The following is a 57,671-nucleotide window of genomic DNA, read 5'->3' as shown; positions in this document are numbered from 1 at the left end:
TTTTTCAATAACTGGTTTACAAGATATTTACCAGTTCTTCCGCTGCCGCCCAGAACAGCAACTTTTGATATATTTTTCATATGTATTCTTTATAAAATTTGACATAAATAATTTGCGCTTTATCAGACCGATAAAACGAAAGCATAAAAGCTTACTGAGCTTTTATAAAGCGATCAAATATTTTATAAAGAGATTCTAATACTTCAAAAGTAAAAAATAAAAAAGTTAAACAAAAGTCTGGCTGTCAAAATATTATGAAATTTCTTTTTTGCACCTCAATAAAACTGGAACTGCTGAAACTAAAAAAGCCACTCACGATGTGAATGGCTTTTAAAATTATTTCGAAATTGTTATTAGTCAACTAAAACAATTATCTTATTGTCTTTCATTTCGATTGTACCTGACGTAATCTCTAATGTATAGGTTTGGTCATTAACTTTCGTAAATTTATCTGCTACCTCTTTAGAAAAATTGAAACTAGGAGCTGCAATTTTTATAGTTCCTTTTTCTAAAATAGAAACAATAGGCGCGTGATGATTCAATATTTGAAAGCTTCCATCAACTCCAGGTAATGTAACTGAAGTTACTTCTCCTGAAAATAATTTTGCCTCTGGTGATACTATTTCTAAAGTCATCTTTTTTTAGTTTACAGTCTCAGTTATAAGTCTCAGTATAAATACTGTGACTGAATACTGAAAACTAGATTATGCTTCTGCCAACATTTTTTCTCCAGCTTCGATTGCATCCTGAATAGAACCTTTCAGGTTGAAAGCAGCTTCCGGAAGGTGATCTAATTCACCATCGATAATCATGTTAAATCCTTTGATAGTATCTTTAATATCAACTAATACACCTGGAATACCTGTAAACTGCTCTGCTACGTGGAATGGCTGAGACAAGAAACGCTGTACACGACGTGCTCTTGATACAGAAAGTTTATCTTCTTCTGATAACTCTTCCATACCTAAGATTGCGATGATATCCTGAAGTTGTTTGTATTTTTGAAGAATTTCTTTTACTCTTTGTGCACAGTTGTAGTGCTCATCTCCTAAGATGTGCGGAGTTAAAATTCTTGAAGTAGAATCTAACGGGTCAACCGCCGGATAAATACCTAACTCAGCAATTTTACGAGACAATACAGTTGTAGCATCTAAGTGAGCAAACGTTGTTGCTGGTGCCGGGTCAGTTAAGTCATCCGCAGGAACGTAAACCGCTTGTACAGATGTAATAGATCCTTTATTTGTAGATGTAATACGCTCTTGCATAGCTCCCATCTCCGTTGCTAATGTTGGCTGGTAACCTACTGCAGAAGGCATACGTCCTAAAAGTGCTGATACCTCAGAACCTGCTTGTGTAAAACGGAAGATATTATCAACGAAGAATAATACATCTTTTCCCTGATCTGTTCCAGCTCCATCACGGAAATACTCAGCGATAGATAATCCTGAAAGTGCCACACGTGCACGAGCTCCAGGCGGCTCATTCATTTGTCCGAAAACGAAAGTAGCTTTAGACTCTCTCATTCCCTGCATATCTACTTTAGATAAATCCCATCCTCCATTTTCCATAGAGTGCATGAAATCATCACCGTATTTAATAATTCCTGACTCTAACATCTCACGAAGCAAGTCATTTCCTTCACGTGTTCTTTCACCTACTCCAGCGAATACTGAAAGTCCACCGTGACCTTTTGCGATATTGTTAATCAACTCCTGAATCAATACTGTTTTACCAACACCAGCACCACCAAACAATCCAATTTTACCTCCTTTTGCGTAAGGCTCAATTAAATCGATTACTTTGATACCTGTAAATAAAACTTCAGATGAAGTTGACAGATCTTCGAATTTTGGAGCTTGTCTGTGAATTGGCAAACCGTTTTCTCCTGTTTTAGGCAAATTACCTAAACCATCAATGGCATCTCCAACAACATTAAATAATCTTCCATATACATCTGGACCGATTGGCATTTGGATTGGATTTCCAGTTCCAACTACTTCATATCCTCTGCTTAAACCATCTGTTGAATCCATAGAAATGGTACGAACAGTGTTTTCACCAATATGAGATTGTACTTCTAGAACTAATAACGTTCCATCTTTTTTAGTGACTTCTAGTGAATCATAAATTTTTGGAAGTTCAACATCCTTACCGTTGAAAACTACGTCTACTACTGGTCCAATGATTTGAGCAACTTTTCCTATTACTTTTGACATTACTTATGTATTTATTAAATAGCTATTTAGGTTTATCGAAAATACCTCTTTTTTCAGAGCGCAAAGATAATTTTTTAAAATATAAAATCAATTTTTTTTTCATAAAAAATACCATGATTTTGTTTGATTCCTAAAAACAGACTTTTAAAATGTCGTTTATGTCATTTTTTAACGAAATAAAAAAAGCCACTACATTTTAAAAAATGTGTGGCTTTCTTAATTTAAAAATGGTAAATTATAATGACGCCGGATATTGAATTGGATATAATCCTAAATCAACATGACGTAATGTAGAACCATATTTAGCATTTATTGCATCAATAAATATATTAGCAATCAACCCATATCCTCTTCCGCTTGGATGAACTCCATCTAATGAGAAAGCTCCACCGGTTACATACGTAGAAGACATTGTGTAATTACCAAATCTGTATCCACCAGTTGCCAACTGAGTTAAGATCGCTCTTGTATCAACAAAAGCTAAACCTTTTTCTTTTGCTACTGCTTCAATCGTTATATTGTAGGCATCTGTTGCATTTTTTATTTCTGTTATTTCAACCGGAATCAAAACGTGTTTATCTTGTAAAGGATATGTTATTCCAAATTTATCTAATGGTGCCGGCGGTGCAATACCAAGTCCTGAATCTGACGCTTTTGGCGCTGCTCCAATATCTGTTCTTGTTGGTAAAACCACCAAGTCTGTTGCTCTTGCTTGTCTGGCCTGACCAAAAACAGCTCCATAAAAAGCTGCAGTCTGTGCTCCCAATGAAGGCGTAAATGCCGCTGTGAGCTGAGCAGACAAATTAGGAAGAGACTCATCTTTTATTAATACCGGATTTGCAGCAGTTTCAGACAGTAAACTAATTCTATCGCCTGCATTAAAAACTGTTAAAGCTTGTTTCAGCGGCCCATACAATTGCGCATTCAATGCTTTAATTGTTGCTTTTCCTACCGCTTCATTGTTGCCTCCAAGAGATTTTGCTGTAAGCGGATTGTACGGCACAGTTGTAAAATAAGGCAACGCTGTAATATATGGCAGGTTTGCCACTACTCCTTTTGCTCCATTTGCAGTTAAACTTGTTACCAGTGTATTATAAACATTGGCAAAAACTGCTGGATCTGTAATATCATTTCCTCCATAAGTAGCAGGATTTAAATTCCCTTTTTGATCTTTTCCAACTCCTCCGGAAGTTGCATAACTCAAAACATCATTTCCTCCAATAAACAAAGAAAAGAAAGTAGGTGCCTGTGTTACAGCATCAGCTAAAACCGTAGTTGAAGGCGAACTTGCGAATCTTGCAAAATAAGGATTTGCTGCTCCGGATGCTACTCCGGCAACATTTCCATATCCCGGCGCAACTAAGTGAAAACTTTTTGCCCCCGGAACACCTAAGTTGTTAAATGGTCCTGTAAGGTGAGCCGTAATTTCAGTGGTTGGTTTTCCTGTCACATTTACTGGTCCTACTCCGTTAAAGTATAGTCTTGTTGCCGCAACAACATTTCCCCCTAACAATAGTCCTCCCAAATTATCATTCATTAACGGAGTTGTAAAAGTTCCTCCGCCTGCGGCTGTAAACTGCTGTGCTAAAATATTAGTATAAGCTCCTTCCTGTCCTTTTTTGAAAAGAGCATTATCGCTGTAACCAGCAGCAAAAGAATCTCCTAAAGCCACATATTTTGTAAAAACTGCCGAACCCGGAGTTACCGGAACTTCTTCTGGAGTGTTATTATCATCGTCATTATTACAAGCTGCTAAAAAGGTTAAAGAAACCAAAAATAGCCATTTTATATTTTTTTTCATGTTAGTACTTTTTAAATTATTACCTCTTCATTTTTCATCAGACTAATCTGAGTCTGTTCACGCAGATAATTATATCATTTAAGGATTAATTGTCCATGAAGCAAACCATTGCTGACCAATCATACCTGCCCCAATTACCTGAAGATAATCTTTTCCGAAAAGATTTGTTGCACCAACTTTTATTACAGATTTTAATTTTGGCAGTGCATAATTTATCTGAGCATCAAGAACAGTATTTTCCGGGATAATTCCGTCTCCAAAAGATGATTCCCATAAGTATTCTGTATTCCATCTCACATTCACATTGAATCCTAAGTTTTTAATAACTTTAGAATTTCCTAACGAAGCTTTAATTCTGTGTTTTGGAGTATTAAATCCTGCAACGAAATCAGGGTCATCTTGTTGCTTAAAATTAAACTGAGCATAATTGTAATTAACTCCCAACTCAAAATCTTTATATACTTTTTTAGACAAACCAACGCCGAATCCTAAAGAAGAAATTTGAGCTGTCGTATTAGTATAAACCTGATACACTCTTCTGTCACCAAAAGCTAATGCCTGATATGTTTGTTGTACTGCAGGATTACTTGGATCTGTTCCTACTGTTCCGTAATAAGGAGAAATAACTCTTGCCGTATTCATGAAATCATTATAGATATTGTAATATCCGTTAATATCAATTGATAAATCATTTTGAACAACAGTACGGTATCCCGCCTCAAAAGCCTGCACTTGTTCCGGTTTTACTAATCCGATGTTCGCAACCTGAAGATCATTTGGATTTGAAGAAGCTGCAAATGCCTGAACAGAAGCTACTGTATAAGCATTATGATAAGCATTCTGACCAGACATATTAATCGTAGCCGGCTGACCAGCAACTGCCTGTCCTGCTGAACTTACATTTACTGTTTCCTGAAAACGGTCCAGATTTTCAGCTGCAGAACCAATTAATGCAAATGGACCTAAATCCAAACCAATATATTGATCTTGTGTTGTTGGGTTACGGAAACCTGTTTGATAAGAAACTCTAAAGTTATGTCTTTTAGACTCCCCTGCAGAATATACAAATGACACACGCGGAGAAACATTTCCGTCAAAGTTCTGACTTTTATCGTAACGTAAGGACCCTGTAAATTTCAATCTGTCGTCTAAGAATTTTTTCTGTAATTGAGCATAAGCTCCATATTCTTTATAATCGATTGGTCCGTCGTAATCTGTAAAGATTGTTCCTTCAGAATTCATCACATATTTTCTCCAAGAACCACCAACCTGAATTTCAGCCCATTTGATAATATCTCTAAAATTATAATTTACATCTGAATGGTATAATTTTGAATGATCAATAAATTTAGCACCTTGTGTTAAATCAGGATTTGAAACAACCGTTGCTAAAGCATTATTAAACTGAGCAGAACCCGGTTCAAATCTAGGAGAACCTGTTGGTTTTGGAATAAAAGAAATAGCAGCCGGAAGAACATTATAGTCTGCAAAGTTTCTAGCTATTGCAGCAGACTCATTTGCATTTGTTCCCATAACTGCACCTGCATATTGATAAGCCGTAGCATAATTTGTAAACCATTCCGTATCTGATTTTGCAGCTCTGTTCACATTCCATGCAGCAAATCTCATATCATAAGAATCTCCTGCATCTTCACTTGTAAAATATATTCTTCCAAAAAAGTTTTTTCCTTTTACCTCAAATTTACCTTGCTGCATTAAGAAATCTTTTAATGCATATCTGTTTGCACCTTGATAAATCGTACTACCTGTACCAATTTTATATTGCAAAATAAATTCTGTGTCATCCGCCCAAGGTTTAATATGAGCACTAAAATCGGCTTTCATACTTTTAACTTTATTATCAGTCAAATCTTGTTCGCGGTAACCAGTTCTGCTTACCTGACCAACATTTGAAATAAAAGTTGTAACCTCATCACCATAAATATTTAATCCATCATAATTTTGATTTACCGCATGACTGTCACCTCCCGGCGTCATACTTCTTTTATCTCCGGCGATCCATTCGGTAGCCCTCATGTAAGTAAAATTAGCTTTCATAGCAAAATGCTTAGTAAATGCTTTTGCCGCTCTAATTCCGAAATCATTATAATCATTTGTTCCGGCAATATCCTGGTTAGTTTGTCCGTATTTATAATAAACACTAATTCCTTCGTTTGTGAAAGGGCTTTTACTATTCATAAACATGATTCCGTTGAAGGCATTGGCACCATACAGAGCAGAAGAAGCTCCCGGTAAAAGCTCCACACTTGCAACATCAATATCAGAAACACCAATTAAGTTTCCTAATACAAAGTTTAATGCCGGAGAAGAGTTATCCATCCCGTCTACTAACTGCATAAATCTGGTATTGGCTACTGTAGCAAATCCACGAGTATTAATTGATTTAAAAGAAATACTGCTCGTGTTGAAATGCACTTCTTTTAAATTTTCTAATCCATCATAGAAACTCGGAGCCGTTGTATTTTTAATTTCCTGAATCCCCATCCTTTCAATAGTAACAGGAGATTCGATAACTCTTTCAGGAGTTCTTGAAGCAGATACTACAATCTCGTCCAGTTTAGTTTCTTCATCTTTTAAAACAACATTTAATTTTTGATTTACAGATGTAACATTGATTGTTTGCGCTTCAAATCCCACTGCAGATACCTTTATTGAAAAAGGGAATTTAGCACTTGTGGTTAATTTAAATGTTCCGTCAAAATCAGTTGATACACCTCCGCTGCCTCCAAGTACAACAACATTGGCACCGGGAATAGATTGTTTGTTACTATCAGTAACAGAACCTGTAATTGTATTCTGCGCAAAAGATATTCCGCTGAAAAACAACATAATTAGCAAGTAGACTCTCATTAGGTTAGTTTTTGGTTAGTTCTTATTAGTTTTAATAGCCAAAATACAAATATTTTTAATATTAATAAAAAAACGTTAAAAAAAATTAATATTAATCACAATTTTTAAAAGTATTTTAACTATTTCGTAATTGATTTTATTAAATAAAAATCAATATTAAACTAAGAAAAATTACAATACTATGCATACATATAAAATTTTTATTGTTTTTTGAGGATTTAATAAAAATACATAGCTAAGAAAAAAAATATGGCAATAAAAAAAAGCGAGACCTAAATCTCGCTTTTTTAACATTATTGATATTTTCTCTATCTTAATTGGAATTTAATTCTATTTTATCTAATCTGCTTTGCAAATTAGTAATTTGTTTGTTTTGTTGAATAACATATAGTGTTAGTTCTTCAATTTTTTGTAAAAGTTTAGAATTCATTTCTCCTAAACTAATTCCATTTTCTAAAACTTCTTTTTCGTTTGGAATATTTTCTAAGTAACCTTTTTCTTTTATATGTTCTTCAACTTGCTGAAGTGTAGGCAGGATATATTCTTTTTTAAATACAAAATCTGACCATTTGTCCATATCAACCTTAACCTCTTTTGAATGTATTGTCCCGTTTACATCTAGTTTATTTAATGGATTTAAAACACCTATACCAACATTTCCATTACCTAAAATTCTCATTTTTTCCGTTTGTTTTGTCACATACGATTCTTGGGTAAAAAACTGCATCCCATAGGTGTTATTTCCTCCGCTTTGAGTAATACTTTTTATAGAAGTACCATAAATTCCATTATTATAAATAGTCTGTGCAATCATAGTAGCAGACTCATTATCTGAGTTAATAAGATTTCGAACAAGTAAGTTCCCATTATTAATCTCTAACTTAGCAAGAGGTGTAGAAGTTCCTATCCCAACGCTTCCATTTATGGTTTGATTACCTTCAAAATTATTAATTCCTCTTGTTGCCAATTCAACCCAATTTGTGTTTTGAGCAGACAAATCGCTTGCTGCAATTTTTCTAAAAAACAGCCTGTCATTAACAGCAAAAGTAGATGCTATTTGTAATTGATAATTATTTGTCGTTCCTATGTGTCTTGCAACAATTAAATGTTGCCATACTTGACTATTATCAGGAACCATACCAATAGTAGTTGTATTTAATCCATTATAAATTCCAGATTTAATAGGAGCTGAAAAATTCGTAATAGTTGCAGGAGCAAATCCATCTCCTATTTGTTGGGCTGATAATGCACTTAAAATAAAGAATAAAATTATTATAAATTTTAATTTCATAATTATTTATTTAAATTTAAGTTTTTCAATTTCTTCATTTTGCCTTTCAATTTCTTTTTTCATTTCAATCATATAAAGTGTTAGTTCTTCTATTTTTTGAAGTAGTCTTGAATTCATCTCTCCAAGATTAATTCCATTTTCTAAAACTTCTTTCTCATTAGGAATATTTTCTAAATGGCCTTTTTCTTTAATGTGTTTTTCAACTTCTGCAAGTGTTGGTAAATTATAGTCATTTTTGAATACAAAATCTGCCCATCCTATTGCCTGTACTTTTACTTCTCTTGCTCCAACTGAACCTTCAACTGCCAGTTTATGTGTTCCTGTAGTTGTTGTGCCAACACCTAGACTTCCAGAAACGAAACTATTAGCCGTCCCAGTAATTTTTAAAATACCCGAAGATTCAATATCACTTTTCGAGTCTAATAAAGTTCGCCATTCGCCCCAATAGTTCTGATTATAGAAGGCGCTCCTAAACATCATTTTATCACCTTCCCAAGTACTTTTAAAATATAGTTGAGAAACTGAATGCGCATATTTTCCGTAAATTTCTAACAAAGACCCATAGGTCGATGGCGCACCAGTTCCTGCATAATTATCCCAAAGCTTTATAGACATTGGGTTAATTCCAACCCTGGGCAGTGCATTAAAATCTTTTTGTTCTGTGTTCCATCTTAAGCTATTAGAACCTAAATTACCATCAAAAGTCTGGCAGTAAATAAATGCATTAAAAAACATTACTGCAAAAAACATTATTTTTTTCATATTTAAATTTTTATTTTTTAAGTTAAATCCTGTTAAATTATTTTTTATAATAAAGCGAGATATATGGCGTCAATAAATTTGAGTTCCCTTTTTCTAGGTTCACTTCAGTGAAACAATGAATCTTGTTTACAATAACTTTCTAATAAATACTTTGAGCAAATTCCTCCCCAAAACAGTGAGGAAATAAAAATAAGAAAAAATACGACAAATTTAAAGCCGCAATTCTATAACTATCATTTCTATCTCTAACCTCAAATGTCTTATACCAATACCACCACCATTTTCGTACATGACATTAAACTTTCCACTGTGAATACCAATGACACCTGTACGTTGTTCAAAACCCCGATAGCGCAGATTTGCAATCTGTGCCCACAAAGTAGATCTACGTGCTATAGCTTTTTTAATTTATACTTCACTTTTTCTATTACTGCAAACTATCCTTTAATACTTAATTCTTGGGTGCTTTTCTTTGCGGGCACAGATTGCAAATCTGCGCTATCATTGTGGAAAAACATATCTGCACGAACGGGTTGCACCAAAACTAATCCTGCATTATTTGATGCGGCATTCCAATCACCTGTTTTAACATACTCAGCGTAGGCAGTACCAAAATGTACACTCCTGCACTTATTAATGCAGCTCCAACTAGACTAGGAACTACTCCAGATTTAATATCTTAATTATATTCTCATCAAATAGATTCTTTGAATAAATCATAATTATATAAAAACTTTGATGCCCCTTGTAAAATAAAAATAATGTTGGGGTTATTCGTTTAGTAAAATCTAAAAGTATTTGGTGTTCTCCTTTTTCATCACTGAAGGACATTTGATTTATTGAACCATAAAACCCCTTATAATTAGTTTCCTTAAAGGTTCTCTCTATTTTTGAATATTTATCTAAATTTACATTGATGGCAGAATTAAAAACAAAACCATAGTTAATTGTTAATTCTAATTTGCTGCCTTTATTTAATATTTCTCCAGAGTCAAATTTCACATCTTCAAGATCAACATTTTGGTTAATGGTTGATTTTTTCAATTCAGCATTACCCAAGTCTTTAAACTCCCATACCATTACATTATAAATATCCTTATAATCAAAATTATTATAGACATCTCTTTCTTTTACATAACTAAAACAGAAATTAGTATTAATATCTTTTTTAGCAGAGTCTTTAAAAATCCATATATATTGTTTGTAAGTCTGCCAATCCGAAGAGTGACTGTATCTTATAATACCATAAAAAATATAAGATAAATAGCTAATTACTAGCATGCTTATACTTGCTATTATTATTATTTTCAAAGTCTTATTCATATCAAATTTAGTAATAAAATGGTGTTATTTGTGGAATTATTGAAAGAACATACCATGCTTTTGACAAAGATTGGCCTATATTATTCATTATATGACTCATATGGTTTGTAAATTCTTGCGGACTAAAATATAAAGTTGTTCCAACTGAAGATCCCCCGCTGGCGCGAGCATCTTGCTCGTGAACACAATCTGAATACATTTATATTTTATTAGAAGATAACTCCTGTTTTATTCCCAAATTTATATTTTTACTCATCTTTAACATTTTACACTTTAATCTGTATACGATCACACGAAAGGATTCGTGAAGCAACAGATCTAATTACAATAAGTTTTCAAAAGAAATTTTGTTAAAATGGATCCCCAAATTATTGACGCAGAAAAAAAAATAAAAAATAAAAAAGTTAGCAATATTGATATTTTGTTACTTGAAAAAAACTTAGGTTTTTCCTTGACTATTTTTATGGCTCTTTTAGATTTATAAAAATAAAAATAATTAAATAAGTTCGCTAGACAGATAATACCCATCCATATAATACCATTGGTTTGTGTACACTTATAAAAAATTAATATTATTTCTAAGATTATATTTAAAAAAAAACCCTCTGTAGCACTTAAAGCAATTATTGTTAATAAATGAGGTTCACTATCTTTAATTATCTTTTTATAAAATAAATAATAATAATAATATATGACATCCATAAGATTCTTTTCATTTAAATTAATAACCAAAATGCTCTTCCCTAAAATTATACCAATAATCATTTTTCCATTGTTGATACCAAGTAGTCTTTGTTATTGCTCTTCCACCTTCCCAGCCGATACCCCAAGCCACTCCATAAGTTCCTCCAAAGGTTGCATATAAATTGGAAGATTGTTCCATTATCATGCCTGACGTATTTAACTCTCCATTATTATATTGATTATTTATTGACCAAGCGTTATAAGTTCCTAGCCCATATCCGCCTATCTTAAAACCAGTTGAAACTCTTGATGCTAAAGCTACTTTTCCTCCTGTAGCTCCATTACCGTTAAAATGCTGACCATATGTCTTCCATTTTTTTATACTATACCATGTTTCTTTATTAAACATTTTATATTCACCTATTGCAAAAGCTGTACCCATTGTTGTAATTACTGCGCCAGTTGAATCATATTCATTATATGGCACTCGTAGTTTTTCATTATATTGCACTATTAATGGTCTTGTGTCTCCAACATTATTTGCTTTCTTAAAATCAAAATCATCACCATCACTTTTAAGCTCAACAACTGGCTGATTTTGTGTAACACCATTTTGTTTATCTTTAGAACTATCATAACCAAAATCGGTTTCAAATGATATATTAAAAAAGACACCTGCATTTTTCGAGGCTGCTCCCCAGTCTCCTGTTTGTTTAAATTCGCTGTAAGCTGCTGCAAAATGCCCAACACCCGCAGCTATTAATCCAGCTCCTATAACTGCGCCTGTTCCTGCAGAAAATATGGTCAATGCCGTTCCGGCTATTATTTCGAGACCGGCAAATATATCATTAAAACTTAGTTTAAATTTTTCTCCGCTATAATCTGTAAATTTTAACGGGTTATTTAATACATAACCATACCTGTTATAGTTTTGTGTATTTAACGGATCCTGCACAAAATTATCAGGCTGTAAAAAGCGATGCAGTTTAGGATCATAAATACGACCGTTCATGTTTATTAATCCAACGCTTTGCAAGTGTTCATGACCTGTATAACCTCTGTCAAGAACTGTAAGACCCTTTAAAATATTACCAGCACCGTCTTGTACTTTTATAATTGCTCCCCATGCATCAAATGATCTTTTCTCTACAATCGCTCCAGTCTGATCAGTTATAGCTATTATAGACCCTTGATAATCTCGTTGTAAATATAAATAATTCTGTGTTGTCCCATTACTTTTTACTACCATAGGTGCACTGTATGCATCACCTCCAATATAAGTAATAAACTCAAAAGTGCCTGCTATCATATTTTGCTTAACTTCCATAGTACCATCGGCAGAATAATATTTACGGAAAGGTCTTTGCAGCTTATCTGTCTGTAAACCTCCATAAAACATGGCAGTACGGCTGTTATTATCGGTGTATTCAAAACTTATTTTATCTATTCCCGTTTCTTCTATTTCTACAGGACTTTTAAACACGTTATAAGTAATCGTTTGTGTTGGCCTTGTAGTATAATAAGTTGATGCCTCCGAAGAAAGTGTTATATCTGAGTTTTGATAAGGCTTATCTTTTGAATAAGTGTATTTCCCTAAATTGTTTTCAGTAATTCTTCCCTGATCGTCATAAAGTTGTTTTTCCTGCAATCCTTGAACATTGGTAAACTCTATTAAACGGTCTTGCTTATCATATTTAAAACTTTCTTTTGTTCCCATTAAGTTATTGGTACGACTTGTCAGATTTCCAAGTTTAACATCAAAAACTGTATTTAATGTTAGAATATTAGCTGAGTTAGCAGTTTTATCAAATTTATATTGTGACGCAAAACCATAAGTATCATAAGCATTAGTAATAGCTGTTGGTCCATTTTGTGCACTTGTAAGCTGTCCTCTAGCATTAATAGCATTAGCCTGCCAAAGTACAACGTTTGTATTATTATCGATTATTTGCCAAGGAGAACCATTTTTGTATGTGTTTTTTATTGTTTTGGTAGTTGTTGTTCCACCAGCAACTGCCGTAGATGTTTCTGTATCGATTCTGCCAAAATCGTCGTAAGTTACCTCTTTTGTAAAACTTGTATAAGGAGTGGTTTCAATTGTTTTGACAATACGTTTGTAAGTATCATAGGTATAACTATTTGTAATTGTATTTGTGCCATTACTTAAATCTTCAAACTTATTACTTAAAAGTAATTTAGATATAGAGTCATAAGTGTATGTTGTTTTTGAGTTGGTCTTAGTTCCTGATACTGTTTTTCCAATTATTTTCCCTTCCGTATTGAGTGTATAAGTTATTGTTCCATTTGGAGTTGTTTCTTTTGTGATTTCTCCCAGATCATTGCATTCATAGCTATAAGTACCAGCTGAAGAATCTATTAACTTTGTTTTTCTTCCCCAGCCATCTTGTGAAATAGTAGTTTTTACGCCTCCATAGTCCGAATCCTTTAAATTACCATTGGCAAAATAGGTATATTTTATCGTCCCTCCCGGAGTGTCTGTCATTGAAATCACATTCCCCATCGCATTTTTAACGTATGTTTTTGACTTTACACCATCGCTTGATGTTGTACTAAGCCCTGAAAAGGTAATATCTGTAGTTTTTCCTGTAAATGTAATATTCTGAATTGTTCTTCCATATTCATCATACTTTGTTTCATTCCATTGTGTCCCAGATAATCCAACATACGGTTCACTTATTTTATAATTACGATTATAAATATCATAGCCATAATCTATATAAGCGAAAGTGCCATTTAAGTTCTTTCCTCCTAATTTTATTTTTCTGCCCAGATCATCAAAAGTTTCTTCACTACTACTACCATCATCTGCAATAGTTGTGATAATTATCTTCTCTCCATTACGAGTATATGTATAAATCTTATTTTTACCCAAGTAATCAATTGTTTTAGTCTTTTTTAACCAGCTGTCGTATTCGTAAATTGTCTTTAATCCGTAAGGATTAGTTTCTGAAAGCAATGTTCCATTACTCAAATTATATGTAAAGTCGGTAGAGAGTCCTTCTATATTAGTGCTTTTTATCACAAATCGCCCTGAAGGATCATATACATAACTGGTTATTCTTGATGCAAGTCCAGGTACTGATATGGTTTTTTTAGTAATATTTCCAAATGCATCGAATATATTATCCTCTGTAATATAATTGGTATTGTTCCCTTTTTTCTTAATCTGAGTAAGTAGACTATTGGTATACACATATTGTTCTTCTGATGTCATTACATCACCAGATATAGTGATGCTTTGAGTTTTACCGGAAGCTCTGCCTACTATATAAGGGGAAACCGAAGGAGAAATATATTTAATATCTGCTACTGTTGTTTGTACCGTTGATCCAGATTCTTTTAAATAAGTAGTAGCTTTTACAGGATTATTATAAGCATCATAACTTATAGACGTTTCGCTACTAGTACCTTCCAGGTTATTATATTCTTTAGTTTTGATATTTTTAATCTTAAACACTTTATTCGACAATAATTCACTCTCATAAGTCAGTAAAGATTTTGTTATAAAATTAGTTGGTGTATTTAAAGATTTCCCAGCATTCCCATCTTCATTTATTTTTGCTGTAAATGTACTTCCTGACTTAATCCATGTATTAGGTTTTAAAATAATGCTTTGTGTTGCAACCAAATTATCAGAAGTTGTTATTGTATAATTATTTTCTTTTAAGATATTAGTTGCCATAATGGCTCCATTTGGGTTTGGCATTAATGGTTTATAATATCCCAAAACAGTATAGTTTTCGACATTTATACCTCTTAAATTAATATCATTTAAAGAAAGAGTCGTAACAATCTGCTCATCCTTTTCATACCAGTTCGTTTTAGATGTAGAACGAAAACCTAGAAAACCTATTCCGTTTGCATTAGTTACCGCACCTAAATAAGAGTACTGTTGTTTTTTATAAACAGCTACGCTCTGTTTTTCCAGCATTGAAACAATCTTAAAACCCGGCGCAATTACAATATCAGTATTGGGAAAAGTCTCTATTAGAGCTGTTGGACTATAAATAGGTTCATACGGGTCTTGTTTTAAAGATTTATACGTTATAGTTTCTTTTATTCCATTTCCATTTGTAATTCGTTTTAAAAGCACATCTTCACGATTATCTTTAGGACTTTTAAAAGATTTAATCATGTTATCATAAATTACACTGTACTCCAAATTTTGATTTACCTGATTGTGATTAGTAAAAATTGGAATAGAGTTTCTGCCTATTCCTGCAAACTCTTCTGGAGCTCCAATTGCAGAAAATTTAATTTCTTTATCTGTCACAATTTGATTTTCATACAAAATCAATTTCGTCACTATCGGAGATCCTGTTTTTCCAAAAAAACCATCTTGCGCAGCTGTTAAATTTTGTTGATATAAAATATCTGTTTTCCCATCTCCATTATAATCATTAGCTATATAAGTACTTTCTTTTAAACTATAGGGATACCTTTCAACTCCATCACTACTTTTAACTTGATAATAGCCTACATTTCCATTTTCATAAGGCAACCCAATAGTTGAGTTTATTTTTTTTAGTGATGTACCTGTACTAAGATAAAAATTCCAATTATCTTTATTCAATTCGTTAGGTATAACAAAATCAATTTTTCCATCTCCATTATAGTCCCCCACTAAAATTGGTCGATCAAGAGCTATACCAGAATCTGTTAATTCATTTTTATATAGTAAGGTTAATTTATTATTTTTATCTAAATCATATATTTTTATAAAACCAGATTCAAAAACATAAATATCAGACTTTCCATCACCATTAAAATCAGCTATATAGATTTTTGTACCATTACCAACACTCATAGTAATATTTCCAATATTATCCGGTTGGTCAGATATAATCCTTCTGTCTAAATTAAAAAAATGGACTGTTCCTCCTTGATATAAAGTTCTTTGATATTCTGTTGTACGGTTTCCAAAATTACAGACCGTCATATCGTAATAAAAACTTTTTTCAATTGCGATAACATCTGTAAGTCCGTCTCCATTAAAATCTCCACTATAATAATCGATAGGAATGTTTTCTAAAACTATTCCTTTATAGTCTTTAGAATCACAATAAGACCAATTTGATGCTTTAGTTACTGTTTTACTAAAATTGTATTTCTTTTCGTAATGTTTTGTAGTGGATGAAGTAGAACCAGATCCATGTAGTGAAATAATACAACTTTCATCTGTTTTTTTTAACACAGCCCATCCTTGAGGTAATAATTTATTATCTGAACTTAAGAAAGCAGCGGGAAAAATATTTTCAAAAGTTCCTACATTATCTTGTTGTCCAGTATTAAGTCTTCCTGACACAATATTTGAAAACAAAGTATATTTATCTTTTAATCCTACTGTTTTTGAATATAAGATAATATCTGTTTTACCATCATTATCAAAATCACCAGTAATATAATCCGTATTCAAGTTAGTTATTCCCGACCATCCTAATGTTGCTTCTATATTCGCTTTTAGGGGAGTAGGACTAGTAGTATCATCATAGCTAAAAGTAGTAGGACTATAACTTTTAGCATTATCACCACTTTTTTCTGTAATAGATTTTAAACGTTGATAATTTAAAGAAGTTGTTTCTTGATCTAAAACATAATTCCTAAAACCTAATCCATTTCCAATAACATTAATTTCTTTCAGAATTGTATTTCTAATAATGCTAAGCCCGCCTATATAAGCCTGTTCAGCTCGTTTCCTATCATTATATTTAAATCTAATTTCATTTATAGGTGTTGCCGTTGCAATACTACCATATTTTATAGATATTATATTTAATACATTATTAAATGAATTATCTGATGCAGAATAATTATAGCTTATTCGCACTCCTTGAGGATTTTCCCAATATGTAATTGCCCAATCTGTTACAGATCTAGAATCCGCAGAATAACCATAATAAGCTTTGGAACCATCCGGATATTCAACTAAAAAATAAGCAGGACCATAATTTACACCCAAAGGATGTGCTCCAAAAGACGTTATTTTTATATTAGAAAAACTTTCTGTCTCATAAATTGTTTTATCAGCTCCATAAACTCCATCAGTTCCATTTTTTACTATTAAGCGCTGACCGTCTAATGAAAATCGATCTAAAGCATTAAAATCAACCGCATCAATAACATCGTCATGAAATTTGGTAGCTGGGATTCTAGAAATGGTTGAAATTCCTGATACATTCCATCCGTAACCTGCAATGCCATTTCCAGACTGACTATTATATGTTAAACTAATTTGAGGCACAACACCATTAATTCCAGTTGGAACTGCAATTGGAACTGTATAAGTCGCTGCTCCTGACAGAGAGACTGATAATTCCCCCTCTGTAACACCAACTTCTGATGACTGCCCAAAAGAAAACAAACCAATTATTAAAAACGAAAGAGTAAAATAAAACTTCTTCATAGCAAATTATTGTTTAATGATTTTAATAGACTTCTCTCCTCCATCTTTATAAGAAAGCAAAACAAGATAGACGCCTGTTGGATACTGCTGAAAAGGGATGTTCAGATTACTTGTGTTATTACTTATTTCGTAGGTTCTTAAAACCTGTCCGGTAATAGAATAAACATGAGCGGAAATCACATAATTATCTCCCGTTAACTGCCATTGTAGATACAGTTCTTCTTTTACTGGATTTGGATAATAAGAGATAACATCTTCAGGGAAGAATTTTTCTAAATCATTTTCGGTAACTGCTTCAATTTCTTTAACCTGCTTCACTGATTTTGATAAGCAATTAATACAAAGTGTTCTGTTTGTTTGATTGCCTGCATTATCATAACTAAAAGTTATTTTAGTTTGAGCATTTCCAGTAAAACATAAATGAAGTAAAAGAAAAAGTAATCCTGTTCTCATAAACAATAAACTTAAAATATTTCCTACAAAAATATGTTTATATTTTAAATCTTACAAATTTTATGTTAACAAAAAGTTATTAAACATAAAAAAGCGAGACCTAAATCTCGCTTTTTTAACATTATTGATATTTTAAAAATATTTACTCTACCGTAACAGATTTTGCCAGGTTACGCGGCTGATCAACATTACAACCTCTCATAACTGCAATATAATATGAAAGCAACTGTAATGGAATTGTAGTAATAAGCGGCGATAATGCATCTGAAGTTTCCGGAATTTCGATTACATAATCTGCCAGTTCACGAACCTGAGTATCTCCTTTAGTAACGACAGCGATAATTTTACCACTTCTTGATTTAATTTCCTGAATGTTACTTACAATTTTATCATAATGACCTTGTTTCGGTGCAATTACAATAACCGGCATCTGCTCATCAATTAAAGCAATTGGACCGTGTTTCATTTCTGCAGCTGGATAACCTTCTGCGTGGATATAAGAGATCTCTTTAAGTTTTAAAGCTCCTTCTAATGCCACTGGAAAATTATATCCGCGGCCTAAATAAAGACAGTTTGGAGCATCTTTAAATTTCGCAGCAATTTCTTTTGCTCTTTCATTTGTTTCTAAAGCTTCAGCAACTTTTTCAGGAATTAATTCTAATTCTTGTAAGTAAGCATGAAAATCAGGGTTTGACAAAGTTCCTTTTGCTTTTCCTAATCTCAAAGCAATCATAGTTAAAACCGTGATTTGCGTAGTAAATGCTTTAGTTGAAGCTACTCCAATTTCTGGTCCTGCGTGTGTATAAGCACCTGCATGACTTTCTCTTGAGATAGATGATCCAACAACGTTACAAACTCCAAAAACAAAAGCTCCATTTTCTTTGGCTAATTTAATAGCTGCCATAGTATCTGCCGTTTCCCCAGATTGAGAAATAGCAATTACCACATCGTCTTTATTGATAATTGGGTTTCTGTATCTAAACTCAGAAGCATATTCTACTTCAACCGGAATTCTTGTAAACTCTTCAAAAATATATTCTGCCACTAAACCTGCGTGCCATGAAGTACCACAAGCCACAATAAGAATACGTTTTGCATTTAAGAATTTTTCAATGTTATCTTCAACACCAGCCATTTGAACAATCCCTTCATTTGCATGAAGTCTTCCTCGGTAGGTATCTTTAATAACACTTGGCTGTTCGTAAATTTCCTTTAGCATGAAATGGTCGTAACCACCTTTTTCAATCTGCTCCAAATTCATTTGAAGTTCCTGAATATAAGGATCTACTAAAGAGTCATCTTTAATTTTTCTGATTTTTAAAGGCTTATGCAGTCTGATATTTGCCATTTCGCCATCTTCTAAATATACTGCATTTGAAGTATATTCAATAAACGGAGAAGCATCAGAAGCAATGAAGTATTCTCCTTCACCTACTCCAATTGCTAACGGGCTTCCTAATCTTGCAGCGACAATTTCATTTGGGTTTTTCTTGTCAAAAACTGCAATTGCATAAGCACCAACAACTTGGTTTAAGGCAATCTGAACTGCTTTTCCAAGTTTTATATTTTCTTTTTTCTGAACTTCTTCAATTAAGTTTACTAAAACTTCTGTATCTGTATCAGATTTAAAAGTGTAGCCTCTTTTAATCAGCTCTTCTTTAAGAGGAGCATAATTCTCAATAATTCCGTTATGGATAATTACTAAATCTCCAGAATTAGAAACATGAGGATGTGAGTTAACGTCATTTGGAACACCGTGGGTTGCCCAGCGGGTGTGCCCAATTCCAATATTTCCATTTATTGTAAAACCTTCCTGTGATTTGGCTTCAAGATCTGAAACTTTACCTTTTGTTTTACAAACTTTGATACCTGATTCGTCATCATACAACATAACGCCGGCACTATCGTATCCTCTGTATTCAAGCCGCTTTAAGCCCTTGATAACTATAGGATAGGCCTCTCTATGGCCGATATATCCAACAATTCCACACATATATTACTTATTTATTTGGTTTCGTGTAGTAAACCTCAAGTCTCAGCCTTTTGTCATAATCTGAATCACCTGAAGGTATATTATTACCAAATAATATTGTTCCTAAAGGATTCATAACTGAAGCTCTCGGTGCTTCTGAAAAATATTCATTTGGATTTGCCATTTGAATTCTATTTTTCAATTTGTTTGATGTTATAATACTAATATCATCAGTAACAACCAGACCTAATTTTACATTAGCCGCAGTAGTTGTTTTTATAAGATTACGAATGTGATTTGTCACTCTAATTTTATAAAAAGTTCCTCTTTTAGTTGTTGCATCAACATTAATTATACCACCAAAAATAACTTTAGACATTCTTGGATCAGAAGTTATACTGGAACTTCCGTCTATTGAATAATCTAAAAGCGGTGTATTATTTGTTAAATCATACAAGTAAACTCTCTTAGGTTCCTGGGCTTGTTCACTGCCTGCTTTTTTAGCCATTTTTGCAGCATCAATATAAAAAACAAGATTTGCTTCATTTACCAGCCACTTATTAGTTCTGATTTCTTCTAACTTAGAAGCAAAATCTTTAAGTTCAATAATAGCTAACGATCCCTGGCCTCCTTTTAAATAAAGATTTCTGTCACCAGTCGTTACATTACGGGCTGCAACTGCATCTTGATAAGCAGCATCTTTAACATCCTGAAGAAGATTAACATTACTTCCCGTTAGATTTATTACAATTGATCTGTCTTCTGTTACCGCTGGATCATCTGTGGTAACATCTGTTTTTGCTTTATAATTAATAGTAATTTTTCCTTTTGAAAAATCCATTAATGCCATATTGCTTAAACTTCCGGATTTCTCAACTTTAAAATACAATCCTCTAAAATATTCCTGAAAAACATCTGCAGCAGAAAGCTTTTCTTTTGGTGCTTTTAAAATTTTATCCTGAAAAAATGCTTTATTCAGATTCAAACGCATTTCTGGCGCCACCAAAGTCTTAACTTCTTTACCATCCTTATCTTTAGTTACATCAGTAATTTCTTTAGAGTCAAAATAAAATTCTGTATTTTCAAGTACACCTCCATCATTTAAAGGCTTACCAGTTACTGCGTAAACTTTTTTAGCATTTTCAAATTCATTTTGATCATTATAATATAACTGCGTAAATTGACTGCCATTATCATAATAACTGCTTCGCATTTGATAACCAGACTCATAAACACTTAATTTAAGCTTACCTTCAGGAGCTCCATAAATAGAATCTAATGCGTATACGTGGGTTCCATCTGTATTTGTACTTGTGATATGACTGAAATAAGGTATACTTAATACTACACTTTGTATTACAGGATCTTCTCCAACAGACGGAGCATAAGCAGCAAGTCCTACTTGTGTATTATAATTTGCTGTCGTTGTTCCAAAAACCGGATTATCATAAATTCCTAAAGCATTTGTTACTAAAGAATTCGACTGAATAGGCGTTACTTCTTGATTATAAGCTATAACATCATATTTCTCAGATTCTAATCCAAAATGGTCATCACCAATTAAATCATCACCAATCGCATTAAAATCTTTATCGCAGGAATATAAAAAAACAACGGTTGCAGCTAATAGAATTTTCTTAATAAAAGAAGTATTGTACATGTGTAATAATAAAGTTAAAATTTAAAGACCCATAGTTTTATAGAAATTTGTATACGCTTCAGCGAATGCATCTTTCGTGGCGAAAGGTAAAAAAGGTTTTCCTGAAGATTCTATAAATTTTGTTAAACTTGGTGAAACGTTTTCAGATGCAATAATAACAGCATCAGAATGTAATATGCTCGCTTTTAAGATATTTTCGTAATTTGGAGTTTCAAGATCTGAGATTGATTCGTGCGGTACACCGTCAAATTTAACCTTATTGATCATTTCCAAATCCAGATTTTCATCAAAAGACTGACCATAAACTGAAGTAACGATTTTTGTATCGTTGAACAAAGCCTCATTTTTATAATAATGTTTCATATAAATTGGAAGCATTGCTGCCAGCCATCCGTGAACATGAATAATATCCGGAACCCAATTTAATTTTTTTACGGTTTCAACAACTCCTTTTGCAAAAAATATCGCACGCTCGTCATTATCAGGATATAATACCCCTTCTTCGTCTGCAAAAGTTGCTTTACGTTTAAAATACTCATCATTATCAATAAAATAAACCTGAATTCTCTCTTTCGGAATTGAAGCTACTTTGATAATCAACGGCATATCTAAATCATTCACTACCAAATTCATCCCTGAAAGCCTGATCACTTCGTGTAATTGATGTCTTCTTTCGTTGATATTCCCGTATCTTGGCATGAAAATTCTTATCTGTCCACCCTGATCATTAATCATTTTAGGAACGTCATAAGACATTAAAGAAACTTCATTTTCAGCCAAATAAGGCACGACTTCAGATGATACATATAATATCCTCTTATCTTTCATAATAGTATTTTACTTAATTTTTGGTAATAAAAACGTCGCAAAATTACAAAATTTTATGCAGTTTATAACTAATATATTATGTTTGCATTAAATTTTAATAATACCGCCATGCATATTTTCTACGGTAAAGTAGCTCTGATAGCTTATTTGAAAACTATCAAAACCGCAAATTCAACTATAGGATTTGTCCCAACCATGGGAGCTTTACACCAAGGGCATCTGGCTTTAATGCAGCGATCACTTAAAGAAAATGACGATACGGTTGTAAGTATTTTTGTAAATCCAACGCAGTTTAATAATCCTGAAGATCTTGAAAAATACCCTCGAACTCTTGAAGAAGATGTAAAAAAAATGCGAGGATTAAGTGACAAAATAATTTTATACGCTCCTTCTGTAGATGATATTTATGAGGGACAGACCGTTTCGCAATCATTTGACTTTGACGGTTTAGAAAACCAAATGGAAGGAAAATTCCGTCCCGGGCATTTTAATGGTGTCGGAACTATTGTAAAACGTTTGTTTGAAATTGTTACCCCAACTAATGCTTATTTTGGAGAAAAGGATTTTCAGCAGCTTCAAATTGTTAAAAAATTAGTCGAAAAAAATAATCTGCCTGTACATATTGTGGGCTGTCCAATTTTTAGAGAAGAAAATCTTTTAGCAATGAGTTCACGAAATGAACGTTTAACTCCAGATGAAAGAAAAGAAGCCGCAATAATTTACAAAACACTAACCGAAGCTAAGGAAATCTTCCAAAAAAGCACTCCTGAAGAAACAATAAAATTTGTCGAAGATTCTTTTAAAGACAATAAAACATTTGATCTCGAGTATTTTGTAATTGCTGATGAATCTACATTATTACCTATTGATCATAAAATAAACGACAAAAAGTACCGTGCGTTTATAGCGGTATTTGTTAATTCTATAAGGTTAATTGACACCATTTCATTAAATTAAATTACCTTTGCTGCATGCAAATTCAAGTTATAAAATCAAAAATTCATCGAGTAAAAGTTACCGGAGCTGATTTAAATTATATTGGCAGTATTACTATTGATGAAACTTTACTGGAGGCTTCAAACATTATTGAAGGCGAAAAAGTATCTATTGTTAACATAAATAATGGTGAACGTTTTGAAACTTACGCTATTAAGGGAGAAAAAAATTCAGGCGAAATTACACTGAATGGTCCTGCTGCCAGAAAAGTTCAAAAAGACGACATTATTATTATCATTTCTTATGCAACCCTGGATTTTGAAGAAGCTAAAACTTTCAAACCATGGATCATATTCCCAAATGAAAACGATAATTCGTTAACATAAAACACATCCATCTCTTATTTACATACAATTTGTCAAAAAATATTTTGCACAAACAGGATTTCTTGTGCCTAGATCTAAAATTTACTGAACGTAAGAAATCATTGCTTTTTTTATTACCCCAAATTACAAAAAGCAAATAAAGTACTATATTGCTGCATTATTTCAATACTTTTTTAATTCACTGAAATGCCACAAATCATGAAAAAAGTTTACCTGCTGCTTGCCCTAATTTCCATTTCTGCCTTTTCTCAGAAAAAATTTGACAACATTCAATCTGAAAAACTGGGAGAAGAAAGAAGAATAACGATCGGACTTCCTGCTTCTTATGATGCAAAATCAGATAAAAAATATCCTGTTTTATACTTGTTAGACGGAGATTATTTATTTGATCCTTTTTCCGGAGCTGTGAGTTATGGTAACTATTGGGACGATATTCCGGAAATGATCATTATCGGAATTCATCAAAATAAAGACGAAGAACGTTATGACGATACAACTATCGATCAAAACGAAGGTCTGCCTTTTGAAAAAGGAGCTAAATTTTTTGAATTTATTGGTTCTGAACTAATTCCGTATATCGAAAAAAAATACCGCACATCGCCTTTCAGAATTATTGCCGGTCATGATGTAACAGCAAGTTTTGCTAATTTCTATTTATATAAAGAAGAACCTCTTTTTAACGCTTATATTTGCCTTAGTCCGGAACTTGCGCCAAAAATGGAAGTTCGTATTGCTGAAAAGTTTGCCAAAGTACAAAAACCAATATTCTATTATCTTTCTGCCGGCGAAGGTGACATTAAAAAAATAAAAGAACCTATTGAAAAATTAGACGGAAATATTAAAATTGCAAATAATCCGTTAGTGAATTATAAATACGAAATATTTAAGAATGCAACTCATTATACCGAAGTCCTGCATTCGATTCCTGGGGCTTTATACCAGATTTTTGAAATATACCGACCGATAAATTCTGCAGAGTACAATGATAAAATTGCAGTTCTTCAAACAGGTTACGCTGAGTATCTGGAAAAAAAATACAACGCAATGTCTGAAGTTTTAGGTGTTCAGATTCCGGTTAGAATGAGTGATTTTAAAGTAATTGAAAATGTTATTTTAAAAAGAAATGCCTACGATGAATTAGGAAAAATGGCCGAAATTGGAAATGTAAATTATCCTAAAGCCATGTTGGGAGAATATGAACTGGGCTTGATGTATGAAAAAATGGGCGATCCGAAACATGCATCAAAAAAATACCAAAATGCTTCGCAGATGGAGCCAATTGGAGATTTGAATAAAGACCTGATGTATGAGAAAATTGACGAAATGAATACGCTTGCTAAAAAAAGTAAATAATGTCAAAAGTTAAAACTTCCTTTTTTTGTCAAAATTGCGGTACCCAATATTCTAAATGGCAGGGGCAGTGCAATGCGTGCAAAGAATGGAATACAATTGCCGAAGAAATAATTCAGAAGCAGGAAAAAGTGGCCTGGAAAAGTGAACCGGCCACATCAAACAAAGCACCGCGGCCTTTAAAGATCAACGAAATTGATTCGGCTCAGGAAATTCGCATGGACACTACAGACGGCGAATTGAATCGTGTTTTAGGAGGCGGAATTGTTCCGGGGTCTTTAACGCTTTTGGGTGGAGAGCCGGGAATTGGAAAAAGCACACTTTTACTTCAAATTTCGTTAAAATTACCTTATAAAACTTTATATGTTTCCGGAGAAGAAAGCCAGAAACAGATAAAAATGCGTGCCGAAAGAATAACGCCAAACAGCGATAACTGCTATATTTTAACGGAAACTAAAACGCAGAACATTTTCAAACAGATTGAAGCAATCCAGCCTGAAATTGTCATTATAGATTCAATTCAGACTTTACATACGGATTATATAGAATCGACTGCAGGAAGCATTTCTCAAATTAGAGAAACTACAGCAGAGCTCATCAAATTTGCTAAAGAAACCAATATTCCGGTTATTTTAATTGGACATATCACCAAAGACGGGAATATTGCGGGTCCAAAAATCCTCGAGCATATGGTTGATACTGTTCTTCAGTTTGAAGGCGACAGAAATCATATTTACAGGATTTTACGCTCTCTTAAAAACCGTTTTGGATCAACATCTGAACTTGGTATTTACGAAATGCTAGGAAGCGGTTTGCGGGAAGTCAGCAATCCGTCTGAAATCTTGATTTCGCATAAAGATGAAGAATTATCAGGAACCGCAATTGCTACAACGCTCGAAGGCATGCGTCCGCTTATGATCGAAATACAATCACTTGTAAGTACAGCAGTTTACGGAACTCCGCAAAGAAGCACAACAGGCTACAACGCCAAAAGGTTAAATATGATTTTGGCTGTTTTAGAAAAAAGGGCCGGATTTCGTTTGGGCGCAAAAGATGTTTTCCTAAACGTAACGGGCGGAATTTCTGTAGATGATCCGGCGATTGATCTTGCTGTTGTTGCTGCGATTTTATCATCAAACGAAGATATTCCGGTTGGAAAAGGTTTTTGTTTTGCCGGTGAAGTCGGGCTTTCCGGAGAAATTCGTCCGGTTAACCGCGTAGATCAACGCATTCAGGAAGCCGAAAAACTAGGCTTCGACACCATTTTTGTTTCTAAATACAACAAAATTGCATTAAAGAACACAGGAATCAAAATTGAACTTGTAGCAAAAATTGAAGATGTTGCGAGTATTCTTTTTGGTTAATTTTTATAAACCTGCACTATATGAATTTTCCTAAACAAAAACTATTCAAAGCTTTAAAAATACTTGCCCTGATATTGATTTTGCTTTGCATCGGACTTTACTATTTCCGTGATTCCCTTCTAAAACAAGTCATTGCAAAAGTAACCCATAAAATGGCTGTCGATTACAATAGTGATTTTTCTATAAAAGAAGCATCTTTTAACGGGTTGTCAACCATTAAACTTACAGATGTTGTTCTGGTTCCCAAAAACGCCGATACGCTTTTAAAAATTAACAACATTGAAACCAGTGTCAGTTTAAGTAATCTATTAATTGGCGATGTTCAGGTTGGAACTTTAAATGTTAACAAAGGCTATATTCAATTAGTAAAAAAAGGAAAAATCCGCAATTTTGATGCTTTTTTAAAAAGAAACAAGGACGAGGATTCTGAAAACAATGAAAAAAGAAAATACGGAACTTTCGCCTATCGTATTATTTCAAAACTGCTTAACTTAGTTCCGACTGATATGAATTTGGAAAACTTCCAGTTCAAAATTGATGATAACGGCAAAAAAACTTCTGTAGCAATAAATAAATTAGTTTTGAGCGACAAACAAGTAGAAACCAGTATTCATGTCGTTAGTAAAGACTTTGATCAGCGCTGGAACTTAAAGGGATTTGCCGACCCAAGAAATCAAAAAGCAGATATTCGTTTCTTCAATCTGGATACCGGAGCGATTCGCGTTCCTTATCTCGATGAACGATATAACTTAAAAGCAAGTTTTGATTCGATTCGTTTAAACGTAGAAAATATCGATAAAAGCGGGAGTGAATTTCATCTCGACGGCTTTACCTCTATCGTAAATTTAAAAATCAACCATCCAAAAATTGCCAGTAAAGATGTTGTAATCAAAAATGCCCGTTTTGATTACCGTTTTTTATTAGGTGATGATTTTATTTCAATTGACAGCACCTCAACAATGACGCTGAACAAAATAAAACTGCGTCCTTACATCTCTTATAATACAGAAAAAGATACGGTTTATACTTTAAAAGTTGATATTCCGAAGATGAAAGCGCAGGATTTTATTGTTTCGCTTCCTGATGGATTGTTCACGCATTTTCAGGGAATGCAGGCAACCGGAAATTTCGATTACAAACTGGATTTCAAATTCAACAAAAACAAACCTAATACACTTGTTTTTGACAGTAAGCTCAATAAAGAAGATTTACGAATCACAAAATATGGCGAAGCCGATTTAAATAAATTAAATGGCGAGTTTGTTTATCGTGCGATTATTCAAAATGTACTGCAAAGGCCGATTTTGGTTGGAAATGCAAACCCAAATTACACGCCTCTGGATCAGATTTCTCCTTATTTGAGAAAATGCGTTTTAACGACTGAAGATCCTTCTTTCTTCTCTCATCGCGGATTTATAAATGAGGCTTTTAAACAATCGATCCTAAAAAACATTCGAACTAAAAAATTCTCACGCGGCGCAAGTACGATCAGCATGCAGCTGATTAAAAACGTCTTTTTAACCCGCGAAAAAACGCTTTCGCGAAAGCTGGAAGAAATCCTCTTAGTTTATATTTTGGAAAATAACCGAATTGTAAGCAAGGAAAGAATGCTTGAAGTTTATTTCAACATTATCGAATGGGGTCCAAATGTCTACGGAATTGGAGAAGCAAGTCATTTCTACTTCCAAAAAAGTCCATCAGCATTAAATGTAGACGAATGTTTATATTTGGCAACGATTATTCCGAAACCACGAAAATTCATGTATCAGTTTAATGACGAAGGAAACCTGAAAGATTATGCGCTAAAAAACCAAAAGTTTTTAAAGAATTTAATGTTCCGCCGAGGTCTTTTGGTTCCTGAAGATACAATTGGGCAATTACCGGTTTATATTTCGGGAAATGCACGTTCGCTGATTAAAATCAAAGCTCCGGATTCAACTGCAGTTAAAAATGATTCTTTGTCATTTGAAGATGAATTTAATTTGTAGTTTTTTCCACGAAGCCACTAAGCCGCAATTTTTTTTACTAGCCCCTAGCTTCAGCTAGGGAAATAATATCGGGATACAGAAAGGGCTTTAGCCAAACACATTAGTTTGGCTAAAGCCCTTTGATTTTCAATTATATTTACATCCAGCTAAAGCTGGACGCTGCTAATCTTAACCGATTAAATAAAAAAACTTTGCGCCTTAGTGCCTTAGTGGCTAAAATTTAAGGCGCCGGATCTGGAATTATTGCCTGAACATGATTTATTTCTGCTATAATTTCTTTTGAAAGCACAACATCAATAGTGGCAATGTTTTCTTTTAGCTGTTCCATTGTTGTGGCTCCAATAATTGCGCTTGTTAAAAATGGCTGCTGTAATACAAATCCCATTGCCAATTCTGTCAAAGATAATCCGTGTTTTTTAGCGATTTCCTGATACAATTTCGTTGCCTGCGTACATTGTTCGCTATTGTAACGTGTGTATTGTGGAAAAAGCTTAATTCTCGAATTTGGATGTTCTTCTCCAGTTAAAAATTTACCCGTTAAAATTCCAAACGCCAAAGGAGAATACGCGAGCAATCCAACATTTTCATATTTTGAAACTTCGGCAGAACCCACTTCAAAAAGGCGGTTTAATAAATTGTACGGATTTTGAACCGTTTTAATTCTCGGAAGATTATTGTATTTGCTTTCTTCCAAAAGACGCATCATTCCCCAGGCATTTTCGTTGGAAACCCCAATATGTTTAATCTTTCCTTCTTTAATTAAACCGTCAAAAGTTTCCAGAATTTCCCCAAAATGATCTTCCCACGCATCTTCATAACCATTAAACCCCCGCTGCCCAAAATAATTTGTTTTACGCTCCGGCCAGTGCATTTGATATAAATCAACATAATCTGTCTGAAGACGTTTTAAACTATTTTCTAAAGCATATTTTATACTTGCCGGAGAAAAATCAAGTTTTTCACGCATGTATCCAAAATTTGCATTTGGACCTGCAATTTTAGATGCTAAAACCACTTTGTCGCGGTTTCCGGTTTTTTTAAACCAAGTTCCGATAATTTTTTCTGTACTTCCGTAAGTTGCCTCGTTCGCCGGAACTGAATACATCTCGGCTGTATCAAAAAAGTTTACGCCTTGTTCGAGAGCATAATCCATTTGGGCATGGCCTTCAGCTTCTGTATTCTGCTGACCAAAAGTCATTGTTCCAAGATTGATTTTGCTAACTTTTATATCTGTGTTTGGAATTGTAGTGTATTTCATTTTTTTTGAGGTTCTAAGATGCTGAGTTGCTAAGATTCTAAGTTTGCTTTTTAAATTTTTAAGAGTTGCAAAGTTACAAAGGGATTTGTCAAATCTAAATTTGACAAAGGTTAAAATAATTACAAGTTTTTTAAGATCTAACAAACTAAAACCCGAAGTTTATTTTATTAAATAGAAAAAGGCTTCAAAATAAAATTTTGAAGCCTTTTTAAAAATCTTAGCATCTTAGTCCCTTAGAACCTTAGAATCTTTTTAATTAATGCTATTTAACATTTCAGCAATTTCATCTAATCTTGGCGTCAGGATGATTTCGATTCTGCGGTTTTTAGCTTTTCCTTCCGGAGTAGCATTACTTGCTAAAGGAGAAAATTCGCTTCTTCCCGCTGCCGTAAGTTTTTGTTTGTTGATTTTAGGGTTTTCACTTAAAATTGCTACAATTGCAGTTGCTCTTTTAGTGGATAAATCCCAATTGTTTGTAATTGGACCTGAACCAGCGTATGGATCATCATCTGTATGTCCTTCAATAAGAACAGAAAGATCAGGATTGTCTCCCAACACTTTTCCAAGTTCTACAACGGCTTTTCTTCCTTCGGTGCCAACAGCCCAACTTCCAGAATTGAAAAGCAATTTGTTTTCCATAGAAACATATACTTTTCCGTTTTTCTGTTCAACCGTTAAACCTTTACCTTCAAAACCATTTAAGGCTTTCGATAAAGTTTCTTTTAGTTTACGCATTGCTTCTTCTTTAGCCGCAATCATATCTTCAAGCTCTTTTAAACGATTTGCCGTTTTATCTAAACGCGCCTGTTCATCGGCTAGTTTTTTAGATTTTGCTTCTAACTGAGCTAACAAGTCACGGTTTTTAGCCATATTACTTTCTAAAGCATCGTTACTATTTTTTTCTAATGCATTATAAGAATCCTGCAGTACTTTATATTTCTTCTGCTCTGCTGCTAAATCGGCTTTTTGTTTTGCAAGTTCGTCTTTTGCTGCCGATAAATCTTTCGTTAATTTATCACGGTCTAATTCTAACTGATTTTTTGCTTTTTTCAAATCGGCATTTTCGTCAGCGATAGAACGGTTTTCTTTTTTTAGATCTGAATATTTTGTTTCCAGATCATTGTAAATCTTTTTGGATACACAGGAAGTTGCAGACAATGCTAAAACTACCAGTCCGATGGAGGCTTTTTTAATCATTTTACTTTTTGGTTTTTATTTGGGGCATTTCATAATAAATAAAAATTTCAAAATTTAAATACAGCTTTATGTGTTTCATAGTTTTAGCTCCATGTATTTAAATGTTTGAACCACATTCTCTCAACAATAACAATACCAAACTTTACTCAATTTCTACCAAAACCGGACAATGATCTGAGTGTACAGCATCTGGAAGAATTACAGCACGTTTTAAACGATGTTCCATTGCTCTGCTCACCAAGTTATAATCGATACGCCAGCCTTTATTATTTCCTCTTGCACCTGCACGGTAACTCCACCATGAATAATGATGCGGGTCTTTATTAAAATGACGGAAACTATCAATAAAACCAGACTTCATAAAAGCATCTAACCACGCACGTTCCTGTGGCAAAAACCCTGAAACGGTTTTGTTTCGAACTGGATCATGAATGTCAATGGCTTCATGGCAGATATTATAATCTCCGCAGATAACAAGATTTGGAATCGTTAATTTAAGTTCATTAATATAAGTTTGAAAATCATCCATAAACATAAATTTATGATCTAATCTGTCAATATTTGTTCCGGACGGAAGATACAAACTCATTACAGAAACATCATCAAAATCGGCGCGAAGATTACGTCCTTCAAAGTCCATATGATGAATCCCGGTTCCGTAAACCACTTCTCTAGGTTCTATTTTTGATAATATTGCTACGCCGCTATATCCTTTTTTTGTTGCCGGATAATAATATTGATATGGATAGCCTGCGGCCGTTATTGCTTCTACAGGAATTTGATCTTTAGTCGCTTTTATTTCCTGAAGGCATATAACATCTGGGACTGCGTGTTGCAGCCATTCGATAAAACCTTTAGTAATTGCAGCACGAATTCCGTTTACATTATAAGAAATAATTTTCATCTGGGTATTTTTTTTAGGATTCCAAATGTAATAAAAAAGTGGAAAGTTTGTGATTGAACCTACGAAAAGTAGACTTTTTTGTTATCTTTGTTCGCTGCTCTAATAAATTAAAAATAGTACATGGGTTTAGTTACCGCGAAAGAAGTTGCAAAGGCAATAAATGTTGAGAAGTACGGGGTTCTTGGTACTTTTTCAGGCTGGATTCTTATGAAGGTTCTTAAGATCTCTACCCTTAATAAAATTTACGATCATAATAAACATTTAGAGGACGTTGCATTTTTAAATGGAATTTTGGATGAGATGGAAATCAAATTTGAAATCCCGGAAGAAGATTTAAAACGTTTACCTAAAGAAGGTCCGTATATCACTATTTCAAATCATCCGCTTGGAGGAATTGACGGGATTTTGCTATTGAAGCTGATGCTTGAAAGAGAGCCAAATTTCAAAATCATTGCTAATTTCTTATTACACAGAATTGTTCCGCTGAAAAAATATATCATGCCGGTTAATCCTTTTGAAAATCATAAGGATGCAAAATCGAGCGTTGTTGGAATCAAAGAAACACTTCGCCATTTAAGTGACGGAAAACCGCTTGGTATTTTTCCGGCAGGAGAAGTATCGACATATAAAGATGGAAAATTAGTCGTTGATAAACCCTGGGAAGAAGGAGCTTTAAAATTGATCAGAAAAGCAAAAGTTCCGGTAGTACCAATTTATTTCCACGCTAAAAACAGTAAATTATTTTATTGGCTTTCTAAAATTGATGACACTTTGCGTACTGCAAAACTTCCATCAGAACTTCTTACACAAAAAGACCGTGTAATTAAAGTTCGTATTGGAAAACCAATCTCTGTAAATGAGCAAAATGAAATCGAATCGTTTGAAGAATATTCAGAGTTTTTAAGAAAGAAAACCTACATGCTGGCCAATCCTTTTGAAAAAGATACCAAATTGATTGATACGGCAAGTCTAAAAATTCCAAAAGCGCCTAAAAAAATTGTTACGCCGGCCAATGAATCAAAAATGATTGATGAAGTTCAGGCGTTAAGAAACAGTGACTGCAGATTGCTGCAAAGCAAAAATTATGAAGTGTTTTTTGCCAGAGCAAAATCAATTCCGAATATTATACATGAAATAGGACGTTTGCGCGAAATCACTTTTCGTGAAGTGGGTGAAGGAACAAACGAATCTATTGATTTAGACGAATACGACCAGTATTATCACCATATGTTTTTATGGGATGATGAAACCAAAAAAATCGCCGGCGCTTACCGAATGGGGTTAGGTTCTGAAATTTATCCGAAATATGGTATTGAAGGTTTCTATTTAACCGATCTTTTTAGATTTGAACCGGAACTGCATGATATGATGCACAAATCAATCGAAATGGGTCGTGCTTTTATCATTCGTGAATATCAGCAAAAACCAATGCCGTTATTTTTATTATGGAAAGGAATTATTCATACAACTTTACGTCATCCTGAACATAAATATTTACTGGGCGGGGTTAGTATTAGTAATCAGTTTTCAGACTTCTCTAAATCACTTATGATTGAGTTTATGAAATCAAACTACTACGATCCGTATATTGCTCAATATATCCATCCAAAAAAGGCATACAAAGTAAAACTTAAGGACGCGGATAAAGATTTTATCTTTGATGAAGCCGAGTCTGATTTGAATAAATTTGATAAAATTATTGATGAATTAGAACCGGGAAATTTACGCTTACCTGTTTTAATTAAAAAATACATCAAGCAAAACGCGCGTGTAGTCGCTTTTAACGTTGACCCTTTATTTAATAACGCTATTGACGGTTTAATGTACATCAGGATTGCCGATATTCCGGAAAGCACAATGAAACCGGTTATTGAAGAATTTCAAATCGAGCTGGAAAAGAAATTATCTGAAAAAGAAGATTAATAAATCTGACACAATAAAAAAACCCGTTTCAATTGAAACGGGTTTTTTTATTGTATTTAGAAGCTAATAGAATTATTCTTTTCCTATTTCATCGATTTCATCTATTGTTTTTTTTGGATTTTCTCCATATTTATTTGATCCCTTATCTCCTTGTTTACAAAATAAAACATAGGGCCAAATTAGAACCAAAAGTAGAATTAGAACCACAAATAAAAATTTTTCATCGGCATATGCTTCTGACGGAAAAAAAATGATGAATCCACATATCCCTATCAATACACTAAAGAGTATTAAAAACAACCACCCACTTTTGCCTATATCATGAAGACGTCTGACTGATACAGCGAAACCGGGTAGAAAAACCAATAAACTATATATCAGGCTTAAAATTCCAGTCTTTTCCTTTCCAAAAGTTAAACCCGAAACATTGTCTGTAATATCCATAAAGACATATATTATGATGTTGATTAAAGTGAACATCCAAAATTCTTTTCTCCTTGCCCTTCCTTTAAAATTCGCATAGTTCTTAAAAACTACTTCTTTATAAATTTCTACCATAATAATATCTTCTATACTTCCAGCTCTTATGAGCTTGCAGTTACGAGTTCCTGATAAATGCAAGATTAATTACTTCATACATCATTTAAAGTAACTAAAAGACATTATTATATTGAAAGAAGACATTATTAAGAGCAAACAAAAATTATATGAATTAAGACATAAAAAAAATCCCATTCGGTTTGAATGGGAATTTTTTATTTTAAAACCAAGGCTTTCTACCAACCTGATACGTCTGGTAAAAATCTTCGTCTGATTTTGTCAGGTATATAATTCCTTCAACCAAACCAATTATACCGCCAACTCCGCATAGAAGCCCCAGAACAAGATGTATAATTCCTTCTTTAGTATATCCTAAATAAAATTTATGTATCCCGAAAACGCCCACCAAAATGGCAAGAATTCCTGCAACGATCTTTTTATTTTCCGGCTTTGGGCCTCCAAATTCTGATTGTGTATTTTCCATTGTAGTATTATTGAGGTTTAGTATTAATTAATTAATTCATTATCAAAAAAAATCCCATTGTTAGTAACACATGGGATTTTAATATCGTTTTAGAACCAGCCTTTCTTACCTACCTGGTAAGTTTGGTAGAATTCTTCGTCTGACTTAGTAAGGTAAATAATCCCTTCAATAAAACCAATAAGGCTCCCTATTCCGCAAGTTACCAAAGTAATTACGATTTGAATAATTCCTTCCTGAGTATACCCTAAGATGAATTTGTGAATTCCAAATCCTCCTAATAATATACCAAGAACTCCGGCAACAACTTTTTTATTTTCTCCTTTTGGTTCTGATGGTGTATTCCAAGATTCTGGTTTTGTAGTCTCCATTTTTTATATAGTTATTTAAATTAATTACTGTAATTCAACTTTACCTATTTCATTGATTTCTTCAATATTATTTTTTGGATCCGGACCATATTGGTTTGGACCATACTCCCCTTCTGTACATAATAAAATCAAGATCCAGATTCCGCCAACAAAAGGAATAAGAGCAACAAAATAAAACCAGCCACTTTTTCCGATATCATGAAGTCTTCTAACAATTACTCCTAAACTAGGAAGAAGTGTTGCAAATGTATAAAGCGCAAAAAGAGCATACCCTATAATTAATCCTGTAACTGCGTCGCCAAAAAGCCCTCCTAAAATGGCTCCGGCAATTAATAATGCGAAGGAAATTAAAGCATTTGCAAGTGCATAATACCAATATTCACTTCTCCTAGCACGTCCTTTAAAATTTGCATAGTTTTCAAAAACTACTTTTTTGTACCACTCAATCATAATTCAATTAAAATTAATTAGTTAATCCTGCCTTTTTGGATTTTCCGTTCTCCATTATTTTAAAATTTTGTTAAAATCCGGAAACAATATTAAAAAAAAATAATCTTATAAACTAATTATACATGTTACTTTTACAGAAATCCCTTGTTATTAAAACCTATATTTCATTTCTTAAAATGAAGCAGTAATTAAATTTCGATTTCAATAATTTACTTTAAATAAATCTTCTTTATTTTATCAACAATAACCTGAGCCAATCGTTCGTGGCTTTCAAATGTCCATCCTGCAATATGAGGCGTCAGCAGTGCATTTTTTGCTTCAAGCAAATACTGAAATGCTTCGGGAGTATTTTTATCCTGAAAAAGCGTTTCAAAAGATAATTTCTCATATTCCAAAACATCTAAACCGGCACCTAAAACTTTTTTTATTTTCATTGCCGCTACTAAATCGGCTGTAACAATGTTTTTTCCGCGGGAAGTATTAATGATCCAGAATGGTTTTTCAAATGCACTTATAAAAGCATTATTAACCATTTTATCTGTTTCCGGAGTCCACGGAAGATGGAGACTTAAAACATCTGTTTTCTTTTGTAATTCCTCAAGAGAAACCTGTTTAGCATTTTCATCGCCAACATTTTCCAGAATGTCATAACATAAAACTTCGACATCAAAACCACGAAGTTTTTTGGCAAAAGCTTTTCCCATGTTTCCGTAACCAATAATTCCAACCGTTTTTCCGTCTAATTCATGACCTCTGTTGCTTTCACGATTCCATTGTCCGGCTTTTACTTCGGCGTCGGCCTGATTTAAATTATTAAAAAGGGAAAGAATTACGCCAAGCGAATGTTCTGCAACGGCATTTCGGTTTCCTTCCGGGGCAGCAATTAAGTGAATTCCTTTTCCTTCGGCATAATCGCAGTCAATACTTTCTAAACCCGCGCCAACTCTGGCAATAAACTGAAGATTAACAGCTTTATCTAAAAATGTTCTGTCAATTTTAAATCGGCTTCGAATTACAATTCCGTTATAATCCTGAATTTTAGCTTCGATCTCTTCTTTAGAAGATTTAAAATCGGCGTGATTTTCAAAACCGGCTTCTTCTAACTGATTCCAAAGAACCGGGTGATTGCTGTCGATATGGAGAATTTTTATGCTCATTTTTATAAAATTTTATAAAAACAAAAATACAGCTTATTGCTGATTTGCGACTTTATGATGAAACCTTTTTATTTGGTCAGATTTTTTTTAACTTTGAAAAACAAGCCTCAAAAAATTTCTTCTTTTCTATTTATCTCAATCTTTTATAATGAAATTAACCAAGACTTTTAAAGCCTTTTTTGAAAATGAAAAATCGGGAGGATTGCTCTTACTGTTTGTCACAGTGATTTCTTTGTATGCGGCAAACTCATCCTTTTCTCCGGAATATATCGCTTTTTGGGAAAAAGATCTGGGCGGACATTCGATCACACATTGGATCAATGATGGACTAATGACGATTTTCTTTTTATTAATTGGGTTGGAACTGGAACGTGAAATTTATCATGGCGAACTTTCAAATATTAAAAATGCTTCGCTTCCTATTATGGCTGCCTTTGGAGGAATGTTGGTTCCGGCCGCAGCATTTCTGGCTTTAAATTTCAAAACGGAGACTCAAAACGGTGCCGGAATTCCCATGGCAACAGATATTGCTTTTGCAATTGGAATTCTTTCTCTTTTAGGCAATAAAGTTCCCGCTTCTTTAAAAGTTTTTTTAACCGCACTTGCCGTAATCGATGATTTGGGTGCTATAATTGTCATTGCAATTTTTTATACCACAACTATTTCATTTCTAAATCTTGCAATTGCTTTGGGAATCTGGATCCTTCTTTTTATTTTAAACCGAATGAAAATCCATAATCTTATCCCATATTTAATTGGAGGCGTAATAATGTGGTATTTTATGCTCAATTCCGGTATTCATGCTACAATTACAGGAGTAATACTGGCATTTGTAATTCCGTTTGGTGACGGCAGTGAAAAAACTTCCTCTTACAGGTTACAGCATTTTTTGCATAAACCTGTGGCATTTGTAATTTTACCCTTATTTGCCATTGCAAACACTTGTATTGCAATCGATTCAAATTGGCACGTCGGATTAAATCACCCCAATACATTTGGAATTATTTTAGGTTTAGTAATTGGAAAACCTTTAGGAATTATTCTTTTTTCGTCTATAGGAGTAAGTGCCGGTTTGTGTGCTCTGCCTAAAAATTTAAAATGGGCACATATTTTAGGAGCCGGAATGCTGGGCGGAATCGGATTTACAATGTCTATTTTTATTACTCTTTTAGCTTTCAAGGATCCGGAAATAATTCTTTATTCTAAAATATCCATTTTAATAGCTTCTCTGCTTTCTGGCGTTTTGGGATTTGCTTATTTGAAGTTTATTTTAGGTAAGAACAAATAATTGTACATGTTTTAAAGATTTAATAACTCAAATCAAAAAATGAAAAAATACTATTGTCTTTTCCTTTCCCTTATTTTATTGTTGTCTTGTAACGATAAAAAGCCTGTTGCTGCACGAAAAACGAATATTTCTAAAGACACGATAGCTTTAGAAACAAATCAGAATAAAGATGAAATTGAAGGGATTTATACTTCAGAAGAATGTGACATTTATCTAAAAATTACAAAAGATAAAAATGGATATGTTTATTTTTTAAAGACAAATGCGAGAAAAGTAAAGGGCAAAGCTGCTTTTTCAACACAAGAATCGGGAGAAAAGTATCTTACTTTAGAAGGAATTAAATGGGATGATTATGAAGGAGACATAAGTAATGAAGAAGAAAATGATTCTATATCTGAGCCAAAAACGCCAGCCGAAGAAATTGAAATACCGATTGGTATTGACGCCAATTATCTTAAAGATACCTTGACAATCCAAAATTATGGCAACTCGATGAACTCCTATACTAAACTTTCAGAATGTGGGTTGAAGTATATTTTATTGATAAAGAAATAAAAAATTTAAATTTCAAATTCCAATTTAAACTCTAAAACTTATTATTATGATCGCAAGAATATGGCATGGAAAAACAAAGGTTGAAGACTATGAAGCTTACACAGAATTCACTATAAATACTGCAATTCCGGATTATTCGAAAACAACTGGTTTTGTAAAATTATCTTTTTTGAGAAATATCAAAAATAATGAGGCACATTTTACGCTGATTACTTATTGGGAAAATCTCGAAGTCATTAAGAATTTTGCAGGCGAAGATTTTGAAAAAGCAAAATATTATCCCGAAGATGATGCCTTTTTATTAGAGTTTGAAGAAAAGGTAGAGCATTTTGAGGTTTTTGCTTAGATCATTTGATCATCCTGAGCGAAGCTGAAGGATTTTGATAGTCATGAAGGTCTTCGACTTCGCTCAGACTGACACAACTACAAATCTTGAAATAAAAAAATTCCAAACCCAACAAAAATTGGAATTTGGAATTTTCATATTGGAATTTTTTAAAACCTAACCTTTAATTTGTTTTAAAGAAGTTTTGATTCCTTTTATCAAAGATGAACTGAAACCATTGTGTTCCATTTCATTTAAACCAACAATTGTACAGCCTTGAGGCGTTGTTACACGGTCAATTAATTGTTCCGGGTGAACTCGCTCTTCCAAAAGCATTTTTGCGGCTCCTTTTACGGTTTGTGCAGCAATTGCAAGAGCAGTGTTAGAATCGAATCCAATTTCAATTCCTGCCTGCATAGAAGCCCGAATATAACGTAAAGCATACGCAGTACCGCAAGCACCCAAAACAGTCGCTGCATCCATCAATTTTTCGTCGATTACAGGAGCAGTTCCCAAGTCCTGAAATAAATCAACAATTGGCAAAGCTTTTTCTCTGTCTTTTTCGGGAAAAGAAATACAAGTTGCCGACTCCCCAAACTGTGCTGCAATATTTGGCATAATGCGAACAACAGGATATTCATTTTTAGTTTTTGACTGAAGCATCTCCAAAGACAATCCGCTTACGGCAGAAGCAATGGTTTTATTTTCGATTACAGGTAGAATTTCGTTCAAAACAGTATCAACCTGATACGGTTTAATTGTTAAAATTACAACATCCGCTTCCTGAATATTGTGTTTATTATCATTAGAAACCGTAATTCCGTATTCTGTTAAATATTGAATACTGGCAGTATTTCTTCTGGTTACGATTACCTGATTGTTTTTAGAAAATTTTGCAATTCCCAAGGCAATAGAAACTCCAAGGTTTCCTCCTCCTATAATGTGTACTTTCATCCTGCTTGGTTTTAATTTATTTTTGGCTGTTAACAGCAGATTTTTCGGCGTGTAAATTACGCAGATTTTACAGATTTTAAATCACTGTAAGAGGTCAATTTGTGGCAAAAATTTAAAATCCAAGAATCAATTTAGCTACTCCAAAATAAAGCATGATTCCAAATACATCATTGGTTGTGGTAATAAACGGCCCCGTTGCAATAGCAGGATCGATTTTATTTTTATGAAGAAACAGCGGGACCAAAGTTCCTAAAGTTGCGGCAAACATAATTACGACAATCATAGAAATTGAAATAGCCATCCCTACTAAATATTGCTGATACATTAAAGAATGGTAGCCAAGCAGAAGCAATGAGATAATACTTCCTGAAATCATAGAAACGGTAATCTCTTTGCTAAAATAACTCTTGCTAAATTCTTTTAAAGTTCCGTTTGCCAAACCCTGCACAACAATTGCAGATGCCTGAACACCAATATTTCCGGCTGTAGCCGAAAGCAAAGGCACGAAGATAATCAGGGTTGAATATTTTTGAAAAGCAGTTTCATTGTCTTTCAAAACAAAAGAAGCTACAATCTCAATCACCATTCCTATTAAAAGCCAAGGCAAACGAGCTTTTGTTAACTCCAGAACGCTGTCATTTGTTTCAATATCCTGAGTAATACCGGCTGCTAACTGGTAATCTTTATCGGCTTCTTCTTTGATTACGTCTACGATATCATCAATTGTAATTCTTCCAACCAAACGTCCTAATTCATCTACAACCGGAATTGCCTCCAAATCGTACTTCTGCATGATACGGGCAACCTCAACATCTTCAGTATCAACGTTTACAAAATTTAGTTTTCTAATGTAAACTTCCCCAATTTGAGTTTTGGTAGAAGAAGTCAGTAAATCCTTTAAAGACAAACGTCCTTTTAGTCGGTTTTCATCATCAACAACATAAATAGAATGTACTCTTGAAACGTTTTCTGCCTGAATCCGCATTTCTTTTACGCAGGTCAGAACATTCCAGTTTTCGTTAACTTTTACAAGCTCTTTTCCCATCAAACCACCCGCCGTGTTTTCGTCGTAGCGTAATAATTCGACAATATCTTTTGCGTGTTCAACATCGACTAACTCCGAGATAACTTCTGCTTTAATTTCCTGCGAAAGTTCGGCGATAATATCTGCAGCATCGTTTGTTTCAAGTTCGTCAAGCTCTTCTGCAATTTCTTTTGGTGAAAGTCGGCTTAAGATATTTTCGCGCAGATCTTCTTCTAATTCAAGAAGGATTTCGGCGGTTTTATCACTATCTAAAACTTTAAAGATATAGGTTGCTTCATCAAAATCCAGTTCATCCAGGATTTCGGCAATATCAGCGTGGTGAAGGTCGTTAAGTAAAACTTCAAGTTCATTGTCGTTTTTCTTAACGATTAACTCCTCTAATTGGTGGATAAATTCTTTGCTAACTTTGAACTCCATCGGCTTCTATTTTTTGAGTCAAAACAATAAATTCGTCAACGCTTAACTGTTCCGGACGTTTATCAAAGATAGTGTCTTCTCGCAGTTTATCTGATAAATTTAATGTTTTCAAACTGTTACGTAATGTTTTTCGTCTTTGTTGAAAAGCCGTTTTTACAACCGTAAAAAATAACTTTTCGCCACACGGAAGGCTATAGTCTTCCTTTCGGGTCATTTTCATCACACCCGACTTGACCTTGGGCGGAGGAATAAAAACATTTTCGCTTACAGTAAACAAATACTCAGTATCATAGAAAGCCTGTGCCAGTACAGACAGGATTCCGTAGGTTTTTGATCCTTTTTTCTCGCAGATGCGTTCTGCAACTTCCTTTTGAAACATTCCAGAAAATTCAGGAATCTGATCTCTGAATTCTAATGTCCTAAAAACAATCTGGGACGAAATATTATAAGGAAAGTTGCCAATTATAGCAAACTGCTTGTTTTCGTAAATCTTATTTATATTGTATTTCAGGAAGTCTTCTGAAATAATTTTATCTTTTAATTTTGGATAATTTGCATCCAGATACGCAACAGATTCTGTATCGATCTCGATTACTCTTGTAGTAACAGGCTTATCAAGTAAATATTTAGTAAGCACACCCATCCCCGGTCCTATTTCTAAAACCTCATTATATCCCTTTAAGCTCAAAGTATCGGCAATGGCTTTTGCGATGCTTTCGTCTTTAAGAAAGTGCTGTCCTAAATGTTTTTTGGCTTTTACTTTTTCCATTTTCTTTTCTTGTTTTGCCGCGAGGGCGCAAAAGTATTCTTTTTAGCACAAAGGCACTAAGAAGCAAAGCATTATTTTTATATTTTCTTGCCACAAAGGCGCAAAGGCACAAAGTTTTTTTTTTCCTGTCAATTTGCAACTGAATTGCGACTGCGACTGAAAATTAAAAATTAATGTTCTGAAATAACTTCAAGCTCTGTTCTGAAAGAAAGCATTTTATCTGCAAATAATTCAAGTGCTTCTTTATCAAAATGCGGCTGGTCTTCGATATAATATTTCTCCAGTGTTTCTTTACTGTCTGTTGTATACTGAACAGAATAGGTAATTCCGCCCATTTCTTCTTCAACCAGTACTTTTACTATTCGTGCTGAAGAAAATTTCTCTGTTGCCAGAATTTCCGGAATATGTTTTTCCTGCATCCATTTCAACCATTGGTCATGAACGCTTTCGTGTATATTGGTAGTAATGTTGAAAATAATCATTTTTTTATTGTTTAATCGGTTAATCGTTGATTTGTTTAATCGGTTAAACGGTTAAACAAATCAACGATTAAACCTAATTACAAGTTCTTGTCTCCTCTCAATTCGCGGTATTTTTTTCTGGCATCAACAAAGTAAATACTGTCCTGATGGTTAAAAATTACCTTTTCATACAAAGGTTTGGCTTTTTCTGTATCTTTTAATTCATCGTTGTAAATTTCTGCTGAGAAAAACAGTGCTTCATCTACATAAATTCCGTCGCTGTGATTGTCAATTATCTGCTGATATTGTGTTAAAGCCAAAGGATAATCTTTTTGACTTTCATATATTTTACCTAAACGCAGCAGTGTTACTGCTTCAATTTCCTGTCCTTTAAAATTCTTTAAAACACTCTGAAACTGTGCAATTGCTTCTGGTTTTTTATTCTGATAAAGCAAAAAATCGCCTTTTGCAAATTGCTTTAAAGCTGTTTGTGTCGAATCGGCGGCTGTGTTGTCATTTATCAGTAAGAAATATTCAAGAGCGTCGTTGGCAATTAATTGTGTGTTTGCCGATTTCAATTCTTTAAATTGTTTTAAAGCCCATTCAAAATCGGTTTTAAAATAACTTGTTTTTGCCGCTTTTAAACTGGCTTCATGCGACATTACGTCATTCTTAAGATCCAGCTGAATCTGCGAATAATAAATAAGCGCCTGATTGAATTTTTCTTCCAACAATAAAATATCTGCCAGCTCCATTTTTGCATCGGCCTGCTGGTAAGCATTCAAATTTAATGAAAGAGCTCTTTTTACTACTTCCTTGGCTTCTTCTGTCTTTTTTAAATTAAAAGCCATAAAGTGAGCCTGAATTAACTGCAAAGATAAGGTAAAAGGATTTATTTCATAAGTAACCAGTAATTGCTGCAGTTCTGCAGTAATAGCCGGATAATCTTTTTCCTGTGCTTTATCAATTTTAATCTGCATTAAACTCGCATTGGTTTTAATAAGCAAATCGACATCTTTTGTATTTTGAAGAATAAAATTCAAAATTTCCGAAGCTGTTTCCGTATCATCCTCATTTAATGCAAACTGACTTAAATTCACAATACTGATTAAAGATTCCGGTTCGCGTTTATAAATTGCTTTTTCCTGAATAAATGCTTTTCCAAATTCTTTCTGCTGAACATAAAACCAGCTTAAATAATGGTTCCAGAAAACATCCTGATCTTTTTGTGTCCTTAAAATCAATGCTTTTCGCATTGCATCTTTAAAAGCAGTATTATCTGTTTCACCGTTCATGAATCGCGACAACTGCGTTTGAATTAAATTGGCATTCTGCTGGTTGTTGTATGATTCTGTCAGTAAAAGGTCAATCATTAAATCTGTTTTGCCGAGCTGCCCATACAACATTCCAATCTGAAAATTGAAATTGAAATTCGGCTGCACCTGCATAGCCATTTGGTACGCTTTTAAAGCATATTCTAATAATACCTTTTTTTCAAAAGCATTTCCAACTCCGTAAACATCATTGGGATTGGTTTTTATTTTTTCGATTGCCTGGTCGTAGTAATTTCTTGCTTTAGATTCGTTTTTCTGCAATTGGTAATTATACCCCAATTCTACCAGAAACACACCTTGTTTATAAGCGTTGTAACGGCTTAATATTGTTTTTTCTGCAATATCAAACTGCTGCAGCTGCTGATAACAGTCTATTGTTCGTAAAAAATACTGGGTGTTAGAAGGAGAACTTCTTAAAAGGTCTTCGTAAATGATTTTGGCTTTTTCAAAATCGCCTTTATCGTAGTAATTGTTCGCTAATTGTTCGTTTTGCGAAAATGCAAGACCAGACCACAACAAAACGATATAGATAAAGATGTTTTTCATATTTCAGTTTTTTAATGTGGCATTTTAAGTCCCAGTAATCAGTCACAGTTTACAGTCTCGGTAATCGGTTCAATTAAACTGAAAACTGAAACTGCGAATGTAAACTATATACTAAAATTAGTCAATTATATCAAATCCGCAGTAAGGACGTAAAACTTCCGGGATTACGATTCCTTCCGGCGTTTGGTAATTTTCTAAAATTCCGGCTAAAACTCTAGGCAGTGCTAATGAACTTCCGTTTAAGGTATGTGCCAATTGGTTTTTTCCGTCTTTGTCTTTAAAACGTAATTTCAAACGGTTTGCCTGAAAAGTTTCAAAGTTAGAAACAGAACTAATTTCTAACCATCGGTCCTGTGCTGTAGAAAAAACTTCAAAATCATAAGTCAAAGCAGAAGTAAAACCCATATCGCCGCCGCAAAGACGTAAAACCCTGTATGGTAATTTTAATTCCTGAAGAATGTTTTTAACATGTTCTACCATTCCGTCAAGCGCTGCATATGAATTATCCGGATGCTCGATACGCACAATTTCTACTTTATCAAACTGGTGCAGACGGTTTAATCCGCGAACGTGTGCCCCGTAAGAACCCGCTTCACGACGGAAACATGGCGTGTAAGCTGTTTGTAAAACAGGCAGTTCGCTTTCGTTTAAAATAACATCGCGAAATAAATTCGTAACCGGAACCTCAGCCGTTGGAATTAAATATAAATCATCAACTCCGGCGTGGTACATCTGCCCTTCTTTATCCGGCAATTGTCCTGTTCCATATCCTGAAGCTTCATTTACCAAATGCGGAACCTGAACTTCATTATATCCTGCAGCGGTATTTTTATCTAAAAAATAATTAATTAAAGCGCGCTGTAATTTTGCTCCTTTTCCTTTGTAAACAGGAAAACCGGCACCTGTAATTTTTACACCCAGTTCAAAATCGATAATATCGTATTTCTTCACCAGTTCCCAGTGCGGTTGTGCGCCTTCGTGCAAAACCGGAATGTCGCCTTCCTGAAAAACATTCAAATTATCGTCCGGAGTTTTTCCTTCCGGAACAATATCTGCCGGAAGATTGGGCAATGTGTATAATTTATTTGTTAATTCAACAGCCAAAGCTTCTGCTTTTTCGCCAAGTTCTTTACTTTTTTCTTTTAATGTCGCGGTTTTTTCTTTTAAGATCGCCGCTTTAGCTTTCTCTCCCGCTTTCATTAATTCGCCAATATCTTTGGATAATTTATTAGATTCAGACAAAGTGTTGTCAAGCTCCACTTGTGCAGCACGACGATTTTCATCTAATTTCACCACCTCTTCAACAACGCTTTTAGCATCGATATTTCGTTTTGCTAAAGCCTTGATTACTTTCTCCTGATTTTCTCTAATAAATGCGATTTGTAACATAGCTTGTTTTTTATAACTATTGTATTTTTTAATAACGGAAGCAAATTTAAGGAAATGTTTGCTAAGATTATGTACAAAGTTTAGTCTAAAGTAATTTAGAAGATTTTGCAGACGTAAGTGAAGCTGCGTAAGAATACTCAGGACATTTTTGAATTAAAATGAAATCCGTATAAAACGCTATTCCTTTATAATTCTAAAAGTTGCTGCAGCTTCGCCTGCTGTAGTTTTTAAAATATAAAATCCGGATTCTAACCCAATAATGTTTATCGTTCCGTCGCTGGTTTTTCCTTTTAAAACTGATTTTGATTCGAAATTAAAAAACTCAAAATCGAAGTTTTTAGAACTAAAATTCTCTACAGAAATAGTCGTTTGTGCGGGATTGGGAGATACAAAAGCTTCTTTTTTGATAATTTTTTCCAACGGCTGTTTACTGCAGGCAGTTTCTAAAAGAAGATCGAGATCATTTTCATTGTAGATTAAAGTATAATTAAGCTCTTTTGCTTTTTCAAATAATTCGCAGGCTTCGTTATACTTTTTCTGATCGAGATAAATTATTCCGAGATTTTTCATCGCATAAGAATTGTTTTTATCAGACTCCAATGCAGTTTCCAAATCGGCAAGTCCTTTTTTAGATTCTCCAAGTTTATGATAAAGTAAACCACGAATTGTATATAAATCCCTTCCGCCGTAAAGTGGCCTTTTTTCTAAATTGACTTTATCGTATTTAAAAGCTTTTTCAATATTTTCAAATGCTTTCTCGTATTCACTTGTGGAAGTCAATAATCTGGAAAGCGCCCAGTATACCTGAGATTGGTCTGGTTTCTCTATGGCAGTTTTTTCTAAATAATAACGCGCCAAATCATTTGCTTTTCTTTTTTGCAACAATGTTGCAAAATTATATAAAATGCGAAAATCATTGGGCGCGTTCTTAATAGCTTTATAATAATAGTTAAAGGCAAAACTTTCCATTTCCATCGAAGCATAAACACTTGCCATACGGTCATAAAGTTTGCTTCTAAAAACAGCCGTTTGTTTTTGAACCGAATCTGATAAAACTAAATTCTTGTTTTTTGGATCCTTATCAATGGCAAATTCGACTTTTTTTAAGTCTTCAATTGCCAGGGTATTATTGCCAAGACTTACACCCAAAACGCCGCGATTGTACAAATCGTTAATGCTTGTGGGATTAAAATTTGTTTTGGCATTAATATCCGTCAGCATTTTTAATGCTTTTTTAACCGATTCTTCACGATCTTTATTAAACGGAAGTTTATGATCTGTCCGTCCTGTCATTATTCCATGCACAAAATTCCAGGTCACCAGTTTTTCACCTTGATAATTGTACTGAAAACCATTACCGTCTTTGAGTCCGTCTTTATCAAAATAGAAAACTTCGTTTAGTTTTCCGCTTGGATAATACGTTTTTGAACTGTCCGGTTTTTTATCTGCGCTGTACCAAATTGCAGCCGAAACTATTTTATTATCATAGAAATACCGCGTAACATTACCTGTTACTTCTTTTTGTTTTTCCTGTGAAAGCAGAAAAAAAGGCCAAATCAGTAAAACAAAAAGGATTTTTTTAAACATTTTCTTTAGTTTCGATTGAATGCGAAATTACAAAAATCGGTTGCGATCATCTTTTTTGAATAAATATCTTTTTCCATCAAACTGCAATTTTTGAAATTCTTTCTTGACTTTCAAATCGTTCTTTTTCTGAATATCATTTTCCAAATCTTCTTCGGCGGCATCTTCATAAGTAAAGATTTTCGATACCAGAACATCATATAAACCATTTGTCTGAGAATCTGAAAGGCTTATTCCGGTTTCTAATGTTTCTATTTGATACGTTCCGGCTCCGTTTGAATCTCCATTTGTTAAACGTATCGGATATTCATATAAAACTTTCTTCATCTCTTTGCCGTCAAAAGTCAGGAGTGTAAATTTATCTTCAGAATACATTACCACTCTGCTGTTGGAATAAACTTCGGTACTTAAAGCAATTGCCGGAGTGTTTTCGTTTAAATGTATTAAATCTTTTAAGATATAGGTTTTGGCGGCGCGCAAACCTTCATTTTCGTAATAACCCAGATGCTGGTCTGTTTCTTCGGCCAGGATTTTTCCATCTGCATTATTTACAAAAACATATTTTCGTTCATAATAATTACCTAAATCTTCTTCGCTTGATTTTGATTGAGCATTTTTGTCAATAATACAAATAACGAAAAAAGTAACTTCGTCGTTATAACGAATCGAACTTACATCTTCGATTTTAATCCTTGAATATTTAATATTCAGATTTTCGACCGTTTTTTTGAGCAGGCTCAAATTGAGTTCTTCAGAAGGAACAATGTCTTCACTTTTTTTAAAAATCAACTGTTCGACTGATTTTGGGCTTTCAGACTGGACGGCTAACGATGGGGCGTTTTCGTCAATGATCTGTTTTTCATTTTTTCCGCAGGAATACAGAAATAGAAAAATGCCACTGAGAATTAAGTAGGTTTTAATTTTCATTGGTTCTTGATTTTAAAATTAGGGGCTATCAAATATAAAATATTCTTACTTAGCTTTTTAAATAAAATCAAAAATTTAATAAAATTGATAAATTATTTGTATTCTACTAATAATTCTCTTAATTCATTGTTTTTTAAAAACACTGCAAATCTTCCGGCCAAAAGTAAAATATCTCTTTCCTCCGGCCTGATTCGTAATTTTGTTTCAATGTGCGATGCATATTCATACATTAATAAAACTTCTCCGGCTGTTAGTTCTGCAAATTTATCTTTTTGAAGTGTTGCCGCGATTATCTCTCCGTCTTTGTCTTTTCTGAATACGCTTTCGCCGAATTTATTTTCGATATCTGTTTTAAAATCGGTATATAATTTCAGCCAGCCTGCGGCATCGTCGTTTGTGTTTTTTAGTTCATTTACCAAACCTTCATACTTTTCGTCTTTTTCCATTTTTTGCAAATGGCTTCGAATTGTAGTAAAACCAATAATCTGATAATTTTTTATGGGAATTTTATAGCGCTCAAATGTGTTTTCGACATCCTTATCAAAAGTCATATACCGCGTTTGAACGGTATAAAGTGAAGCCGTTTCGAACAACGAAAGAAGCCCGATTTTTGCATCATTAATATAAGGTGCTTTTTTTCCCTGTCCGAGGCAGTCTATAAAAAGTGCTTTTTTGTTTTTATCATCTACTTTAGTATCAGAATGAAGCAGTTCGACCAGCGTTTTGTAACCTGTATTATCTGAAGCGCCGCCGTCAATTATACACAATATTTTATCCTGATTTTTTATTCCGAATTTCACCTTTGGAAGAACGCCCGGAAAGGCAGAACTTGCCGTTATGCCATAAGTAACCGGAAAATTGTAACCGTCATTTATTTTGTTTTCATTCAGGGGAATATCCGCTTTATTGGGCGCAAGCGATTCGTCTATAGATAATCCTTTGATGATATGGGGCATAAACGGAATTCGTTCTCCATTATTAAAAGCAGTTCCATTGGCTACAAACATAGGAAGTGAAGGTTCTATTTTGCTTTCTTTGGCAACAAAAAAATCAGACAAAAGCATTTGGGTTTTAAACTTATCTTTATTATCCGGATTTGTCTGGTCATATTGCAGAATGTCGGCATCGATTCGTTGTGTCATCGATATTTTATCGCCTTTCTCGTTTCGTTTGTTGTTTAAAAGAGATAAAATATTGGCCGATTTGTCTACATAATCTTTGTAGGCGTCGGCTTTTGAAAAGTAAAATTCGTTGAAAGAGCAATTTTCGTCATGCAGTTTATTTTTCAAAAGCGTTAAATAATATCCCGCCGAAAAACAGCCGCCCGAAACGGTTGAGTAATAATCGATTTCACTTAAGAAATTGCGTTCCATATTGTTTTCGCTGATTTCTTCAAGTCCGAGAAGCACTCCCATGCTAAAGAATTGAGCCCGGGAACCGCCGCCGGAAATCCCGATTCCGAGTGCAATATTTGGATTCTGAAATTTTTTATCTCTTTCCTGAACGGATTTATAATCGGTTAAAGAAACTGCAGGAATCGAATTGTAATTGATCTCCGAATAAAGGTTTATTTTATTTTGAGAAATTGCTGTCTGAGCAAGAAGAACCAGCAAAATTGGACAGCATTTATATCTCATTTGGACTTTTTAAATAGATAAATTACTCAAAGCGAAGTTAGTAAAGATATTCTAAAAGCTTTGTGAAGAATTATAAAAGATTATTTTAAAAGAAGGTTCACAAAATCTAAAAAACCTACGCTCTTTTAATTTCGTGCCCAACAAATTCTTCCAGAACTGCAAACATTTCATCAACAGAAAGTACTTGAAAATCCGGATGGTTTTTTAAGAAATTGGCATTTAGTTCAACCAGATTTTCTTGCAGTTCAAAAAAAGTGTCGTTATTTAATGAATCGCGAATTGGGTTTACGCCTTCTAATTTCCCTTTTAAGAATTTACCCAATTTAATATTGCTCATTATTCGGACTTTTTTGCTTTGTTCCTGAAACAATTCCAAATGTTTTTCGGCGCCAATTAAAGCGAGTCCTTCTTCGATAAGTTCATTTAGTTCTTTGTTCCAGCCTGAGTTGTAAACAAACTGCGAAAAATTTCCTTCGGCATATTGAGAATAGTAATAATCGAGATAATAACTCGTCAATGCATCTTCATGAATAAATTCATCATCTACACCTTCTTCGCGCATTAAATTAATTACTGAAATGTTAGAGTGAATGACATCTTGCGGATTTTCACTTTTCATCGCTGTTTCAGAAACTATTATTCTACCGAATTCTTCCATTTTGGTTTTATTTTGAGATTGATCTTGCAAAGTTGAGGGAAAATATTGAGAAGTACGAAAATGTTTTTAGAAAAATTGCTGTTTAGAAAACCCGTGTAAATACCTGGAAATTAATTTTATTTTATTCATATAATTGTTTATCAAACAAATAGTCATTATAACCCAAAAAGCTATTATTGAAAATTCAAATAGTATGAAGAATAATTTTTGTATATTTTATTTAAAATAAACCAACAAACAAATGAACCTCCCAAAAAACCTAACCCTATTTTTCCTTTTAGGAATATTCTCCATTCTAGCAGGAATAATTTATGCTATAATCCTGATAACGGGAAATTCTGCGCAGGATGGCTTATTAGGAATTTATATTTTAATGGGCTTGATTCCGGTTTTTATCGTTTTATTAATTGACCGATTATTGGTTCGGAAATTTGGGAATCAAAAAGTCAACAAAGTTCAATTTTACTTTATTTTATTTATTTTACTTTTATGGATTGTTAGAGCGATAGCTAACCTGTAAATTAATTAAATATGACCCCAACTTTCTTCTCAACCCAGCAAAAATTCAGAGAATGGTTAGAAAAGCATTATCAAAAAGAAACCGAACTTTTAGTAGGTTTCTACAAAGTAAAAAGCAAAAAGCCATGTATGACCTGGTCAGAATCTGTCGATCAGGCGCTTTGTTTTGGATGGATTGACGGCATTCGAAAAACGATTGACGACGAAAGTTATACCATTCGGTTCACACCGAGGAAAAAATCGAGTATCTGGAGCGCCATCAACATTAAAAAAGTGGCAGAACTCACCAAAGCCGGCCTCATGAAAGAAGCCGGATTAAAAGCTTTTGAAATTCGCGCCGAAGAAAGATCCGGAATTTATTCGCATGAAAACGAAGCTTATGTTCTTGATCCCGAGCTGGAAAAACAATTCAAAGCCAATAAAACCGCATGGGAATATTTTAGTAATCAGGCGCCATCCTACAGAAAAGTAATAATACATGTAATTATGAGCGCTAAACAAGAAAAAACTAGGGTTGCAAGATTAGAAAAAGCAATAAAATTCAGTGCAGAAGGAAAACGAATGTTGTAAGCATTAAAAAGCCAAATTATATGGAAACGAATTTTTAATTATAAAGTAATAGTAAAATAACTCATGAAAGGTTAATCCTATAATTGAAATACAATAATAAACCGTAATTTTATTCCGTTAAAAAATTTCAGTTATAAAGAAATAAAAGAATGGACGGAAGAACAGCATTAGAATATTACGTTTTAGATGTGTTTTCAAATGAAAGCTACAAAGGAAATCCGCTTTCTGTGGTTTTTACAGACGGTAATTTAAAACTAGATACTTATAAAGATATTTCTAAAGAATTTGGTTATTCTGAAACTTCTTTTGTATATTATTCTACCAGAGATAAAGCCCTGATAGTCCGTTCGTTTACTCCAACCGGAATTGAAATTGACGGCGCAGGCCATAATTTATTGGGTGCAGTCTGCGGTGCCCTGCTAAAAGGAATGCCAATTTTTGAAGAGCAAAATGAAAGTGAACCTTTTGTAATCATGAAACATTCTGCAATTCCGTTAACGGTAAGTTTTGATCCGGTTACTTTTTATCCAGTTGTGCAGATGCATCAAAAATCAGCAGTTATTAAACAGGAAATTCCAACCTATAAAATTGCGGTGGCCCTTGGTTTAAAAATTGAAGATCTGGATGTAAATGCTTTTGTTCCAACAGTAGTTAAAACAGAAGTCGCTCACACGATGGTTCCGATAAAAAACAGTCAATTACTTAACAGCTTTGTTCCGGACAATCAACTCTTAATCGAAATCTCAAAAGAATATAATTTTGAAGGTTTTTATTGTTTCACTATTGCCGAAGAAGGTCAGGAACATATAGTCGAAACGAGATTTTTTAATCCAATAATCGGCATTAATGAAGATCCCGCAACAGGAACAGCGGCAGGACCATTAATTGGATTTCTAACTCAGAAAAAATTCACCAAATCCGAAAAGGAATATAAAATTCTGCAGGGCGTAAGATTAAAACAAGCCTCAATGATTGAAGTGATGAACCGTGAAGAAGATATTTTAGTTGGCGGTTCTTCGATTATTACGATGAAAGGGGAACTTTATATTTAAATAAAAAAAGCTGCATCCAGAAAAATACAGCTTTTTTTATATTCAAAATTAAATCAAAGATTTAGTTTGTTTTCATTGGAGGCAAATCAAACGCAACAGAATCGTGTTCGAAATTATTTCTGTGTCCACCGTCGCAAAATGGTTTGTTTGCAGATAATCCGCATCGGCAAAGTCCAAGTGCAGATCTTCCTTGTAAACCGTAAAGCGCTCCTTCCGGATCCATGATTTCAAAATCACCTTCAATTTTGATTGATCCGTTTTTATTGATGATTAATTTAGTCTTGCTCATAAACTTGTTTTTTTGTTTTTTCGAAAGCAAAGATTGCGAAATAAATCCCGAAGATTTTACTGTGAAGGCTAGTTTAAACTGGTTCTATTTTATGATGTTTTCCCACAAAGACGCTAAGATTTTGAAAAACACTTTCAGATAGATTTATTTAATTACGTCCAGCTTTAGCCAAAAAACATTTAGGCTAAAGCCGATTTCATAAACTTTGTAAATCTCCAGCTAAAGCTGGAGGGAATTAATAATTAAACAAATTGGCTTAATCTGCGTGAAATAAAAACTTAGCGTCTTAACATCTTTGTGGCAAACCTTAAAAAATCTCAGCGAATCTCCGGGTTTTCTTTGTGAATCTCCGCGAAATAGTGAAATCTCAATTCTATTGCTTATTTTTGCACTCAATAAATTTGAAAGATGATACAGAATCCAAAAAGATATACGATTACCGCAGCGCTGCCTTATACCAATGGACCCATTCATATTGGGCATTTGGCAGGGGTTTACGTGCCTGCAGATATCTATTCGAGATATTTAAGATTACAAGGAAAAGACGTTGCATTTATCTGCGGAAGCGATGAACACGGTGTTGCTATTTCCATGAAAGCCAAAAAAGAAGGAATTACCCCGCAGGAAGTTATTGATAAATACGACGGAATTATAAGAAAATCGTTTGCTGATTTCGGAATTTCATTTAACAATTATTCCAGAACTTCGGCAAAAATTCATCACGATACGGCTTCAGAATTCTTTAGGACTTTGTATGATAAAGGCGATTTTATTGAAGAAGTTACAGAACAATTGTACGATGCAAAAGCAAATCAGTTTTTGGCAGATCGTTTTGTTGTGGGAACCTGCCCAAGATGTGGTCATGACGGAGCGTACGGAGATCAGTGCGAAAATTGCGGCTCTACGTTGAATGCTACCGATTTAATCAACCCTAAATCGACCATTACCGGAGAAACTCCAATTTTAAAATCGACAAAACACTGGTTTTTACCTTTAGATCGTTATGATGCTTTTTTACGCGAATGGATTTTAGAAGGCCATAAAAATGACTGGAAGGCTAACGTTTACGGACAAGTTAAATCCTGGATTGATGCCGGATTAGAACCTCGTGCCGTAACGCGTGACCTTGACTGGGGAATTGACGTTCCGGTTGAAGGTGCTGAAGGAAAAAAATTATACGTTTGGTTTGATGCGCCGATTGGCTACATTTCTTCAACAAAAGAATGGGCAGCGCGCGAAGGAAAAGACTGGGAACCATACTGGAAAGATGAAGAAACGAAATTGGTTCACTTTATCGGGAAAGACAATATTGTTTTCCATTGTATCATTTTCCCTGCGATGCTAAAAGCAGAAGGAAGTTATATTTTACCAGACAACGTTCCGGCAAATGAGTTTTTGAATCTGGAAGGAAACAAACTTTCGACTTCTAAAAACTGGGCGGTCTGGTTACACGAATATTTAGAAGATTTTCCAGAGAAACAAGATGTTTTGCGATATGCATTAACATCAAACGCACCGGAAACAAAAGATAACGATTTTACGTGGAAAGATTTCCAATCCAGAAATAACTATGAATTAGCAGATAACCTAGGAAATTTTGTAAATCGTGTTATTGTTCTGACTCAAAAATTCTATAACGGAGTTATTCCACAACCAAATGAATTTACAAAGATTGACGAAAAGATTTTATCAGAATTAAAAGCATATCCGTCAGTGATTGCAAATTCTGTCGAAAGATATAGATTTCGTGAAGCATTAAATGAACTAATGAATTTATCTCGTTTAGGAAATAAATATTTAGCTGAAGAAGAGCCTTGGAAGTTAATAAAAACAGATCAAGAAAGAGTTAAAACACAAATGTATGTATCATTGCAAATTACAGCAGCTTTAAGTGTTTTAGCTGAGCCTTTTTTGCCTTTTACATCAAAAAAAATAAACGCCTTTTTAAAATTAGATTATTCTATTAAATGGAATGACATTGCAGATTTGGAAGAATTAATTGCTCCAAATCACGTAATCGAAACTGAAAAAGTAGATGTTCTTTTTAATAAAATAGACGATTCAGACATACAAAAACAAATAGATAAATTGGAAGCAACTAAAACAGCTAATCTTGCTGAAAGTAAACAACCGGAACCTCAAAAAGAATTAATTCAGTTTGAAGATTTCGCAAAAATGGATATTCGTGTCGGAACTATTTTGGAAGCTGAAAAAATGCCAAAAGCAAACAAGCTTTTAGTTTTAAAAGTTGATACAGGAATTGACGTTCGTACAATTGTTTCGGGAATTGCAGAAAGCTTTTCTCCGGAAGAAATCATCGGAAAGCGAGTTTCTGTTTTAGCAAACTTAGCACCAAGAGCTTTACGCGGCGTTGAAAGTCAGGGAATGATCCTGATGACCACCAATGCAGAAGGTAAATTGGTTTTCATCAATCCGGATGCTGATGCGCCGAATGGTGAAACGGTAAACTAAAAATCCTTTCATAGAATCGAAATATTAAAAACATGAGAAATTCTCATGTTTTTTTGCTTTATATAAGTTTGTTTGAAATTTCGAGACAATTATATTAACCGAATGGGCGAAGATAAAGATCTGAAAGTCAAAATAATAAACTCCATTACAATCGGTAAATGCTTGGCAGAAACTCTCGGATCTTTTTATGATAAGGAAATTAATAAAACCTGCATAAAAATCACGAATCCATAATATCAAACAAAAGCAAGTTTAATCCTCATTTTTAATTCTACTTACACTTATGTTTGACGGCGCACTTTAGTCCTTGATTTGCATGATTAAAAACAAGACATTTGCCAAAAATAAAATATCAATTACTTCGATTTAAAATGTTTAAAAAATTACTCTTTGTTTTACTATTTCTATCCAGTTTATTTTCTTTTTCGCAGGAACTTGTCAATTACACTCCAATCGAATTAAAAAATAATCGTGACGTTTTTCAAATCGTAAACAATGACAAAAAAGAGGTTACGTTGTTTGTGAGCGATAAAATCAAAGTAAAGGCAATTCTGTTAAATGATAAAATGCAGATTATTGATAGTATGTCTGTAAAAAGACCTGACAGGAAAAAATTTGCAGAAATGATCGGATATAATTCAACTAATTCTAATGCAAGACTATTTTGGTCATCTAAAGATCGAAGTCTTATTCTTTCTCAATTTTATGATTTTGAAACAGGAAAAATTACAGCGCAAGAAACGACCTTACTTATAAAAAACGAAAAAGTTTTACAAAACTTTAGCTCAAAGGAAAAGTTTTATATTCTAACAATTGTAACGGAAACTAATACTCTTAAACTTCATGTTTTTGATCAGGACGGTGATCATGAAACAAAAACTATCACTTTAGACAATCCTCGTTTCTACACAAAAGACTACACGAAAACGGATCTTTACGGAATATTTGAAGAAAATCTACTACCATTTGAAACTCCATTTTCATTACAAAACATTGTAACCGAAAACCCAACTTCAATAGCAGATGGTGCAAAAAAGAGGAAATGTTATTTTTCAGACAAACAAATTACAATAACATTCGATTCGAATGTTGATTATACACAAGTGTTAACAATTGATTTGAAAAACTTTACAATTTCTGAAAAGGTAATTAGAAAACCAATTATTGTAACTCAAACACGAAGTGAATTAAATTCCAATTCTTTTTATTTTGATAATAAGTTTTATCAAAATAAAAAGCGCTCCGGATGAATTTTTCTTTACCATAAATGATGAAGATGGAAATTTATTAAAAGAATTTCATGTTACCGCCGACACTCCTATTGATTTTAAAAATTCTGTAATATATCAGGAAGGCGGTGATTTTGGCGGAAAAAGGATTTTAGAAAAGAGTTCGCAATTTATTAGAAAAGTAAACAATTTAAATTCCGGTATTTCATGTTATAATATTGGAGAAAATACATTAATTACACTTGGAAGTGTTTCTGAAATAAAACAAGCCGCTTCTCCAGTATTTATAGGCGGAGTAGCCGGTATAGCTGCATCTGCAATTGCAGGATTTGCAATAGGATATTACAACGCGACATTGGACAGTTTTAATTCGTATTCAAATAGAAAAGTGGTTAAAATAGAATGTTTATTTGATAAAGAGAATAATCACATACAAGGAGAATTACAGCCTTTGGCATTTGATAAAATCAGAACTTTTTTTGACGACAATACGGATGTTTCTTCTCAAACATTGTTTAAATTCGAGTCAGCATATTATTTAGGATATTACGATAACAAAACGAAAGAATATATTATTAGAAAATTCGTTGATTAATACAACAAGCAAAAGCTTTTTTAAGCTCAAATAAAAATAAAATGAAACTCACAAAACCAAGATTAGCTCTAATCTGCGGTATTCTCTGCATTTCCGTTTTTCCAATATTGGTAAAATTGCGTTTAACTCCCGGATTAATTTCGGCTTTTTACCGAATGTTTTTTGCGGTTGTTTTACTTTTACCTTATGTACTTTTAAGCGGAAACTTTAAACTTCCGAGTTTAAAATCTGCACTTTTGGCCATCCTTTGTGGTATTTTGTTTTCGTCAGATGTCGCGGTTTGGAATATCGCCATTCAGGAATCAAGCGCTACTCAGGCTTCGTTGTTGACTAATTTATCACCGCTTTGGGTCGGAATTGGTTCGTTTTTATTTTTAAAATCAAAACCTGCAACAAATTTCTGGATCGGAACTGTAGTAGCACTTTTCGGAATGATCACTTTGGTTGGTTTCAGCTTTTTTATGGA

The 57,671-nt window shown here is 33.7% G+C and carries 49 protein-coding genes (2 of these 49 cut by a window edge); 17 read left to right on the top strand and 32 right to left on the bottom strand.

Translation table 11 applies throughout. The features are described from left to right. The 8 genes from ASE21_RS07875 to ASE21_RS07840 form a co-directional block, all read right to left on the bottom strand. On the bottom strand, positions 1–80 hold the 5' end (the start) of the coding sequence (locus tag ASE21_RS07875) for an NAD(P)-dependent oxidoreductase (protein WP_057122052.1). Its footprint begins 559 nt before the window's first position; 80 of the gene's 639 nt are visible here — the first part of the coding sequence; the start codon lies at positions 78–80; the stop codon falls past the left edge of the window. A 273-nt stretch (positions 81–353) separates the two neighbouring features. Then, the gene (locus ASE21_RS07870) at positions 354–635 is read right to left on the bottom strand and encodes a F0F1 ATP synthase subunit epsilon (RefSeq protein WP_057122051.1); all 282 of its coding nucleotides are present in this window, start codon (positions 633–635) and stop codon (positions 354–356) included. A gap of 69 nt (positions 636–704) precedes the next feature. Then, positions 705–2,216 carry a F0F1 ATP synthase subunit beta gene (gene atpD / locus ASE21_RS07865; RefSeq protein WP_057122050.1) on the bottom strand — a complete coding sequence of 504 codons (1,512 nt, stop codon included), beginning with the start codon at positions 2,214–2,216 and terminating at the stop codon, positions 705–707. A 235-nt stretch (positions 2,217–2,451) separates the two neighbouring features. After that, complete coding sequence (locus ASE21_RS07860) at positions 2,452–4,017, bottom strand: hypothetical protein (RefSeq protein WP_057122049.1); 1,566 nt, start codon at positions 4,015–4,017, stop codon at positions 2,452–2,454. Positions 4,018–4,095: 78 nt separating this feature from the next. Continuing rightward, the gene (locus ASE21_RS07855) at positions 4,096–6,888 is read right to left on the bottom strand and encodes a TonB-dependent receptor (protein ID WP_057122048.1); all 2,793 of its coding nucleotides are present in this window, start codon (positions 6,886–6,888) and stop codon (positions 4,096–4,098) included. Between the two features lie 313 nt (positions 6,889–7,201). Then, complete coding sequence (locus tag ASE21_RS21930) at positions 7,202–8,179, bottom strand: hypothetical protein (RefSeq protein ID WP_057122047.1); 978 nt, start codon at positions 8,177–8,179, stop codon at positions 7,202–7,204. Between the two features lie 6 nt (positions 8,180–8,185). Beyond that, the gene (locus ASE21_RS07845; RefSeq protein ID WP_057122046.1) at positions 8,186–8,941 is read right to left on the bottom strand and encodes a tail fiber protein; all 756 of its coding nucleotides are present in this window, start codon (positions 8,939–8,941) and stop codon (positions 8,186–8,188) included. A 660-nt stretch (positions 8,942–9,601) separates the two neighbouring features. Next, entirely contained in the window at positions 9,602–10,264 is a 663-nt protein-coding gene (locus ASE21_RS07840; RefSeq protein ID WP_128414669.1) for a hypothetical protein, read from the bottom strand. 355 nt (positions 10,265–10,619) lie between these two features. Between ASE21_RS07840 and ASE21_RS22395 the strand changes: the two genes are divergently transcribed. After that, positions 10,620–10,748: a hypothetical protein gene (locus ASE21_RS22395; RefSeq protein ID WP_262487406.1), complete on the top strand. Its 129-nt coding sequence runs from the start codon at positions 10,620–10,622 to the stop codon at positions 10,746–10,748. Between the two features lie 237 nt (positions 10,749–10,985). On the opposite strand, the gene ASE21_RS07825 is transcribed toward ASE21_RS22395, so the two are convergent. The 5 genes from ASE21_RS07825 to ASE21_RS07805 form a co-directional block, all read right to left on the bottom strand. Further along, on the bottom strand, positions 10,986–17,372 hold the full coding sequence (locus ASE21_RS07825) for an FG-GAP-like repeat-containing protein (RefSeq protein ID WP_057122042.1): 6,387 nt from the start codon (positions 17,370–17,372) through the stop codon (positions 10,986–10,988). A 6-nt stretch (positions 17,373–17,378) separates the two neighbouring features. After that, on the bottom strand, positions 17,379–17,825 hold the full coding sequence (locus tag ASE21_RS07820; protein ID WP_057122041.1) for a T9SS type A sorting domain-containing protein: 447 nt from the start codon (positions 17,823–17,825) through the stop codon (positions 17,379–17,381). A gap of 142 nt (positions 17,826–17,967) precedes the next feature. Further along, positions 17,968–19,818 (bottom strand): glutamine--fructose-6-phosphate transaminase (isomerizing), encoded by a 1,851-nt coding sequence (glmS, locus tag ASE21_RS07815; RefSeq protein ID WP_057122040.1) that lies wholly within the window; start codon positions 19,816–19,818, stop codon positions 17,968–17,970. A gap of 7 nt (positions 19,819–19,825) precedes the next feature. Next, positions 19,826–21,457, bottom strand: a complete 1,632-nt coding sequence (locus ASE21_RS07810; protein WP_057122039.1) for a DUF4270 domain-containing protein — start codon at positions 21,455–21,457, stop codon at positions 19,826–19,828. Positions 21,458–21,478: 21 nt separating this feature from the next. Then, entirely contained in the window at positions 21,479–22,285 is an 807-nt protein-coding gene (locus tag ASE21_RS07805; RefSeq protein WP_057122038.1) for a glycogen/starch synthase, read from the bottom strand. Positions 22,286–22,363: 78 nt separating this feature from the next. Here ASE21_RS07805 and panC point away from each other — a divergent pair, with 78 nt between their 5' ends. The 5 genes from panC (at position 22,364) to ASE21_RS07780 (ending at position 28,309) form a co-directional block, all read left to right on the top strand. Continuing rightward, a complete protein-coding gene (gene panC / locus ASE21_RS07800) occupies positions 22,364–23,242 on the top strand; it encodes a pantoate--beta-alanine ligase (protein WP_057122037.1) in 879 nt (292 codons plus the stop codon). Between the two features lie 14 nt (positions 23,243–23,256). Then, on the top strand, positions 23,257–23,607 hold the full coding sequence (gene panD, locus ASE21_RS07795) for an aspartate 1-decarboxylase (RefSeq protein ID WP_008465481.1): 351 nt from the start codon (positions 23,257–23,259) through the stop codon (positions 23,605–23,607). Positions 23,608–23,805: 198 nt separating this feature from the next. Next, positions 23,806–24,960: an alpha/beta hydrolase gene (locus tag ASE21_RS07790; protein ID WP_057122036.1), complete on the top strand. Its 1,155-nt coding sequence runs from the start codon at positions 23,806–23,808 to the stop codon at positions 24,958–24,960. Then, on the top strand, positions 24,960–26,321 hold the full coding sequence (radA, locus tag ASE21_RS07785; protein ID WP_057122035.1) for a DNA repair protein RadA: 1,362 nt from the start codon (positions 24,960–24,962) through the stop codon (positions 26,319–26,321). The genes ASE21_RS07790 and radA overlap by 1 nt, the downstream gene beginning before the upstream one ends. Positions 26,322–26,341: 20 nt before the next feature. Continuing rightward, a complete protein-coding gene (locus tag ASE21_RS07780) occupies positions 26,342–28,309 on the top strand; it encodes a transglycosylase domain-containing protein (RefSeq protein WP_057122034.1) in 1,968 nt (655 codons plus the stop codon). A gap of 220 nt (positions 28,310–28,529) precedes the next feature. Here the strand turns inward: ASE21_RS07780 and ASE21_RS07775 are convergent, their stop codons facing one another. The 3 genes from ASE21_RS07775 to ASE21_RS07765 all read right to left on the bottom strand — a co-directional run bounded on the left by ASE21_RS07775 (position 28,530) and on the right by ASE21_RS07765 (position 31,668). After that, positions 28,530–29,567, bottom strand: coding sequence for an aldo/keto reductase (locus tag ASE21_RS07775; RefSeq protein WP_057122360.1), 1,038 nt, complete (start codon positions 29,565–29,567; stop codon positions 28,530–28,532). A 252-nt stretch (positions 29,568–29,819) separates the two neighbouring features. After that, the gene (locus ASE21_RS07770) at positions 29,820–30,764 is read right to left on the bottom strand and encodes a flagellar motor protein MotB (protein WP_057122033.1); all 945 of its coding nucleotides are present in this window, start codon (positions 30,762–30,764) and stop codon (positions 29,820–29,822) included. Between the two features lie 142 nt (positions 30,765–30,906). After that, positions 30,907–31,668 (bottom strand): exodeoxyribonuclease III, encoded by a 762-nt coding sequence (locus ASE21_RS07765; protein ID WP_057122032.1) that lies wholly within the window; start codon positions 31,666–31,668, stop codon positions 30,907–30,909. Between the two features lie 120 nt (positions 31,669–31,788). On the opposite strand from ASE21_RS07765, the gene ASE21_RS07760 reads away from it, so the two are divergent. Next, a complete protein-coding gene (locus tag ASE21_RS07760) occupies positions 31,789–33,591 on the top strand; it encodes a GNAT family N-acyltransferase (RefSeq protein ID WP_057122031.1) in 1,803 nt (600 codons plus the stop codon). Positions 33,592–33,663: 72 nt separating this feature from the next. Here ASE21_RS07760 and ASE21_RS07755 read toward each other — a convergent pair whose 3' ends face one another. The 5 genes from ASE21_RS07755 to ASE21_RS07735 form a co-directional block, all read right to left on the bottom strand. After that, positions 33,664–34,149 carry a DUF805 domain-containing protein gene (locus ASE21_RS07755; protein WP_082603461.1) on the bottom strand — a complete coding sequence of 162 codons (486 nt, stop codon included), beginning with the start codon at positions 34,147–34,149 and terminating at the stop codon, positions 33,664–33,666. Positions 34,150–34,351: 202 nt separating this feature from the next. Next, the gene (locus ASE21_RS07750; protein ID WP_057122029.1) at positions 34,352–34,615 is read right to left on the bottom strand and encodes a TM2 domain-containing protein; all 264 of its coding nucleotides are present in this window, start codon (positions 34,613–34,615) and stop codon (positions 34,352–34,354) included. Between the two features lie 89 nt (positions 34,616–34,704). Continuing rightward, positions 34,705–34,983 carry a TM2 domain-containing protein gene (locus ASE21_RS07745; RefSeq protein ID WP_057122028.1) on the bottom strand — a complete coding sequence of 93 codons (279 nt, stop codon included), beginning with the start codon at positions 34,981–34,983 and terminating at the stop codon, positions 34,705–34,707. Between the two features lie 24 nt (positions 34,984–35,007). Beyond that, positions 35,008–35,433 (bottom strand): DUF805 domain-containing protein, encoded by a 426-nt coding sequence (locus tag ASE21_RS07740; RefSeq protein WP_057122027.1) that lies wholly within the window; start codon positions 35,431–35,433, stop codon positions 35,008–35,010. Between the two features lie 209 nt (positions 35,434–35,642). Further along, positions 35,643–36,590: a 2-hydroxyacid dehydrogenase gene (locus ASE21_RS07735; protein WP_057122026.1), complete on the bottom strand. Its 948-nt coding sequence runs from the start codon at positions 36,588–36,590 to the stop codon at positions 35,643–35,645. Positions 36,591–36,738: 148 nt separating this feature from the next. On the opposite strand from ASE21_RS07735, the gene nhaA reads away from it, so the two are divergent. Genes nhaA through ASE21_RS07720 form a run of 3 tightly spaced genes read left to right on the top strand, consistent with a single transcriptional unit; the run spans position 36,739 to position 38,779 of the window. Continuing rightward, entirely contained in the window at positions 36,739–37,878 is a 1,140-nt protein-coding gene (gene nhaA, locus ASE21_RS07730) for a Na+/H+ antiporter NhaA (RefSeq protein ID WP_057122025.1), read from the top strand. Between the two features lie 39 nt (positions 37,879–37,917). Beyond that, the gene (locus ASE21_RS07725) at positions 37,918–38,433 is read left to right on the top strand and encodes a hypothetical protein (RefSeq protein ID WP_057122024.1); all 516 of its coding nucleotides are present in this window, start codon (positions 37,918–37,920) and stop codon (positions 38,431–38,433) included. 46 nt (positions 38,434–38,479) lie between these two features. Then, on the top strand, positions 38,480–38,779 hold the full coding sequence (locus tag ASE21_RS07720; protein WP_199858500.1) for an antibiotic biosynthesis monooxygenase family protein: 300 nt from the start codon (positions 38,480–38,482) through the stop codon (positions 38,777–38,779). 156 nt (positions 38,780–38,935) lie between these two features. Here ASE21_RS07720 and proC read toward each other — a convergent pair whose 3' ends face one another. From proC to ASE21_RS07670, 10 genes are all read right to left on the bottom strand, one after another. After that, complete coding sequence (proC, locus tag ASE21_RS07715) at positions 38,936–39,712, bottom strand: pyrroline-5-carboxylate reductase (RefSeq protein WP_057122022.1); 777 nt, start codon at positions 39,710–39,712, stop codon at positions 38,936–38,938. A gap of 112 nt (positions 39,713–39,824) precedes the next feature. Beyond that, positions 39,825–41,174, bottom strand: coding sequence for a magnesium transporter (gene mgtE, locus ASE21_RS07710; RefSeq protein ID WP_057122021.1), 1,350 nt, complete (start codon positions 41,172–41,174; stop codon positions 39,825–39,827). After that, positions 41,158–41,943 (bottom strand): 16S rRNA (adenine(1518)-N(6)/adenine(1519)-N(6))-dimethyltransferase RsmA, encoded by a 786-nt coding sequence (gene rsmA, locus ASE21_RS07705; protein WP_057122020.1) that lies wholly within the window; start codon positions 41,941–41,943, stop codon positions 41,158–41,160. Before rsmA ends, mgtE begins: the two co-directional genes overlap by 17 nt. Positions 41,944–42,113: 170 nt before the next feature. Continuing rightward, a complete protein-coding gene (locus ASE21_RS07700) occupies positions 42,114–42,425 on the bottom strand; it encodes a DUF4286 family protein (protein WP_057122019.1) in 312 nt (103 codons plus the stop codon). Between the two features lie 77 nt (positions 42,426–42,502). Next, positions 42,503–44,284 carry a tetratricopeptide repeat protein gene (locus ASE21_RS07695; protein ID WP_057122018.1) on the bottom strand — a complete coding sequence of 594 codons (1,782 nt, stop codon included), beginning with the start codon at positions 44,282–44,284 and terminating at the stop codon, positions 42,503–42,505. 117 nt (positions 44,285–44,401) lie between these two features. After that, positions 44,402–45,673 carry a serine--tRNA ligase gene (gene serS, locus ASE21_RS07690; protein ID WP_057122017.1) on the bottom strand — a complete coding sequence of 424 codons (1,272 nt, stop codon included), beginning with the start codon at positions 45,671–45,673 and terminating at the stop codon, positions 44,402–44,404. Between the two features lie 177 nt (positions 45,674–45,850). Beyond that, positions 45,851–47,260, bottom strand: a complete 1,410-nt coding sequence (locus tag ASE21_RS07685) for a T9SS type A sorting domain-containing protein (protein ID WP_057122016.1) — start codon at positions 47,258–47,260, stop codon at positions 45,851–45,853. Between the two features lie 27 nt (positions 47,261–47,287). Next, entirely contained in the window at positions 47,288–48,184 is an 897-nt protein-coding gene (locus ASE21_RS07680) for a hypothetical protein (RefSeq protein ID WP_057122015.1), read from the bottom strand. A 92-nt stretch (positions 48,185–48,276) separates the two neighbouring features. After that, a complete protein-coding gene (locus ASE21_RS07675; protein ID WP_057122014.1) occupies positions 48,277–49,821 on the bottom strand; it encodes a patatin-like phospholipase family protein in 1,545 nt (514 codons plus the stop codon). A gap of 115 nt (positions 49,822–49,936) precedes the next feature. After that, positions 49,937–50,479 carry a DUF4375 domain-containing protein gene (locus ASE21_RS07670; RefSeq protein WP_057122013.1) on the bottom strand — a complete coding sequence of 181 codons (543 nt, stop codon included), beginning with the start codon at positions 50,477–50,479 and terminating at the stop codon, positions 49,937–49,939. 241 nt (positions 50,480–50,720) lie between these two features. Here ASE21_RS07670 and ASE21_RS07665 point away from each other — a divergent pair, with 241 nt between their 5' ends. From ASE21_RS07665 to ASE21_RS07655, 3 genes are all read left to right on the top strand, one after another. After that, complete coding sequence (locus ASE21_RS07665) at positions 50,721–50,999, top strand: hypothetical protein (protein WP_057122012.1); 279 nt, start codon at positions 50,721–50,723, stop codon at positions 50,997–50,999. Positions 51,000–51,010: 11 nt separating this feature from the next. Further along, positions 51,011–51,568, top strand: a complete 558-nt coding sequence (locus ASE21_RS07660; RefSeq protein ID WP_057122011.1) for a YdeI/OmpD-associated family protein — start codon at positions 51,011–51,013, stop codon at positions 51,566–51,568. 149 nt (positions 51,569–51,717) lie between these two features. Beyond that, positions 51,718–52,620, top strand: a complete 903-nt coding sequence (locus tag ASE21_RS07655; protein WP_057122010.1) for a PhzF family phenazine biosynthesis protein — start codon at positions 51,718–51,720, stop codon at positions 52,618–52,620. A 61-nt stretch (positions 52,621–52,681) separates the two neighbouring features. On the opposite strand, the gene ASE21_RS07650 is transcribed toward ASE21_RS07655, so the two are convergent. After that, complete coding sequence (locus tag ASE21_RS07650; RefSeq protein ID WP_012022943.1) at positions 52,682–52,909, bottom strand: CDGSH iron-sulfur domain-containing protein; 228 nt, start codon at positions 52,907–52,909, stop codon at positions 52,682–52,684. A gap of 408 nt (positions 52,910–53,317) precedes the next feature. Between ASE21_RS07650 and metG the strand changes: the two genes are divergently transcribed. The 4 genes from metG to ASE21_RS07630 form a co-directional block, all read left to right on the top strand. Next, the gene (gene metG / locus ASE21_RS07645) at positions 53,318–55,381 is read left to right on the top strand and encodes a methionine--tRNA ligase (RefSeq protein WP_057122009.1); all 2,064 of its coding nucleotides are present in this window, start codon (positions 53,318–53,320) and stop codon (positions 55,379–55,381) included. Positions 55,382–55,752: 371 nt separating this feature from the next. Beyond that, positions 55,753–56,631 carry a hypothetical protein gene (locus ASE21_RS07640; protein WP_057122008.1) on the top strand — a complete coding sequence of 293 codons (879 nt, stop codon included), beginning with the start codon at positions 55,753–55,755 and terminating at the stop codon, positions 56,629–56,631. Continuing rightward, the gene (locus tag ASE21_RS07635; protein WP_057122007.1) at positions 56,591–57,205 is read left to right on the top strand and encodes a hypothetical protein; all 615 of its coding nucleotides are present in this window, start codon (positions 56,591–56,593) and stop codon (positions 57,203–57,205) included. Before ASE21_RS07640 ends, ASE21_RS07635 begins: the two co-directional genes overlap by 41 nt. A 41-nt stretch (positions 57,206–57,246) precedes the next feature. After that, positions 57,247–57,671, top strand: partial view of a DMT family transporter gene (locus ASE21_RS07630; RefSeq protein ID WP_057122006.1) — the start only. The gene runs 463 nt beyond the window's last position; 425 of the gene's 888 nt are visible here — the first part of the coding sequence; its start codon is at positions 57,247–57,249; its stop codon lies beyond the right edge, outside the window.

Source organism: Flavobacterium sp. Root901 (assembly GCF_001429765.1).
Taxonomy (GTDB): domain Bacteria; phylum Bacteroidota; class Bacteroidia; order Flavobacteriales; family Flavobacteriaceae; genus Flavobacterium.
Note: the sequence above shows the minus strand (reverse complement) of the source record. Positions and strands in the feature narration are given on the sequence as shown.

Bases quoted from the DNA above. Each gene is read 5' to 3' on its own strand.
- ASE21_RS07870 (WP_057122051.1), bottom strand. From the start codon at position 635: ATGACTTTAGAAATAGTATCACCAGAGGCAAAATTATTTTCAGGAGAA.
- atpD (WP_057122050.1), bottom strand. From the start codon at position 2,216: ATGTCAAAAGTAATAGGAAAAGTTGCTCAAATCATTGGACCAGTAGTA.
- ASE21_RS07860 (WP_057122049.1), bottom strand. From the start codon at position 4,017: ATGAAAAAAAATATAAAATGGCTATTTTTGGTTTCTTTAACCTTTTTA.
- ASE21_RS07855 (WP_057122048.1), bottom strand. From the start codon at position 6,888: ATGAGAGTCTACTTGCTAATTATGTTGTTTTTCAGCGGAATATCTTTT.
- ASE21_RS21930 (WP_057122047.1), bottom strand. From the start codon at position 8,179: ATGAAATTAAAATTTATAATAATTTTATTCTTTATTTTAAGTGCATTA.
- ASE21_RS07845 (WP_057122046.1), bottom strand. From the start codon at position 8,941: ATGAAAAAAATAATGTTTTTTGCAGTAATGTTTTTTAATGCATTTATT.
- ASE21_RS07840 (WP_128414669.1), bottom strand. From the start codon at position 10,264: ATGAATAAGACTTTGAAAATAATAATAATAGCAAGTATAAGCATGCTA.
- ASE21_RS22395 (WP_262487406.1), top strand. From the start codon at position 10,620: ATGGATCCCCAAATTATTGACGCAGAAAAAAAAATAAAAAATAAAAAA.
- ASE21_RS07825 (WP_057122042.1), bottom strand. From the start codon at position 17,372: ATGAAGAAGTTTTATTTTACTCTTTCGTTTTTAATAATTGGTTTGTTT.
- ASE21_RS07820 (WP_057122041.1), bottom strand. From the start codon at position 17,825: ATGAGAACAGGATTACTTTTTCTTTTACTTCATTTATGTTTTACTGGA.
- glmS (WP_057122040.1), bottom strand. From the start codon at position 19,818: ATGTGTGGAATTGTTGGATATATCGGCCATAGAGAGGCCTATCCTATA.
- ASE21_RS07810 (WP_057122039.1), bottom strand. From the start codon at position 21,457: ATGTACAATACTTCTTTTATTAAGAAAATTCTATTAGCTGCAACCGTT.
- ASE21_RS07805 (WP_057122038.1), bottom strand. From the start codon at position 22,285: ATGAAAGATAAGAGGATATTATATGTATCATCTGAAGTCGTGCCTTAT.
- panC (WP_057122037.1), top strand. From the start codon at position 22,364: ATGTTTGCATTAAATTTTAATAATACCGCCATGCATATTTTCTACGGT.
- panD (WP_008465481.1), top strand. From the start codon at position 23,257: ATGCAAATTCAAGTTATAAAATCAAAAATTCATCGAGTAAAAGTTACC.
- ASE21_RS07790 (WP_057122036.1), top strand. From the start codon at position 23,806: ATGAAAAAAGTTTACCTGCTGCTTGCCCTAATTTCCATTTCTGCCTTT.
- radA (WP_057122035.1), top strand. From the start codon at position 24,960: ATGTCAAAAGTTAAAACTTCCTTTTTTTGTCAAAATTGCGGTACCCAA.
- ASE21_RS07780 (WP_057122034.1), top strand. From the start codon at position 26,342: ATGAATTTTCCTAAACAAAAACTATTCAAAGCTTTAAAAATACTTGCC.
- ASE21_RS07775 (WP_057122360.1), bottom strand. From the start codon at position 29,567: ATGAAATACACTACAATTCCAAACACAGATATAAAAGTTAGCAAAATC.
- ASE21_RS07770 (WP_057122033.1), bottom strand. From the start codon at position 30,764: ATGATTAAAAAAGCCTCCATCGGACTGGTAGTTTTAGCATTGTCTGCA.
- ASE21_RS07765 (WP_057122032.1), bottom strand. From the start codon at position 31,668: ATGAAAATTATTTCTTATAATGTAAACGGAATTCGTGCTGCAATTACT.
- ASE21_RS07760 (WP_057122031.1), top strand. From the start codon at position 31,789: ATGGGTTTAGTTACCGCGAAAGAAGTTGCAAAGGCAATAAATGTTGAG.
- ASE21_RS07755 (WP_082603461.1), bottom strand. From the start codon at position 34,149: ATGGTAGAAATTTATAAAGAAGTAGTTTTTAAGAACTATGCGAATTTT.
- ASE21_RS07750 (WP_057122029.1), bottom strand. From the start codon at position 34,615: ATGGAAAATACACAATCAGAATTTGGAGGCCCAAAGCCGGAAAATAAA.
- ASE21_RS07745 (WP_057122028.1), bottom strand. From the start codon at position 34,983: ATGGAGACTACAAAACCAGAATCTTGGAATACACCATCAGAACCAAAA.
- ASE21_RS07740 (WP_057122027.1), bottom strand. From the start codon at position 35,433: ATGATTGAGTGGTACAAAAAAGTAGTTTTTGAAAACTATGCAAATTTT.
- ASE21_RS07735 (WP_057122026.1), bottom strand. From the start codon at position 36,590: ATGAGCATAAAAATTCTCCATATCGACAGCAATCACCCGGTTCTTTGG.
- nhaA (WP_057122025.1), top strand. From the start codon at position 36,739: ATGAAATTAACCAAGACTTTTAAAGCCTTTTTTGAAAATGAAAAATCG.
- ASE21_RS07725 (WP_057122024.1), top strand. From the start codon at position 37,918: ATGAAAAAATACTATTGTCTTTTCCTTTCCCTTATTTTATTGTTGTCT.
- ASE21_RS07720 (WP_199858500.1), top strand. From the start codon at position 38,480: ATGATCGCAAGAATATGGCATGGAAAAACAAAGGTTGAAGACTATGAA.
- proC (WP_057122022.1), bottom strand. From the start codon at position 39,712: ATGAAAGTACACATTATAGGAGGAGGAAACCTTGGAGTTTCTATTGCC.
- mgtE (WP_057122021.1), bottom strand. From the start codon at position 41,174: ATGGAGTTCAAAGTTAGCAAAGAATTTATCCACCAATTAGAGGAGTTA.
- rsmA (WP_057122020.1), bottom strand. From the start codon at position 41,943: ATGGAAAAAGTAAAAGCCAAAAAACATTTAGGACAGCACTTTCTTAAA.
- ASE21_RS07700 (WP_057122019.1), bottom strand. From the start codon at position 42,425: ATGATTATTTTCAACATTACTACCAATATACACGAAAGCGTTCATGAC.
- ASE21_RS07695 (WP_057122018.1), bottom strand. From the start codon at position 44,284: ATGAAAAACATCTTTATCTATATCGTTTTGTTGTGGTCTGGTCTTGCA.
- serS (WP_057122017.1), bottom strand. From the start codon at position 45,673: ATGTTACAAATCGCATTTATTAGAGAAAATCAGGAGAAAGTAATCAAG.
- ASE21_RS07685 (WP_057122016.1), bottom strand. From the start codon at position 47,260: ATGTTTAAAAAAATCCTTTTTGTTTTACTGATTTGGCCTTTTTTTCTG.
- ASE21_RS07680 (WP_057122015.1), bottom strand. From the start codon at position 48,184: ATGAAAATTAAAACCTACTTAATTCTCAGTGGCATTTTTCTATTTCTG.
- ASE21_RS07675 (WP_057122014.1), bottom strand. From the start codon at position 49,821: ATGAGATATAAATGCTGTCCAATTTTGCTGGTTCTTCTTGCTCAGACA.
- ASE21_RS07670 (WP_057122013.1), bottom strand. From the start codon at position 50,479: ATGGAAGAATTCGGTAGAATAATAGTTTCTGAAACAGCGATGAAAAGT.
- ASE21_RS07665 (WP_057122012.1), top strand. From the start codon at position 50,721: ATGAACCTCCCAAAAAACCTAACCCTATTTTTCCTTTTAGGAATATTC.
- ASE21_RS07660 (WP_057122011.1), top strand. From the start codon at position 51,011: ATGACCCCAACTTTCTTCTCAACCCAGCAAAAATTCAGAGAATGGTTA.
- ASE21_RS07655 (WP_057122010.1), top strand. From the start codon at position 51,718: ATGGACGGAAGAACAGCATTAGAATATTACGTTTTAGATGTGTTTTCA.
- ASE21_RS07650 (WP_012022943.1), bottom strand. From the start codon at position 52,909: ATGAGCAAGACTAAATTAATCATCAATAAAAACGGATCAATCAAAATT.
- metG (WP_057122009.1), top strand. From the start codon at position 53,318: ATGATACAGAATCCAAAAAGATATACGATTACCGCAGCGCTGCCTTAT.
- ASE21_RS07640 (WP_057122008.1), top strand. From the start codon at position 55,753: ATGTTTAAAAAATTACTCTTTGTTTTACTATTTCTATCCAGTTTATTT.